Origin of the sequence: Acinetobacter sp. YH12136, assembly GCF_013418545.1 — a bacterium.
GTDB lineage: Bacteria > Pseudomonadota > Gammaproteobacteria > Pseudomonadales > Moraxellaceae > Acinetobacter > Acinetobacter towneri.
The window spans coordinates 1-57,671 of the sequence record NZ_VPBV01000011.1; the positions used below are offsets into that span (position 1 = coordinate 1).

The 57,671-nt window shown below is 39.8% G+C and carries 36 protein-coding genes and 9 pseudogenes (1 of these 45 running past the window's edge); 22 read left to right on the forward strand and 23 right to left on the reverse strand.

What is annotated here, in order from left to right:
• Positions 1-29 precede the first annotated feature (29 nt).
• From FTU71_RS06650 to FTU71_RS06665, 4 genes and pseudogenes are all read right to left on the reverse strand, one after another.
• A pseudogene (locus tag FTU71_RS06650) lies at positions 30-284 on the reverse strand (transposase); the annotation flags it as partial.
• Positions 285-520: 236 nt separating this feature from the next.
• Positions 521-1,141, reverse strand: a complete 621-nt coding sequence (locus FTU71_RS06655) for a hypothetical protein (protein ID WP_154320123.1) — start codon at positions 1,139-1,141, stop codon at positions 521-523.
• Between the two features lie 18 nt (positions 1,142-1,159).
• Complete coding sequence (locus FTU71_RS06660) at positions 1,160-8,203, reverse strand: hemagglutinin repeat-containing protein (protein ID WP_167846512.1); 7,044 nt, start codon at positions 8,201-8,203, stop codon at positions 1,160-1,162.
• 86 nt (positions 8,204-8,289) lie between these two features.
• Positions 8,290-10,047: a ShlB/FhaC/HecB family hemolysin secretion/activation protein gene (locus FTU71_RS06665; protein ID WP_154320126.1), complete on the reverse strand. Its 1,758-nt coding sequence runs from the start codon at positions 10,045-10,047 to the stop codon at positions 8,290-8,292.
• 305 nt (positions 10,048-10,352) lie between these two features.
• Here FTU71_RS06665 and FTU71_RS06670 point away from each other — a divergent pair, with 305 nt between their 5' ends.
• Positions 10,353-10,691: a transposase gene (locus FTU71_RS06670; RefSeq protein WP_154320127.1), complete on the forward strand. Its 339-nt coding sequence runs from the start codon at positions 10,353-10,355 to the stop codon at positions 10,689-10,691.
• On the opposite strand, the pseudogene FTU71_RS06675 reads toward FTU71_RS06670, so the two are convergent.
• Positions 10,676-10,978, reverse strand: a pseudogene (locus FTU71_RS06675) (transposase); the annotation flags it as partial. The gene FTU71_RS06670 and the pseudogene FTU71_RS06675 sit on opposite strands and share 16 nt — an antisense overlap.
• 335 nt (positions 10,979-11,313) lie before the next feature.
• On the opposite strand from FTU71_RS06675, the gene FTU71_RS06680 reads away from it, so the two are divergent.
• Together FTU71_RS06680 and FTU71_RS14650 are read left to right on the forward strand one after the other, a co-directional pair.
• Positions 11,314-12,546, forward strand: a complete 1,233-nt coding sequence (locus FTU71_RS06680; protein ID WP_094069408.1) for an ATP-binding protein — start codon at positions 11,314-11,316, stop codon at positions 12,544-12,546.
• 38 nt (positions 12,547-12,584) lie between these two features.
• Positions 12,585-12,671: pseudogene (locus FTU71_RS14650) on the forward strand (HNH endonuclease); the annotation flags it as partial.
• A gap of 268 nt (positions 12,672-12,939) precedes the next feature.
• Here FTU71_RS14650 and FTU71_RS06685 read toward each other — a convergent pair.
• Positions 12,940-13,767 (reverse strand): annotated as a pseudogene (locus FTU71_RS06685) (TonB-dependent receptor domain-containing protein); the annotation flags it as partial.
• Positions 13,768-14,241: 474 nt separating this feature from the next.
• Between FTU71_RS06685 and FTU71_RS06690 the strand changes: the two are divergent.
• A complete protein-coding gene (locus FTU71_RS06690; RefSeq protein WP_167846514.1) occupies positions 14,242-15,795 on the forward strand; it encodes an esterase-like activity of phytase family protein in 1,554 nt (517 codons plus the stop codon).
• Between the two features lie 67 nt (positions 15,796-15,862).
• Complete coding sequence (locus FTU71_RS06695; protein ID WP_094069355.1) at positions 15,863-16,744, forward strand: hypothetical protein; 882 nt, start codon at positions 15,863-15,865, stop codon at positions 16,742-16,744.
• Positions 16,745-16,766: 22 nt separating this feature from the next.
• Here FTU71_RS06695 and FTU71_RS06700 read toward each other — a convergent pair whose 3' ends face one another.
• Positions 16,767-16,970, reverse strand: coding sequence for a hypothetical protein (locus FTU71_RS06700; RefSeq protein WP_094069354.1), 204 nt, complete (start codon positions 16,968-16,970; stop codon positions 16,767-16,769).
• Positions 16,971-17,360: 390 nt separating this feature from the next.
• Between FTU71_RS06700 and FTU71_RS06705 the strand changes: the two genes are divergently transcribed.
• From FTU71_RS06705 to FTU71_RS06715, 3 genes are read left to right on the forward strand one after another with little or no spacing between them, the layout of a single operon-like run.
• The gene (locus FTU71_RS06705) at positions 17,361-17,663 is read left to right on the forward strand and encodes a type II toxin-antitoxin system HigB family toxin (protein WP_154320130.1); all 303 of its coding nucleotides are present in this window, start codon (positions 17,361-17,363) and stop codon (positions 17,661-17,663) included.
• 31 nt (positions 17,664-17,694) lie between these two features.
• Positions 17,695-18,066 (forward strand): type II toxin-antitoxin system HigA family antitoxin, encoded by a 372-nt coding sequence (locus FTU71_RS06710; protein ID WP_000354814.1) that lies wholly within the window; start codon positions 17,695-17,697, stop codon positions 18,064-18,066.
• 25 nt (positions 18,067-18,091) lie between these two features.
• Positions 18,092-20,500 (forward strand): DEAD/DEAH box helicase family protein, encoded by a 2,409-nt coding sequence (locus tag FTU71_RS06715; protein WP_094069352.1) that lies wholly within the window; start codon positions 18,092-18,094, stop codon positions 20,498-20,500.
• A gap of 44 nt (positions 20,501-20,544) precedes the next feature.
• Here the strand turns inward: FTU71_RS06715 and FTU71_RS06720 are convergent.
• Positions 20,545-21,459, reverse strand: a pseudogene (locus FTU71_RS06720) (type II toxin-antitoxin system HipA family toxin); the annotation flags it as partial.
• Positions 21,456-21,761 (reverse strand): annotated as a pseudogene (locus FTU71_RS14655) (transcriptional regulator). The pseudogenes FTU71_RS06720 and FTU71_RS14655, both read right to left, overlap by 4 nt.
• 237 nt (positions 21,762-21,998) lie before the next feature.
• On the opposite strand from FTU71_RS14655, the gene FTU71_RS06730 reads away from it, so the two are divergent.
• The gene (locus FTU71_RS06730; protein ID WP_070153175.1) at positions 21,999-23,312 is read left to right on the forward strand and encodes an ATP-binding protein; all 1,314 of its coding nucleotides are present in this window, start codon (positions 21,999-22,001) and stop codon (positions 23,310-23,312) included.
• Between the two features lie 143 nt (positions 23,313-23,455).
• On the opposite strand, the gene FTU71_RS06735 is transcribed toward FTU71_RS06730, so the two are convergent.
• From FTU71_RS06735 to FTU71_RS06795, 13 genes and pseudogenes are all read right to left on the reverse strand, one after another.
• Positions 23,456-24,574, reverse strand: coding sequence for a hypothetical protein (locus FTU71_RS06735; RefSeq protein WP_154320131.1), 1,119 nt, complete (start codon positions 24,572-24,574; stop codon positions 23,456-23,458).
• A 10-nt stretch (positions 24,575-24,584) separates the two neighbouring features.
• Entirely contained in the window at positions 24,585-25,589 is a 1,005-nt protein-coding gene (locus tag FTU71_RS06740; RefSeq protein WP_070153169.1) for a YecA family protein, read from the reverse strand.
• A gap of 18 nt (positions 25,590-25,607) precedes the next feature.
• Positions 25,608-26,957 (reverse strand): type II toxin-antitoxin system HipA family toxin, encoded by a 1,350-nt coding sequence (locus tag FTU71_RS06745; protein ID WP_154320132.1) that lies wholly within the window; start codon positions 26,955-26,957, stop codon positions 25,608-25,610.
• Positions 26,947-27,237, reverse strand: coding sequence for a helix-turn-helix transcriptional regulator (locus FTU71_RS06750; RefSeq protein ID WP_070153163.1), 291 nt, complete (start codon positions 27,235-27,237; stop codon positions 26,947-26,949). Before FTU71_RS06750 ends, FTU71_RS06745 begins: the two co-directional genes overlap by 11 nt.
• 467 nt (positions 27,238-27,704) lie before the next feature.
• Positions 27,705-27,812: pseudogene (locus FTU71_RS06755) on the reverse strand (helix-turn-helix domain-containing protein); the annotation flags it as partial.
• A 110-nt stretch (positions 27,813-27,922) separates the two neighbouring features.
• Positions 27,923-28,486, reverse strand: a pseudogene (locus FTU71_RS06760) (response regulator transcription factor); the annotation flags it as partial.
• Between the two features lies 1 nt (position 28,487).
• Positions 28,488-30,164 carry a phosphoethanolamine transferase gene (locus FTU71_RS06765; protein ID WP_154320133.1) on the reverse strand — a complete coding sequence of 559 codons (1,677 nt, stop codon included), beginning with the start codon at positions 30,162-30,164 and terminating at the stop codon, positions 28,488-28,490.
• A 368-nt stretch (positions 30,165-30,532) separates the two neighbouring features.
• Entirely contained in the window at positions 30,533-31,897 is a 1,365-nt protein-coding gene (locus tag FTU71_RS06770; protein WP_004974307.1) for an ATP-binding protein, read from the reverse strand.
• Entirely contained in the window at positions 31,898-32,548 is a 651-nt protein-coding gene (locus FTU71_RS06775) for a response regulator (RefSeq protein WP_242770618.1), read from the reverse strand. It lies immediately after the preceding gene.
• 84 nt (positions 32,549-32,632) lie between these two features.
• Positions 32,633-33,940 carry a TolC family protein gene (locus tag FTU71_RS06780; RefSeq protein ID WP_180062408.1) on the reverse strand — a complete coding sequence of 436 codons (1,308 nt, stop codon included), beginning with the start codon at positions 33,938-33,940 and terminating at the stop codon, positions 32,633-32,635.
• Positions 33,940-34,263, reverse strand: coding sequence for a DUF3240 family protein (locus FTU71_RS06785; RefSeq protein ID WP_004974301.1), 324 nt, complete (start codon positions 34,261-34,263; stop codon positions 33,940-33,942). The genes FTU71_RS06780 and FTU71_RS06785 overlap by 1 nt, the downstream gene beginning before the upstream one ends.
• The gene (locus FTU71_RS06790) at positions 34,256-37,339 is read right to left on the reverse strand and encodes an efflux RND transporter permease subunit (RefSeq protein ID WP_004974298.1); all 3,084 of its coding nucleotides are present in this window, start codon (positions 37,337-37,339) and stop codon (positions 34,256-34,258) included. The genes FTU71_RS06785 and FTU71_RS06790 overlap by 8 nt, the downstream gene beginning before the upstream one ends.
• Before the next feature lie 10 nt (positions 37,340-37,349).
• Positions 37,350-38,573, reverse strand: coding sequence for an efflux RND transporter periplasmic adaptor subunit (locus tag FTU71_RS06795; protein ID WP_004974297.1), 1,224 nt, complete (start codon positions 38,571-38,573; stop codon positions 37,350-37,352).
• Between the two features lie 686 nt (positions 38,574-39,259).
• Between FTU71_RS06795 and FTU71_RS06800 the strand changes: the two genes are divergently transcribed.
• The 5 genes and pseudogenes from FTU71_RS06800 to FTU71_RS06820 form a co-directional block, all read left to right on the forward strand.
• Positions 39,260-39,964 carry a hypothetical protein gene (locus FTU71_RS06800; RefSeq protein WP_094069346.1) on the forward strand — a complete coding sequence of 235 codons (705 nt, stop codon included), beginning with the start codon at positions 39,260-39,262 and terminating at the stop codon, positions 39,962-39,964.
• The gene (locus tag FTU71_RS06805; RefSeq protein WP_070153152.1) at positions 39,951-42,221 is read left to right on the forward strand and encodes a hypothetical protein; all 2,271 of its coding nucleotides are present in this window, start codon (positions 39,951-39,953) and stop codon (positions 42,219-42,221) included. Before FTU71_RS06800 ends, FTU71_RS06805 begins: the two co-directional genes overlap by 14 nt.
• Entirely contained in the window at positions 42,205-45,393 is a 3,189-nt protein-coding gene (locus tag FTU71_RS06810; RefSeq protein ID WP_154320135.1) for a tyrosine-type recombinase/integrase, read from the forward strand. Before FTU71_RS06805 ends, FTU71_RS06810 begins: the two co-directional genes overlap by 17 nt.
• A gap of 329 nt (positions 45,394-45,722) precedes the next feature.
• Positions 45,723-46,040, forward strand: coding sequence for an IS200/IS605 family transposase (gene tnpA, locus FTU71_RS06815; protein ID WP_257229519.1), 318 nt, complete (start codon positions 45,723-45,725; stop codon positions 46,038-46,040).
• Positions 46,041-46,101: 61 nt separating this feature from the next.
• Positions 46,102-47,213 (forward strand): annotated as a pseudogene (locus tag FTU71_RS06820) (IS66 family transposase); the annotation flags it as partial.
• A gap of 485 nt (positions 47,214-47,698) precedes the next feature.
• On the opposite strand, the gene FTU71_RS06825 reads toward FTU71_RS06820, so the two are convergent.
• Positions 47,699-48,871 (reverse strand): replication initiation protein, encoded by a 1,173-nt coding sequence (locus FTU71_RS06825; protein WP_094069347.1) that lies wholly within the window; start codon positions 48,869-48,871, stop codon positions 47,699-47,701.
• Between the two features lie 856 nt (positions 48,872-49,727).
• Between FTU71_RS06825 and FTU71_RS06830 the strand changes: the two genes are divergently transcribed.
• The 8 genes from FTU71_RS06830 to FTU71_RS06865 all read left to right on the forward strand — a co-directional run.
• Entirely contained in the window at positions 49,728-50,501 is a 774-nt protein-coding gene (locus FTU71_RS06830; protein WP_094069344.1) for a ParA family protein, read from the forward strand.
• A 13-nt stretch (positions 50,502-50,514) separates the two neighbouring features.
• Positions 50,515-51,426, forward strand: coding sequence for a ParB/RepB/Spo0J family partition protein (locus tag FTU71_RS06835; protein WP_070153141.1), 912 nt, complete (start codon positions 50,515-50,517; stop codon positions 51,424-51,426).
• A gap of 105 nt (positions 51,427-51,531) precedes the next feature.
• Entirely contained in the window at positions 51,532-51,810 is a 279-nt protein-coding gene (locus FTU71_RS06840; RefSeq protein ID WP_070153138.1) for a hypothetical protein, read from the forward strand.
• Positions 51,811-52,037: 227 nt separating this feature from the next.
• Positions 52,038-53,585, forward strand: coding sequence for a class I SAM-dependent DNA methyltransferase (locus FTU71_RS06845; protein WP_154320136.1), 1,548 nt, complete (start codon positions 52,038-52,040; stop codon positions 53,583-53,585).
• On the forward strand, positions 53,582-54,697 hold the full coding sequence (locus FTU71_RS06850) for a restriction endonuclease subunit S (RefSeq protein WP_104915058.1): 1,116 nt from the start codon (positions 53,582-53,584) through the stop codon (positions 54,695-54,697). The genes FTU71_RS06845 and FTU71_RS06850 overlap by 4 nt, the downstream gene beginning before the upstream one ends.
• Before the next feature lie 55 nt (positions 54,698-54,752).
• On the forward strand, positions 54,753-55,286 hold the full coding sequence (locus FTU71_RS06855; RefSeq protein ID WP_167846516.1) for a DUF2939 domain-containing protein: 534 nt from the start codon (positions 54,753-54,755) through the stop codon (positions 55,284-55,286).
• Between the two features lie 28 nt (positions 55,287-55,314).
• The gene (locus FTU71_RS06860; RefSeq protein WP_070153126.1) at positions 55,315-55,791 is read left to right on the forward strand and encodes a hypothetical protein; all 477 of its coding nucleotides are present in this window, start codon (positions 55,315-55,317) and stop codon (positions 55,789-55,791) included.
• 84 nt (positions 55,792-55,875) lie between these two features.
• Positions 55,876-57,671, forward strand: partial view of a type I restriction endonuclease subunit R gene (locus FTU71_RS06865; protein ID WP_154320137.1) — the 5' portion only. Its footprint extends 1,444 nt past the window's final position; only the first 1,796 of its 3,240 coding nucleotides appear in the window; it begins with the start codon at positions 55,876-55,878; its stop codon lies off the right edge, out of view.

Sequence of the window (57,671 nt, forward strand, 5' to 3'; positions counted from 1 at the left end):
CTTTACCCTTGCGCAGCAGTGCTGCTCATTGCCATCGCTTCCTGGATGATTTCGGCCTTTAATCGCTCTTCCGCATACATCTTTTTAAGTCTGGTATTTTCGGCTTCTAGCTCTTTCAGTCGAGCCATTAATGATGTATCCATACCACCATATTTGGCACGCCATTTATAAAAGGTAGCATTACTCATGCCGTGTACACGGCAAAGGGTCGCTACAGGTGTGCCAGATTCTGCCTGTTTCAAGATGGACATGATCTGACTATCAGTAAATTTAGATGTTTTCATGCAGAATCTCCTGCTCGTATCTTAAGAGAAAATTCTACTTTTAGATCCTATTATTTTTAGGGGGGATTACCGTATCTTTCACATTCGTCACAGTACCTTGACCTAAGGTTGCCTTGGTCAGTTGTTCTGTTTCTTGCCCGCTGCTATTGATACCAATGGTCGTTGAACCTTTTGGAGCTGTAGAAGCTTCTTTAGTTCCCTTTTGTGGAATACCAATACTGGTCGATACATTAATTTCAAAAATTAAAATCCTTTAACGTCTTTCCTTTTTCATCCAATAATTTATATACAAAATCAGGTTCAATTTTTAAAAATAACTCAATAACATCATGAATTTTCCAACCATGTATTTCTGGATGATCAATGATTGAAATTAAATGTTCTTTTAAAAATGGAATATATTCTTTGAAGTCCTCATCGATTATTAAACCAAATAAAGAATCTATTCCAAAAGGTTGAGTATTAGCAAGCTCTATTATTTTGACAATATATGGAAACAATTTTTTTCTTGTTAAGGTACCTAGACCATGGTCAGATTTATCAGCCCAATAACGAATAAATGCTCTAAGAACATGTTGCAATGTATCATCATAACCATTTAGCCTATGATCAATAAAACCATTTAATTTATTGTTTTCAAATAATGCAGTTAAAGCATTAAAACCATAATCATCTCCCCAAAATGTCAACAATTTAGCAGCTTGGAATACAATATAGTCATCCGAATTTGTTAATAATTCTCTTAACTGTTCTATACGGCTAACTGAAATATCTTCAGCATCTAAGTCCTCTGCTATATCTGTATAATTGACACTATCAGGAATCTCATTTAATAAGTCTATAATCTTCTGTTCCAACTCTATACTCCTTACAAACTATTTCTTTATGTATTCTGATGGAACACAACCTTTGATTAAGCATTCCCCATCTCTAATAGCATGATTCAAATCTTTATTTGCATCTCTTAATTTATCTCGATTTTTTTTACTAGGATTACGATCATATTTCGCCTGAGCTGCATCGACTTTAGATTGTAATTCCTTTCTAACTTCGGTATGTGTCACAATCTGACTACCAGAAATCTTACCTGCATCAATATCTTCCTGCAATCGCTTCGTATCAATCTTAATTTGCTCACCACCATAATTTTTAGAATCAATAGCTATTGCTGGATCACTTGTTGAAATGTATGGTGTATTCTCAGAATTACCACCTCTAATATGAGATTGAACAGATCCTGTTCCTTCAGGGTTTGCAGCAACCAAATCACCTTTGTCATTTATGTAAGCTTTTGGTTTACCTTTATAATTTTCTGTAGCAGAAAAATCATGATCATTACGAGTAACATAATCAGGAACAGTAGGTTTTACTGATATTTCATCACTATTTTTAGCTTTTCCTTTCCCTGAAATTAGTGTCTCAGCAGCTATACCAACAATAAAAGTAGCACCTAGCTTTGCATTTTGCAGTGATTCCGCATAATTAAGACTTCGTTGAAAATCATCATCGCTTAGTCCAAGCTGTTTCAACTCACTAATTTTTTCAGACCGACTCCAATCATCATATAGACCATCTGAAAGTCCGTAGAGTGATTTTACTAAATGATCTGATACCGCATTTGTAGCATAATCAATATATTCTCCACTAAATTGATTAACTATATATCCTGCTGTTGCTTTTACAGGCCCTCCTAACAACACGCTAGCAGCAAGTTGTATTTTTTCAATGTCAACACCACTATCTACAGAAATTTTTTCTATATTTTTACTAATTTCTGCTGCCGCATGTAAAAATTTAAAACCTAGTAAATCCGTTTCTTTTACAGCAAGAGAACTATCTGTATTTTCAGCTAATATACTAATTAAGGAGTTTGAGTTGACTATTGGTTGCTCTTTAGAGAGCTCAGAATTAAGAATCTGTTCAATGCCACTACCATTCTGACTCAAAATATCTAATTGTTCTTGGACAGCAGATAATTTTTGAATTGCATACCAATAATTATCTGTATCTATAATCTTTTCGACCTCTTTAATTTCAAGACCATTTTTCAATAGCTCCCCTGCAACTTGCTGCCCATATTCCTCTAAACCCTCAAAATCTGCTGGTAAACTATAAAGTTTTGCTTGTATATTATTTAAACTTTGTAAAGCCTTCTCTTTATATTCTCCCTCAGGCATTTGCTTCACAATATTTTCAGCACTTTGACGGAAATTTTCAGGTAATTCCTTCTGCTCTTGAATAATCTCCGCCCGTCCACTCTTACTCAGTAAACGCTGATCAACCGTCACAGAACCATCCAGCATGCCCGTCACTTGGTCACGAGTAATTTCTTGCGTATTATTAATGTCCCGATTGGTGCTGTCTGAGGCATTTGCAACAGTCCCTTGACCCATCGTTGCCTTAGTCAATTGTTCTGTTTCTTGTCCACTGCTGTTAAGGCCAATGGTGGTTGAACCGTTTGGATATTTGGATTTTTCTCCATCTTTGTTGTTCGTGGTTTTGCCTATCGTCGTTGATACATTAAAACCACTGCTACTGTTGTAGTTATGATCTTCTATGTCTTTCAGCGCAAGTTCGCCTGAATAGTTCAGCTTACCGTGATCCGTTAATGTGCCGTCTTCATTCTTCGTCGCATTGGCAATCACACCACCAATACTGGTAATATTTTTAACACCCATCGCATCTAGATCAGCATCGTTCTGCGCATTGCCAATCAGCAGCTTACTAGTGTCATTTACCCATGCACTGTCAATGCTGCCCTTACTTTGGTTATAGCCAGCGCTGATATTGCTGGCTTTACCGTTAGAACCAAAACCTAAGCCAATATTTCCGCCTTTGCTGCTATTACTGCTAGTCTCTGTATCCTGCAAGCTTTCTACATGGATCTGATTTACTTGTAGATTACCTCGGTCAGCGATAGAAACCTCACCGCCCTGAATATTCAGTTTGTCTATTGCACCTTCAGTACGATTCAGCACAACTTCACTATTTACGTGGGTGAGGCTTTCGTTTTGTGATTGGCTGGTTTGCTTGCCTATTGAAGCACTGCCGCCACCGCCATAGGTATAGCTCACACTTTGGCTATTGGTTTTACTATTGCTGTCCTGTTTACTATGCTCGACGCCTGCAGTCACATTGAGGTCTTTGCTGCCATCAAAGGTCGTGGTGCCTGTTGCATTCACTCGGCTGCCTTGGATATTGATGTCTTGGCCTTCTGATTTAAGCTGAAGGTTATTTAAATCTAAGTTGCTACCTTGCCATTGGCTTTGTTCTGTATTCGTGGTCGTCGTAGTTTCAATCCTTTCACCATTGGCACCAATAGTAAAGCCATAGGTTGCACTGCTTGCAGCCGCAGATGCGGCTGCTGCCCCTACAGCAATCTGTGCACTTGCCACATTGGCCGTTGCCATTGCGACATTGGCTTTGCTGTCATCTAAGGCTCCTTTGGTAATTCGACCCGCTGCATAGTCACGTTGTGCTTGGCTATAATCATCTTTAGCTTTAGATAAGGCTTTAGTTGCATCTGCAACAGCTTCTACCGCTAAGATTGCATCTAAATAGGCATTGCGAATGCCGACTTCTGTACTGATGGTTTCAGTATGAGTCTTTTCTTCTGTGGTGGTTTTATTTTCATAACCGCCTATGTTAAGATTTCCTCGACCATGATCAATGATCGTATCACCTGTCGCTGTGATATTTTGGCCGAGGATATCTACACCTTCTGCACCTTGAATTGTTAAATTTTCAGTATTGATATTGCCTGACTTATGCGTTGTGGCTGTAGTTTTAACGGTATTCTCTGCGTCTTCAAGTACAAAGCCGCCCACTCGAATGCTGTCTTTATTCAGCTTAACCCCAAGACCTTGTACCGTTTCTTTGCTGTTTGACGTAACAGTTTTGTGTTGTTCTTCTGCTGCATCGAGCGTGACTTTTTTGCCCGCTAAGACCGTGTTCTGTGCATCAATGTTGCTACTGGTCAGTGTCGTTTGACCTGCTGAACCCACATAGACATTATTGGCACCAAGATCGGTCCCTGTTTGTGTTCTTTGCTCAGTCCGTGTGCTCGATGATTCTCCGATCGTGATCTTCGGTGCTTTTAATCCCGGAGCTAAAGCCTCAATACCCGCTAAGCCAACAGCAGTCACTTTCATTAAGTCTTTGGCAATGCCACGATAACCTTTTTGGGTTTCATCCCATTGCTGATCATTGGTTTCTAATGTCGTCAGACTGACATTTTCGGGCAGGGCATTACCATCTTTGGATTTTAAACTGCCATCCGCTTGGCGTTCGAATTGTTTATTGCCAATATAAATATTGTCTTGAGCTTGTATATCATTGGCTTGCAGCTCGATATTTTTACCGGCATTGATATCAACATTTTTGCCAGCTTTGAGCTGTGTTTGTGCAACATCTTCGTCGATATATCCTGATTGACGGTTTTTAAATTGAATTGTATTTTTCTTGGCTGTTTCCGTGCTCTTTATATCAGTATCAATATCTGACAAAAGTTTTACATTGCCTTGGTTTGCCGTAATTTGAATGCTGTCTTTCGCACCAGCTTGCAGGTGCGTGGCTTGAATATCTCCTGTTTGGCTATTGATCAGGATATTGCCACCCGATTGGATGTCGGTTGCAATCGATTGACTGGTCGAAGATTGGATTTTTTTATCTGTTGTAGAGAAGCCACCTTTTTCTTGGGCTGCAAGCTGAGAACTGCGTTCATCTCGTCCATTTTCGATCAAGACATTTTGTCCAGCATCAATCACTACATTGCCCGACGTACTGTTCAAGGTGCTGGCTTTAATCTGAGTATTGGCACCACTTTGCAGGGAAATATTTCCTTTCGCCTGAATCTGCGTCCCTACATCTCGACTCGAAGCATTCAGAATCTGATCCTTGTCACCTGCTGAGCTTAAATCACTGCGACTGACATTCACCGTAGAAAGATTCAGGTCTTGTCCCGCTTGGATCGCAATGCTACCTTGGCTTTGTAGATCTGATGCAGTCAGATTGATATTATTCTTGGCATTGGCAACCAGCTGACCATCCGCATCTTGTACATACAGCCCAGCAACACGGCCAATGTTTTCAGCGCTAAATTCACTTAAACCGTGCTTATTTTCAGTTTTAATCGTCGTGGTGATGTTGTTAATGTCTCGGCCCGCATCAAGGGCAAGGATTTGATTGGCGGTCATTGTCCCACCAATATTATTGATATCGGTGTGTGCTGTCGCAAAGACATCTCGACCTTGTATTAAGCCACCCACGTTATTAATGTTATTGGCTTCAAGACTCACCAATTGGCGTCCAGCAATACTGCCTTGGTTGTTTAAATCCCCACTCAGTTTTAAATTGACCGTCTCGCCTGCAATCAAGGCACCTTTGTTGTTTAAGTCCCCCGACTGTACCGCAACATACACTTTCGGTACCAAGACTTGGATTTTTTCGCCATCAACGGTAATGGTTTCTGTCACCAGCCACACCATATCACTGGTCAATCGAGCAATCTGTGCTTCTGAGAGCTTCACTCCAACACTTAAATTAAGATCTTTGGCAGCACTTACCCCAGAATCCATCAAGGCTTTGAATTGATCCTCGAAGTTCGTATAACCATCTAAATAAACTTGACCCGTCAGTTGTGCAATTTGGTCATTGACCAGTTTTTGCTCGTAATAACCATCCCCTAAACGTTTTTGCATATTTTGTGGGTTGGTCGTGAACATTTGCAGCATGTAATCACTGCCTAACCAATTTTTATAATTGGTAAAGGCATCGCTGCTTTCAATCAAAGGGCGGTTATTATTTTCTTTATTAACGCTGTATAAGGATTGCAGCGGTAAGCTGAGTTCTGAGGTATCACCATTTAATGTGCCTTGGTGAGCACCATCATATTTCACCACATCAAGTTTTATTGGCGTTACGATATCAGCTGGATTATAGGGTTTAACACTGTTCCACTTACTTCGTTTACTTGTACCTAATGTATTCCAACCTACATAGTGATACTGTGATGTCCCCGTTTTAATCACACGATGCTCACCCTCAGCATCAATATTATTCACTTCATTTTGTTCAATATTAATGCCTTTCGTCGCTAGAATTTGGCTCTTGTCATTGGTCAGGCTTTGGCCTTTTAGCGTCAGTGTGCCACCTGAAATAATCTCCGCTGGTGCACTGGAATCCACATAGTGTTGGGTTTCGTACTGGTTGTAGATATATCGGGTATAGTCTTCATATTTTTGACCATCCAGATAAATGCTGTCATAACTGCCACGACCTGTAATATGCGATGAATCAAGAATTTCAGCGCTTCCAGCACCTTGATAAGCGGTCACATCTTTGCGGGTTTCTGGTATTTCTTTGACACTTGAACTGAAATGCAAATTTCGGTTGGTCAAAATATCCACGCCTAAGTACATATCACCCACGGATTGAATACGTGCACTGGCATTGTCTAATAATGCGGCAGAGCCTTCTGCCATATGGTTTGCATTGAGTTGTCCACCAACAGTCAGCGCACCTTCGCTGGCAATTAAGGCTTGTTCTCGGTTTTCAATTTTTCCGCCTGCAATATCTAAGCGTTGACGTGCCGCAATCGTGCCTGCTTTGACATCGCCATTGGTTTGCTGTTCTGCATTGAGAAGATGCGCGGCTTGCAGGGCAATATGGTCACCATAGATTTGACCTGTACCCACGTTTTGGATGCCTTGACTGGCATCAATACGAGTTAAACCTTGGCTATTAATGAGGCCGGTATTGTTGACGTTTTCAGCCTGAATGCGTTGATCGCCTAGACTTAATATCTTGCCATTATTGTTTAAATCTTTTGCTTGAAGATTTAAACTCGCTGGGGTGCTATCGACTTTATTTTCTGCAACTACTGCACCGCTATTTTGCAGCTCGCCATTGGCACTGATTTTAATATGCCCGGCTGAAGCAAACACTTGCCCTGCATTGTTAATCCCAACCCCTTGTTCGGTACTGATTAAACTGATTTTGCCCGCATACATTCCGCCTAAGTGACTGGTATCAATGGCAAACTGTGGCACAGTGCCTGCCAACCCCGAAGCCGCCTGTATCGCACCAGCCTGCGGATTAACTTCAATATCATTTTGTCCAGCAACCACCGTCAATTCTTTAGCCCAAATCCCCGCATTGATCTGTGCAGCACGGCTGAGTAACTGGGTATAGTCGGCTTTACTGGCATCCAAGCCCTGACCTGTGATGTTAATCACCCCGTCACGGACTTGATAACCTGTCACTTGTCCATTTTGAATATTCGGATTGGCGGTACTTAAAGTCACCCCACCTGCATTGATAAAACCGCCACCATCGACATTAATCCCAGCTTGGTTGGCAATGATCACATCTGCTTTACGTCCACCGACCTCTACATAGCCATTTAAGTGACTTGGATTGCTGCCGTTCACCTGATTAACAATGACTTTGGCTTCACCGCCTGCAAGCCACGGATTGGCTTGGATATAACCCCCAAGCTGCGTTTGAGTATTTTGGCGGCTGTTATTTAAAATGACACCGTTCTGATTCACATCAAATTGCTGGTAGTGATTCACCGATACCCCAGCTTTGCTTGGGGTTTGAATATTCACCTGCGTTGTGCCATTGGCACTGTTCAATATCGTTGGACGCTGATTGCCTGCCGCATTCGAGTCTGCAACAACATTGCTGTGCGATACACCAATAGATGCATTGATCAGGGCAGTGCCTGTAATCAGCATCAATGAAAATGAAAGAACTTTTAAAGCTAAACTTTTTTCAGAAGCAACGACTGGTGTTTCAAGATCAACCGCTTTATTATTCTGTGTTGAGGCTTGTCCTGCAGCTGCGACATTTTCTGCAACAGCAATCATTTCACCACGGGTTTGACTAAAAATCGTTTTATAGCAGTTCTTATTCATTTTTCAATTACCAATGTGTCTTTATTTGGGAGATTTTTTCGCTTTAATACTACGAGCTCATTTTTTAGTTTGTACTTTTCTTTAGATCAGAATGAATAACTGGCACTAAAACCATAATTCAAATCATAATTTTGGAAATATTCAGGCTTCTTGATTGGTTTACCGATAAATATATCGTAGTAAAAAGTGCCACCCACCTTAAATTGACCACGTAGCCCCATCGCACCACCCACAAGGGTTTTACCTAAAAGCCATTGGGCAGATTGACCATCAACATGCCCAGCATCCAAGGCCATATAGAATTGATGTGCGGGAAAAATAGACATGGCTAAATCATTGCGCCAGTAGAAGCCACGGTCTGCTGCTAGGGTTAGGTCACCATCAAAACCGCGTACTGTATACCTTCCACCAATGGAAAGCCGGTCTTGGATGGTCAGCGGGGTGTCATTGTATTGCGCTCTAAAGGCACTTGAGTAGCTATATTGCTGGTTCTCAAATTGGAACGGAACATTCAGATTGGCATCTAGCGTCCAGATCTTCATCCGTGATGTACCTTCGTTCAGCGCTTCCTCAACTGCTGGTAATGAATCGAATGCACCTGTGCCTCGCTTATACCCTAGACTCAAATCCAGCACTGCAAATTGAATATATTCACGATGATCAAGGTTTAACTGCCAACCCGCAACATCTCTGCGCTGTATGGTCAGTTCGGCATCATCAATATAGCTTTTAGATTCTCGATGCCAGCCTTTCAAGGTCGCTGAGGTTTTACGCTTGGCATCCCGATAAAGCAATCGGGTCAAGCCTAAGTCTTGAGTCTGACTTTCTCCATTATAGTTATAGACATTATTGGTGCCTGCAACAGCTTGGTCATAATTGTATCGACTCGCATTGGCGCTGATCAGCCAGTTTTTATAAGGGACTGAATAATGAAGGGCATAGTTATGGGTTCCGCTCTTCACAGTGGTTCCATTTTGATCCGTAATCTCTTGCTGATCTGCTAAGTTACGGCCCATGGTGACGTAAAATAAGTCACTTCTAAATAAAGGGTTATCGACTGAAACGGTGATGTTACCTTGGTATTTACCGGTTTGACGACTACCGGCATCATCAGCACTTAAGGTCACGCGAATTGGAATTTTTCGCTGTTTCCATTTGACGATAACATCACTTTGATTGGGCGCATCTGCAGGAATAATTTGAATATCAGCTTCCGCTGTAGGCAGTCTTTTTAAGTTTTCTAAGCCTTGCTCTAAGTCACGTAAATTGAGAATATCGCCACTCTTCATTGGAAAGATATTTTTGGCATATTGAATTCGGCCTGCTCGGGTATTTTCCTCATCACTTAAATCGAGTTTGATTTCTCGAACTAATCCCGGAATGACGGTGAGTTTTAATACGCCTGTACTTAAGTTTTGAGGTGCAGCCAATATTCGTGTCGTAGTAAAGCCTCGGCCAATGATGATGTTCTGCGTTTGCGTCATCAACAGATTAATTCGCTGCTCACCCATGCATAAACCTGGAGTAAAACTTAAATCTTTTAACGCTTGTTGCACATATTGATCAAAATGCTTACTCATTTCGCCATCAAGTTCAACTGTCTTGATTTCAAAACAATTCTGATCTTCAAGGTCGGTAAGTTGTACAGCTTCTTTTTTTTGGATGACATCTAAATTAACATCACGTTCTGGTTGTATAATTTTTTCTAGTTCTGCTTGGCGCTGCTGGTTTCGAATCAAACCATCTATCGCTGGATCAAATGTTTCTGCAAATGCAAAAGGAGTAACAACAAAACCACCCAAAGTAAGCAAAATACTTTTTAATACTATATTTTTTTTGAACATAAATTTATTGCATGTTAAATTTTGCGCAGAAATTAACAAATAATGACCAAATATTCAATGGTATTTTATTTTTCAATTTCTCCCATTAGATTGTACCCCTCAATAGACACTTAACTTTCATTCTGCAGGACACCTTCACTTGCCACATGTGTCGTTGATAGCCAATCTGACCATTGTTCTTGATATAACTGTACCATATGAGCACTTGGCTGTTTTTTCGTAAGCGTCCGCTGAACACACCTTATGAATTCATCCTATAAGCCTTAATTTAGTCCCCACTTAAAAACAAGTGGGGACTTAAATTTATGACGACAAATAATCAGACATCCATCGCATCTCTAGCGAAAAAACGAAGAACATACAGTGCTGAATTTAAACAGCAGATCGTTCAGGCTTGTAAAGCACCTGACGTTTCAATTGCTTCGGTCGCTTTGCAACATGGATTGAATGCAAATCTTGTATCCAAATGGATTCGCTTATTTGATGGTAAACCAAAGAATGATCGCTCACCACCACCGAATAAACCTGCATTTATTGCCTTATCCTGCTCTGCACCATTAGATCCTATTTCTACTAATATGTTAACGGTTCAAATTGCTTTACCTCACTCAAAAGCAGAAATTGGCTTTGTGATACGGGTCTGATTTTTCTTGATAAGCTGTGGCTCAAATTTACCCTCACGATCTCTAGGGGTATCTAGTTCAAACTCACCATCATCAGTCAGTAGACGCTTCGTTGTGTAACCATTGCGAGCATTTTTACCTGTTCGTGGACTATTCTTTTCGTAACCTAAATGGTCGGTGAGTTCCGCATTAAGGGCAGTTTCAACAGTCAATTTCTTTAAAGCCCGACTAAAATTATTGAGATCGAGTTCGGTTTTTAGGTTCTTGGCTAACTCTTTAGCGAGTGCCAACATTGCTTCATCTTTCATGGTAAACACCTTTTGTTTGACCCCAACAACGTTGGGGGAGTTTAAGCGTTTACATAGTTTTATTTACAGTCTCAACAAATCCGAAAACAAGGCATCACCATTGCTCATCTAAGGAGTAGACCCAGATACGATATTAGGCATATTTAGGTTTTTTGTCGTGTACAGAGTCAAAAAAGATAGAATCTGGATTTTTATTACATTTACTATCCGTATACTTCAACAGCAGCTTTGAATGTTTCACTTAACCTTAAACTTTTTTTAAAATTAAATATATTTACATATACGTTCTAAAATTTGATATAATTTATTAAAACTTTAGATTCCAAGTGTAAATAATGAGAAGCGCTAATATTCGACGTGATGGCTACTTAAAATTTCTGAATACATGGCAAGACCGTGATGTCATTAAAGTACTTTCAGGTGTGCGTCGCTCTGGAAAATCCACCTTATTGGCAATGTTTCAACAAATCCTAAAAGCACAGGGTGTACAAGCCGAAAACATCATTGCCATCAACTTCGAATTTATGGAATTTGAAGAACTCACCGATTACCGTAAACTACATGATTATGTATTGTCCAAAGTTGATAAAAGTAAAAAAAACTATGTTTTCTTAGATGAAATACAACATGTTACAAATTTTGAGAAAGTAGTCGACTCTTTATATGTTCGGGATTATATCGATTTATATATTACAGGCTCAAATGCATTCTTTCTAAGTGGAGAACTTGCGACTTTACTTACAGGACGCTATATCGAGCAACATGTTCTACCTCTGTCATTCCAAGAATTTAAACAGTGGCATATTGAAAATAATCCGATCATCCAACAATTATCAAATCGTGATTTGTATGCCATGTATACGCGCAGTAGTTTCCCTTATACGCTTGCCATGACTAGCCAGCAGGAAACTTATGATTACTTGCAAGCAGTCTATGCCAGTGTAATGTTTAAAGATGTTATTCCCCGTTTGAATACTGCCGATATTAACTCTCTCGAGCGTGTCGCAAGATATTTGGCAAGCGTGACAGGCTCACCTATTTCCATCAATAAAATTAAAAATACCTTTGTTTCAAGTGGGGTTAAAATTTCATTTGAAACAGTAAAACGCTATATTCAGGGCTTACAGGACAGTTTGTTATTTTATAGTGCCGCACAATTTAAAGTACGCGGGCGTGAGTTATTACAATCCTCTGAAAAATACTATTTAGTTGATGTCGGATTGCGCCGGATTATGTTGCCTGATGCTAATGCTGATCAAGGTCATATCTTAGAAAATGTGATTTATCTTGAGCTTGTCAGACGAGGTTATACGGTCTATGTAGGGCGGGTTGATGAATATGAAATTGATTTTGTTGCTGTCGATACTTTACAGAATTTAACTTATTATCAGGTGGCATTAGAAACGCTCAATGAGGAGACACTCAGCCGAGAGTTACGTCCATTACAGAAAATTTCTGATTCGTATCCCAAGTATTTGCTTACCTTAGACACGATAGGGACTGAAGCGAATTATAATGGTATTGTAAAAATGAGTGCTCTCGATTGGTTGCTATCTGAAAATAAGTAAAGTTGAGGGTAGACATGGATACACTTATTTATTAATTAAAACTCAAAGACTTTTCAGCATTAACCAAGAGTGTGATCAAGCATAATTTCTGCTCCATTTGTGATGGATTGATTTACCTCGACTCGATTTCTATCTGATTAAGATGTATGGTCCGCTTGCATCATGTGAGGACAGGAAAAGGCGAAACGGCTACTTTTTGCATGTGATTAGATAGTTACGGCTGTTATAATCCGTTACTTAACGGGGGATTAATATGTTTAAAAATTTATTACTGAGTTTATTTGTGGCTGTTCCACGGCTTTGTTGCATAAAGATTTTGTAAGCTTCTGATTTAAATAGGTTTGTATGAATTTCAACCTAAAAATTAATGAACAAAATCAGTTGGTTATGTATTTATGCAACAAAGCCTATGTTAGAATATTTTTTTATCGATAGTCCAACATTAAAATTTCGTCTATCTGCGGGCTCAAAGAAACGATTATTACTATCATTGACAATCACGGAACCCACATAGTTTCGATCTAATAAATTATCTAGTCGTGCATAAGTATTTACTTTCCAGTCTTTATTGACCCACAAATAGCCAACATTTGCCGCAACGACCGTATAACTTGGTGCAGTATCAGAGTTGATATCATCGACATAAATCTTGTCCATATAACGTGCTTCTAAGCCTGCCTGAAATCCCTGCTCAGGTTGCCATGCCAAGCCTACAAAAGCTTGATTCTTGGCAATACCTGGAATATATGTTCCTTTTTGTATCAGCGGTTTGGTTGTGGTCGCTGGAATATCAGCATCAAAAGTCGCATCTAAATAACTATAACTGGTTCGAATATTGAGTGCTTGCCAGAGCTGTTTTTGCCACGATAACTCTAAGCCTTCACGTAAGGTTTTTTCTGCATTACGAAATGTGCTTCGCCCGCCATTGGCATCGTCAGGCACAATGTCATTTTTAGTTTCAGTATGAAATACAGCAAAAGTAAATAACCCTAAGGTATTCTGCGATTTTAAGCCAAGTTCTACGGTATCACTGGTCGCAGGTTTTAAATTAAAGTTAATGCCTGAAGTCCCTACTGTAAGATAGGCCATCTCGGTAAAGGTTGGTGTTTCGAAGCCTTTGCCATAGCTAGCATAAGTATAAAGCTCAGGTAATATATCCCAGCCTAAAGCGACAGTTGGAAGTAACTTTTGATAATCTGTTGAACCACTGTCATCACCATTGCCTGTGGTTTAGTCATGGTGCTGAAGCTATTTCTGATGTCTTAATTCTATTACCTGCAACACAGTACATTTAAGTTGATGATGCTACTAGCAATGTTTTAACTATTGGAAAATATTACAGTAATTTAAATTATTTGGGGGAATTTTCAATAAACATAAATTTCGACACGTCACATTGTGTCGTTAGTAAGTAGGATGATTCAATCACTTCAAACTTAGCATTGGTATAACCCTGCCCTATGAGACAGCTTCATAATAAGGCTGCTTATATCTAGAATACTGTGGCAGTTTAAAGTTTTATTTTAATTTTACCTCAAACCACATTTGATAAATAATGAAGAAAACCTAGATATAACCCCCACAAACTACTGATATTTTTAATTTGCTAAAATTTTACATTGATCATATTTCATTCATGTAATTGTCATTTTTGCTTCTTATGATGAAGCTTTTTAAACATGATGCTTCAAAAAAATGAAAAAAAAACCACTAACCTTAGCTTTATTAGCTTCGACAATTTTATTAACCGCATGTACTGATGATGGGGACAATGGTCAAAATGGATTGAATAGTTTGATTCAACAGACGCCTTTAGTACTTGGAAATGATGATTGCTGGAGTGCTGGAACACGTATTGAAAGTGGTTTGGATAAAAATCAAAATGGTGAGTTGGATGCGAATGAAATCCAGCAAAGCTCCATCCAGTGTGGTCCAAACTTATTTGCCCAAGGGGTTGCATTGCCTTACCAAAACTTAACAAGCTTTAAGGCGAATGGAACAACTATTGCGAGTGCATTTACACTTCGACAGGGTGGCTTTGGCTCTGATGTTGCTGCCCATCCTACGAACAATAAACAATTTTACGCAATCACAGATCGTGGCCCAAATGCTGACTATAATGATGGCGTGAATGGTGCTGGTAAGATTTTTCCAATGCCAGACTATATACCTAAAATTGGGTTGTTTGAGGTACAAGATGATGGCTCAATCAAACTCATCAAAACGATTTTATTAAAAGATCGTGATGGAAATAATATTAGTGGATTACCGAATACTGCTGCACTAGGTGGTACAGGCGAAACACCTTACGATATTCATGGCAAGGTCATCGCTAAAGATCCATCAAAGCCTTATGACCCAATAACGAACCCTATCAAACTTGATGATTACGGTCTCGATTCTGAAGGTTTGGCAGCATTGAATGATGGTACATTCTGGGTGAGTGATGAATATGGTCCTCACATTGTGCACTATGATGCCAATGGAAAAGAAATTGGTCGTATTAATCCTTTTGTAAATGATGTGCGCAATACCTTCACTTTACCGCAAGAATTTAGTTATCGTCGTGCCAACCGTGGTATGGAAGGTTTAACTATTACACCTGACCAAAAAACATTGGTTGGGATTATGCAATCGACAATGGACTTACCGACTAAAGCTGTTAATAAATCAACCTTAACACGTATTGTGACGATCAATCTTGAAACAGGAAAAGTTGCTCAGTATCTCTATCGTCAAGAAATTGATGCTAACTCAAACTCAGCTATTATTGCGATTAATGATCATGAGTTTTTAGTACTGGAACGTGATGGCAAATTCCTTAAAGACGATCCGAATATCATGAAACATGTTTATCGTATTGATCTGAAGGATGCTACCAATTTGGAGGATATCGCAACTCAGGGCGATCTAGTGCAAGATCCTAAACTTGGTTTAACGATTGCAGGTAAAACCCTCGAGCAATATTTCATCAATAACGATAAAAAATGGGAAGCATTACAAGCACTAAATATTCAGCCAGTAAGTAAAACATTGGTATTGGATATGGGTAAACGTGTAAGTTATGCGCATGACAAAATGGAAGGTCTATGGTTGATTAACCGACAAACTCTTGGCATTGTGAATGATGATGACATGGGTCTTTGGACAACCAATGGTTTAGAGCAAAAGTATTTGGATAATGTGGGCATGCGTGTCGATACACCTACCTTATATATTGCCGATAAGTTAAATCTTTTCAACCCATAACAATGAATGAAGCCCAAAAGCTAAAACTTTTGGGCTTTTTAAATTCAACTTTTGTCTAGAGAGAAAAATGAGAATAACTCAATCGGCTTTGATAACTTTCTTGGCAATTACAGTGCTACCATCGCTGAGCTATGCATCTCCCAAAGTCACATCTCGCGAATACAAAGTACTATTAGATCCCATAAATTTTAATTATGGAAATGAAGCAAGCAGCATAAATAGCTATTTTTCAGCGGTGAAAAATGCGATTGAAAATAAAATCAGTCGTGACGTAACTGGTGCTATGATCTTTGATACACAAAGAGAAATCCGCTTTTACGATACTCAAGGAAGCTGTACTTTAAAAAATATGGGATACAGCTTCAGAGAGCGTAATGAAAATGGTACAAAAGAAGTAACTTTAAAGTATCGTGGATATGACCATTATATTGCTGACTTCAAAGATTTGACTAGCAATGTATCAGGCGCAAAAACTAAGCTAGAAGATGACATTACTCGTAAAGATAACTTGAGTTTCCTTGTAGTTGCAAGCAAGTCAACAACCGTACCAACCTCGCGAACCATTAACGATTTTGAGGATATCAATATTCTATTTACTGGCTTCAAAAATGACTATAATTTTAATAATAGTCTAGCCCTGAATCAAGTTGGTGGTCTAACTATCTATGAACGAAAATATAGTGGTGCAACGATTGATTTAGGTGAATTCGATGCAGATTTAGAGTTAAGTTTATGGTATACCCTATTGCCTTACGGTAGTCTAAAACCTGTTTTAGCAGAAATTTCGTTTAAATATTCAGATCCCAATGCGAATTTCACAAGAAAAGTAGTTGATCGTGCTGCTTTAAGCTTCAGTGCTTTAAAAGGTTTAACCCAATATAATGCACCAACTTCGACAGCAACAAAGACTCAGTTTGTGTACCAATATCAATCAAATTTCTGCAATTAGCCTTCATACACATCTAGAAAATTTAACCTGATAGAAACAATAAAAAATGGGTAACTGTCAGATCAGGTTTGAGATACAAGTTATCCTTCTCTGCCCCAATTTCAAGCCCAATATTTAAAGCTTGGGCTGTTCTAAACACATTAATCACACAGCCTAAACCGAGTGAATAAATCGGCTGTCTTAATAGAACAACAACAGCACCTAGAATATGCTCAACTTCAGCCACAGTTTCAGGCTCGTATAGGTATTTTCCGTTCGCTTCTACGTGATTGTCAGTTTAGGACGCAAACTGGGGCTCATCCCGCCTGCACGTCCAACGCACAGCTTGGGGTATGAAGAATCACTCTATTGGTTCAGAGTATTGGCCTTCTTCGATGGCAAACGCAGCCGCATGTCGAAAAGGCCCATCAGGCGAAAATAGCAAGCCCCCCATTTGATCACTTACCGTGGCAGTTGGGACAATGGGGCAACACTTGATATGCCGAGCTTAAGAGGGTGAATAAGAGGGATGTGAACCGCCCCAAGGAATGGGGCAATTGGGGATGCGGTAACAACTCCTAACCGCATCAAGAATACCAAACTTGCAAAAGTCCCAAATTGGGACTAATATCTATTTATGAGAATTATCGCACTATCAACCTTAAAAACATTTTGGGAAGACAGCTCAGAATACATTGACGCTAAAGAGCCAACGTTAGCTTGGTATAGGCATGCATTAAACGCTGATTGGGGAGCACCGGCGGATGTGAAACAGGACTTTAGAAATGCCAGCATCCTCAAAGATGGGCGTGTCGTGTTTAACATTGCCGGTAATAAATACCGGTTAGTTGCTTGGATCAATTATGCGTACAAAGTGGTTTACATACGGTTTATCGGCAGCCATGCGCAATACGATAAAATTGATGTACAAACGATTTGAAGCCAAAAGGTAGTAACAAGAGGTAAATATAATGGACATCAGACCTATTAAAACAGATGCCGACTACCGCGCGGCATTAAACGACATCGAAAACCTAATGATGGCGGAGCCTGATACCGTCGAAGGCGAAAAGCTGGACATTTTGGTTACGTTAGTCGAGGCCTACGAAGCAAAGCATTTTCCAATGGATTTGCCAGACCCTGTTGAGGCAATAAAGTTTGAGATGGAGCGCAAAGGCTTAACCGTTAAAGATCTTGAACCCATGATAGGTAAAAGCAATCGTGTTTATGAAATCCTAAACCATAAGCGATCACTCACGCTAAAAATGATTTGGAAACTTCATGAAGGGTTAGGTATTCCAGCAGAGTCGCTGATCAAGCCACCGCAAGTTCGCGCTTTATAGTGCTGCGAATCAAAATTAGTTTGTTATGAATGACGCTCGCTACCCAAACATTTCTGCTATTGATAACAGGCTAGCTGAGCTTGAAAATGAAAAGCAGCAGCTTCTCGCATTAAGAGAGGCTTTGCGTAGCGCTCAAATCGAGCGTTCAGTACAGACATTCACGCCAGAACAAAAGGTCGCCTTATTCAGACAACGATTTCGTGGAAGAGAGGATATCTTTGCCAATCGTTGGCAAAATCAACAGGGGCGCAGTGGCTATTCCGTAGCCTGTGATAATGAGTGGGTAAGCGGGCTATGCAACAAACCCCGCATTAAATGCCAAGACTGTTCACACCGAAAGTTTAGCGAATTAAACGAGCACATTATTTACAGGCACCTTGCCGGTCATCAAGTGGTTGGTCTGTATCCACTACTTAAAGATAATTCGTGCTATTTGTTGGCAGCCGATTTTGACAAAGGCTGTTGGCAAGAAGAAGTCAAAGCAATGTCTAAAGTGTGCCAAGCGTTTGATATTCCGCACGCGATAGAAATCTCGCGTTCTGGCAACGGGGCTCACTTATGGATATTTTTTGAAACCAATATCCCAGCGAACCATGCTCGGGCACTGGGTTTCGCTTTGCTTGATAAAGCCATGGAAATATTTCCAAATCTATCGTTTGACTCCTATGACAGGCTCTTTCCTAACCAAGATGTACTTCCTGAAGGCGGGTTTGGCAATCTCATTGCGTTACCACTTCAAAAGGAGGCTCGCCTTTCAGGTCGTAGTTGCTTTGTTGACAGTGACCTGAATGCCATCGATGATCAATGGCGGTACCTTGCTGAGCTTAAAACGCTCACTCAGTCGAGTATTGACCAACTCATAACAACTATTTCACCCAACACCCTATTACTGTCCGAGCAAGGGCTAACAGACAACCGCCCTCCTTGGGAAATCACAGCCAAAGCCGCACCAATAAAATTAGAGTCTTTGCCGAAAAACGTGACCATTACCTTGGCCAACCATATCTACTTTTTGATGAGCGAGTTACCTGGGCCATTACTGGCCGGACTAAAGCGATTAGCTAGTTTTTCTAATCCTGTGTTTTTTAAAACACAAGCGTTGCGCTTTTCAACCCATGGCATTCCGAGGTTTATTTCCTGTGCTCGTATTGAAAACGGTTATCTAGCACTACCGCGAGGCTGCCTCGATGATGCGATTGCTTTGCTACAAGAGCAAAACATTTCGCCACTATTTGACGATAAGCGTGAAATTGGTAAACCATTATTAAAGCTTACCCCTGAGTTCACTTTGCGAAAGAACCAGCGTGACGCAGTGGCCGCAATATCTAAACATGACTTCGGTATTTTGCATGCGCCAACTGCATTTGGAAAAACGGTTACTGCCATTGCTATGATCGTAAAACGCAAAGTAAATACCCTCATACTGGTTCATAGCCGACAACTGCTCGAACAATGGCAAGAGCGCTTACGCACGTTCCTACCCGAAGTAACCATTGGCAGTATAGGCGGAGGTAAAAGAAAGCCGAGTGGCATTATCGACATAGCCACCTACCAAAGTTTGGTTAATAAAAAAGACAATTCCATCACTCCTCTCATTCAAGACTACGGCCATATTATTGTTGACGAATGCCACCACCTATCTGCACCAAGGTTTGAAATGGTACTCAACGAGGTAAGAGCAAAATATGTATTGGGCCTTACAGCAACACCAGAGCGACAAGATGGTCATCAAAAGATCATTTTTATGGCGGCAGGGCCTATTCGCTACAAAGTGAAACAAAGCCCTGATGAGCAATTTACTCAAACCGTGATGATTCATCAGCTCTACGATGTACCAGCAGCAGAGCTTATAAAAACAGATGAGCGCCCCAAAATAAGCGATGCCTACCGCTGGCTCGTCAATAATGAGCAGCGCACTTCAAAAATCGTCTCAGACGCCTACGAGTGTGTTCAAAATGGCGGACACCCGTTAGTCCTTACAGAGCGTAGAGAGCACGCAGAATCCATACACTCACGACTTACCGAAATGGGTATAAGCACTGTCGTACTTAAAGGCGCCATGAAAGCTGCGGAACGCAAGAACGCTGACAATCATCTGCAATCGGCTCAAGTCGTCGTCGCAACAGGAAAATATGTAGGCGAAGGGTTTGACCTACCAAGACTGGATACGTTGTTTTTGGCCATGCCCATCTCATGGAAAGGAACATTGGCTCAATATGCCGGTCGTATTCATCGTGAATCGGAAGGCAAAACACAAGTCACTATTCACGACTATGTGGACTGCACTCTCCCTATGCTGCAACGCATGTTTAAAAAACGCGAGAAAAGCTACAAGGCTATGAGGTACGCCCTTGAGTACATTGATGACAACAGTAACAAGCAACCTTCATTGAAATTAGAAAACATCCCTTCACCAAATACCAAGCCAAAATAAACAGCAGCACTTCATTAAACACTTCCCCATGCCTTTACCCCCATACGCCAAAACTGAGCTAAATCAGCTGTGGTTTGTGCTCCACAATTGGAAATAAATTCAGCAATCTCTAAGTAGCTGGCACCTTGAGATTGTTCACCATCATAGTATTGAAGCTGTGTCATGGCCGACGAAAAATGCAGCCGCTTGTCACCGTCGCGGTCAAACCGTTTTGTTAAGAAGGTATGGTGCTGTGACGAAAATTGCCTCATCTCACTTGGAAACATGTCAACACCTGCCGCTAACGCCAATTCATAACAGACCATCTCCCACGCGCCCACATCATGGGTATCGTTTAAATTGGGAAACTTAGCAATCCACAAGTGGTCTTGTTCATCTGTGACACAAGCTTTGGGCCTTGCACCACCTAATGATGAGCCTGGAGAAATCAGCATTTTCAACCAGCGGTAATACTCGTCACTGTCGATGTTATCGTCTTTTTCAATCTGCATTGCTGCATGCTCTAGCTCTCGCAAAGAAGCCATTGGCGGCGCAGCAAATTCAGAATTGTCGTCCAAAAAAGCATTCGAGCCTGTTCGCTTAAATCGAATACCACCCATCCGGTAAGAGTCATTTACGCCCAGCAGGTAATCCAATTCGTTTAATCGACTTGTTGCTCGAATGCCTTTGCGCGCCTCAATCGCCGCACGCCGCTGCATTAAAATACGCCCCCATCTATCAGGCGATGAATCAAGAAATGCGCGGAAGCTTTTATCGACTTCATCGTTTTAGAGTACACCGGAGTGGAGGGTCAGGATGGGATCAATTTGCAAGCGATAGGCTGAGGTTAAAAATGCTTTATCGTAGGCAAAACTAAACACGCCACCTCGGCTTGAATCGCTGTAAGAAAGCAGCCCTATTAGCAAAGGTGCTTCAATTGGCTGCCAGTCGGCATAGACTTCAACGATTTCACGGCTCATCTTGAACCTTCCAGCAATTTTATGTTTTGCAGCTTGATACCCACTTCATCATGGGCGGCCATTTCTGCAAAGTTGCTTTCCATGCCAAGAACGGCCATCACCTTTAAGTAAGTGCCTATGGCAACGCCCGGATCACCGGCTAAGACTTAATTCACGGTTTTATGATCAAAACCAGTACGTTCACACAGTAGCTTTTTGGTAAAACCACGTCTTTTCATCGCCAACAGCAAGTCTTCACCAAACTGCGTCAGGATTTTACGCTGCTTTGGAAACAATATATTGTGTAAGTCACGCTTAGCCATATCACCAACCAAAGGGACTATATTCCCACTTTACTCAATATAATTGGATTTATATCCTACTTTTAGGTTTAGCTTGCGCGTTGGCCAAGGCGATGATGTGAATCCCTGAATGCCAAAGGTCATCAAATTACACTTTTATGCGCATAAAAATGTAAAATTCCGCACTTTTCTGCGCGTAAAAGTGTAGGCTGAGTTATACTACAGGCAGTTAACAGTCTTAATTGGCGGGAAATGACAATGCAGCGCAACTTACTAAACGCCCTAATAACATGGAAAAATCAACCGGTGCGCAAGCCATTATTGATCGATGGTGCAAGACAAACAGGTAAAACCTATCTGCTACAAGAGTTATTTGGGAATACCTTTGCCAACATCCTTCGTATCGACTTCCTTGAAAACCCTGCCTACAAAGAAGCGTTCGATGGCTCTCTGTCACCTGACGAGCTAGTAATGAATATTGAGTTGTTAACCAACCAAGCGTTCAACCCAGAAACCGATCTGCTGATATTAGATGAAATTGGCGAATGTGAACGTGCCGTTACCTCACTAAAGTACTTTGCTGAAAAAGCACCGTCCTATTTTGTCGCTGCCAGCGGCTCGAATATTGGTTTGCTCAACACCTTCCCTGTGGGCAAGGTAGAACAATACAATTTACGACCACTGACCTTCCAAGAATTTATTTACGCATCCAACGAGCAAGCGCTGATCAAAGCGTTTGATAGTCAAGCAAGCACACCGGCAGTACACACCAAATTGATGGACAAACTCACTGACTACTTTTTTACTGGTGGTATGCCGGAAGCCGTTTCTGCTTGGTATCAGTATAAGGATTCAAGCATTCTAGAGCGTGTTGAAAAAGTCACAAAAATTCATGCCGATTTAGTGGAAGGTTATCGCCGCGATTTTGGTAAGTACGCGGGCAAGGTCGACACCACACTGATTGAATCGGTATTTAATAGCATTCCAGCCCAGCTATCACTTGTCAGCGATGAGTCGGTTAAACGCTTTAAATTTAAGCATGTGCATGAGCGTAAATCTCGTTATAGCGATTTTGAAACCGCGATCCATTGGCTTAACTGCTGCCGCCTAGCTTTGCCAAACTACCCTATTGAAGGATTGCCGAAATCTCCGTTAGCGGCCTATAAAAAAGAAAATATGGTGAAACTGTTTTTGTTTGATGTGGGTCTGCTTAATCATATGCTCGGCAGCAGTTATAAAGAAATTAAGCAACAAAACTATGAATACAAAGGTTATGTGGCTGAAAACTTTGTGCAACAAGAGCTCACTGCCATTGGCGTTGACCCAAGCTATTCATGGAATGACGCCCGTGCCGAAATCGAATTTATTTTGGCGACCGATGAAGGCGATATCGTCCCTGTGGAGGTCAAAAGTGGTAAACGTACAAGAGCAAAATCGTTGGCATCCTACGTTGAAAAATGTACTCCAAGTAAAACCTTTAAGTTAACGGGTACACAAGGCTCATCCGCATTAGAGCAAACCAATATCGTGATGCCTTTGTATTTCACGCAGTATTTACCACAGAGATGGTAAAAGCGCGTTACTTAGACCCCGAGGTCTACACAAAGTGACTTCATAGGTAACAATTTGTAGACCTTTGGTGGGCTTACAACCTTTCAACCAACCCTCAATCGGTTTTTTGCTAACGTCATTTGGCCAGCCTATCGCCTCATCGTTTAAAGCAAATCACTCAAGCGATTTAACAGTGCTTTACGGCTATTATTCGCCACAACAAAGCGCTTAAAACGTTGTTCAAACGCCGCTTCATCAGCTTTGAACTGATAGGCCTCAAACAGCTGATGCAGATAGCGTGATGCCGCATCGTAACCACTGGCGCAAGTTCGATCCGCTTGCTCTTGTGATTGCTGCCAGTAGTGCTCACGTTGATTGTAGATATACGTCAACGCTTTTTCTTTTTCCGCTTTTTCGATAGCTAATTTTTTTGCGAGTGCTGCGGCTTGCTCTTGCTGTAATTGACTTTGCGCTTGCTCAATGAAAGGAGAAATGACGGCGGAAGTTAACCAGTATTGATAGATCTCGTCTGTGTTGACAGGTTCTTTTCGCGTCAGCGCTAAGGCTTGGTGACGGGTTAGCTGGCCTTGCTCAAACAACGTGCGTAATAGCGTGTCTTTCTCTGCTTGCGAGAGATTATGGATCCACGCATCAAGCGTAAGCTGAGTTTGTTTGGCTTGGTGACTGGGTTGTTCGCTCAGCACCATGGCGAGCGCCTTAACCAATGCTAAGGGAATATCATACAGCGCAGCAAACGCCTGCTCCTCTTCCCTGAGGTGCTCAAAATCGAATTGAATTAACGGCACTCGCTCAACGCCATCATTAAAATCAAACGCTTTGAGCCACATTAAGTACACAAGGCGCCAATCCCCTTGCATTAACCCGCCGCGTAAAGCGGCTAAATGCTGGAAAAAGTCGTCAGCATGCTCATCGTCAAAATACTCATCACACTCCTCAAGGGAAAAAATCAGCAACTGCCACTCATCGTTTTCGTGAACATGAAGTCCATCACTTGAAAAGCCAAGTAACGCATCTGGAAGCGTTCCTGCTGGTAGCTTGATGTATACATCGATTGAGCCCCAATCGGCATAGTAAAAACCGATATCAAAGTATTTTAACATCAGCTCAAAAGGCTCGGCCTTTAGATCACTGTAGGTGTAATACACCTGAAAGGCCGTAGCGCTGATCTCGGCACGGCTTGAAATGGCTCTGAGTGCTTGACGTGCTTTAGCATCTAAATACCCATCCAGACGCTCAAATTTATAGTATTGAAATTCGCTCACGGTGACCTTGCTATTTATTTATTGTGAATTGAAAAGTTTGTTTTAACAAAGGCTGTACCTGAATCACTCTGGCGACTTGTTCAGCGTTTATATAACGTCTTGGGTCAATCGTTACAAATCCCCAAAACTGCAAAAATCGCTCAATAAATCGTGATTCGATGAGCATACTTAAGTTTCTTTCTGGCGAGAAGTAATCATCCGTAGGGAATACCAGCAATAGATTAGGGAAAGCTGTCATCACCTCTTTCACAAGCTGCTCCACACTGTTGTGGCTTTGAATACGCCACAGCATAAACAACCAAAAAGTGCGCAAGTCGACATCGTATTCGAAACTGTCCAAATAACCCCAGTTATATTTGCTGATAGCGGCCTCTAACATAGGTTTGAAAAAGGCCTGTATGCCTAGCGCTTGATACTGCTTTTGCGCTGATTTTTTTACATGGTAGCGGCCACTGCGCCGATAAATAATACCGCTAATTTCGGCAAGCACTCGGGTGTAGTGCAAGGCATTAAATTTGTCTTCATTGCTGCCCGAAAACTCGCTGATGCTTATACTACGTTCTAATTGAGCAACGGCAAACTCAGGCAATAACTCACTGGCCTGTTTAACCAACTTAGCCGGTAAGTTGCCTTTACTCGTGGCTTTGAAGGAGCCTTCTTGCGCCATGGCCTCATCAAGAATGAGGGCTAGATAACGCATTATTGGGCTGGCAGAAAGAGAGTCGGGAGTGCAAATTGTCACCCACTTTAATTCATCAAAAGGCGCATAAAGCCAATTGGCCATTTGCGTTGGCGTTACGCCACAAAAATCGGGATGAGGTTGATGATTGCGTTCTTGCACTTTGTGCTGCAAAGCGGCATTGAGTTCATCAAGACTCAAATTTGGGTTCATTGCCAGCATGGTTTCAACATCATCGAAGACTTGGGCATGTTGCTTGGAAACGCTGCTCATACAACAACGTTTAAATTTTTTACCACTGCCACAATGGCAAGGATCGTTTCGGCCGAGCTTCATTACTGTCCCTTCTTATTGTTATAGAAAAAGCGCTGCATTTTCTTGTTTACGCTGCTCCAATGTCTTAGCAATCACGGACATTGTTGTTTTACTGATCCCTTGTTGCTTGGCAAGATACGTAAATTGGCTGATGGCTTCTGCGACTTCTTCAATAACTTGCTTTGCATCATTCCAATTCGCAAAGCCAGCACTAGTAGCAAGTTTTTGCATCACCTTAAGCGATGGCGCTTTGCCATAACCGCCGAAAGCAGTGGCGTGTTCGTTGAATGGATGTGGGCTGTAGGTAACATCGTAAAAAGGTGCAGGGTTCCATTGACCGTCATCCGCTTGCAAAAACGCCCAGTTTTTACTGTGGTCGTCTTGGTTAGACGACAGCAGGTTAAAAACGGCACGGCGAAATTGCAGCTGCCCAGCAGCAGGAGATTTACACAACTGACGGCTGGCTTTGATCAAGTCAATATAATCTAAACTTGGCGTTCGAAAGTCTGCATCCAGCAGCCCGCAAGCGCTGTGCATATGCAAGCGACCTGAACTGCGATTACCGCTTAAACGGGCCTGCTCCGTGACATAATCAAAACGCTTAAGCGCCAACCAGGCAGACGCACCGCTTGTAGTTGGTGCTTCAATGAGTTGCCAGACTGGTGGTTGGCACTTGGCAAGCTCGGCCATTTGCAAATAAACCGCTTCACACAACCCTTCTTCATGCCCGAGCGCGAGATTTTTCGAGGTAAACTTAATCAGCCAAGCCTCATCTCCAGGCTGAGCAAAGGTTCGACAATGCTGAGTTTCCCCTGCAGGCATATAAATCTGCGCCTTAGGCCTTGCTCCACCCGAACTACCACCGGCGACTAATGCGGCCAACACCTGTTGCGTATGCCCATCTAACTCATCGTGATTATCATCCATATAATCTGACATTGAAGCATCGAACAGCGTTTGTGCTTCTAAGCCCAAGGTTGCTAAATCAATGTCCGCGTATGTCGTGGCTGAAAACTCAGACACCGGAGCAAAAGACAGCGCTCCCATGCCTTTATCACCGACAAAGGCCAGTCTATCCATCGCCGTTAATTGATTAGGTAGGATGCCCTTTTGCCGGAAAATACGATCTTGTAACAACATGCCCCAGCCATCGGGCAAACAATCCCCAAATACGCCATGTACACCTTGGTGCGGCGCTTTAGGTGCGGCTTGAACTAGCGTATTCGCTTGCAAGGTAAACGGTGATAAATTGCCAAACTGCTGCAAATAGTCGTCAGTATACTGAAAAAAAACGCCTTGCCGATTCTGCGCCAAGACTCCAACAGATATCTGCTCACCTGAGCTTAGCGTACGAGTAACATTAAGCTTCTGAATCGGTTTAAAACTCATCTTTTAGCACCTCATCAATACTCATGGGTATAGCAGCGCGTTCTTTGCTAAGTTGCGTGAGCTGATAAAGCCTATCTAGCGAATCAAGTGTCTGCCATAGCAACAGCAATTGACGAAATGAAATTTGCCCGGTCAGCTCAAATTTCTTAATGGTGGCCGCAGGTACGCAGCTTCGCTCAGCCAATGCAGCGCGCGACAGCTTTGCCTGCTTGCGTAACTCACGTAAATAAGCCGCATAAGCTTGGCTTACATCGGTATCATCAAGTAAGGTAAAATTCATCCGTAAAGACCAAATGGATACAGTTATATCCATTATAGCGAAATAAAACATAAAGTGGATACTATGATATCCATAATTGCGTAGAGTGTTGAAAAAATCACTCGATAAAGCCCTTCAAAACTGCTATTTTTAGACCCTAACAGCAGCATAAGATTAACCCGTTAGGTCAGGTGGCCTAACTTAAATAAAAAAGTCTCCGACAAACCCGGTACGGTTCAGCCATATATAACTCCATCAACCTGATTTTTTACCATTCGGTTTACCTAATTAATCATCACAAAATTATGTTGGTGATTATTTGGTAAATTTTTAAAAACTTATGTGACCAAAATTAAACGATCTTAATAAACATTAATTCCAATAAAAATATTTTAAAACGTAAGTTATTGATGTTATTGTACTTATATACACAGCAATTTATACAATTTAATGTAAATTATGTTGGTGACTATTGCCAAGGTTGGGGTTTCTTGTAGAGTGGCAACTTCCGCAACACTTTTACCTTCAGAAAGCCAGAGAATAGTTTGGGCACGTTGTCTTTCACGCCAATGTTTTGCATGCTTGGCCAGAAAAATGAGTCATTCTCGCTGTTCTAAACTAAGTGGTACAGAAACAATTCGAGGCATGTGTGAACATCTGTTAACTAAAAAAACTTTTTCGCATGATTAGTTATTTTTGTCAACTTATCGAAATCATAAAGTTTGTCTTCTAAATCGTTTTTAGAAAAAATTTTGCTAGGATGCATGAGGAGTGCAGTGAGAATAGACCATTCCCGATTAGACAACTCGATCGGTTCACCATTAAAGCATACGATGTGCTGTTCCAGGTCCAGTTCCAGCCCACTGTGTGATAATTTCTTATTCATATCTGTCACAGTATTTTTTAAGCCGGCACGTCGGATTAAGGCATGAATACGGGCCAGCAGTTCGTCAAACTCATAGGGTTTAATCAAGTAGTCATCAGCTCCCTGATTCAGCCCATCTACCCGGTTTTGTAATTGATCCCGGGCAGAGATAATCAATACCGGTAAATTCGGAAACTTCTGCCGGATATTTTTTAGCACCAACATGCCATCCATCATTGGCAAACCTAAATCGAGCAGCACAATATCGTAGACCTGCTGCTGTAATTGTTTTAAACCCTCAATCCCATTATTGACCCAGTACACCTCAAACTGATGCAGTTTAAGCAATGTTTCAGTCGACTCGGCAATCATAAAGTCATCTTCAATAATCAGTATTTTATGCATTTCAAGCTCTGTTTTTTAATGATGATGAGCATTGTGCAAGCATATCATTTTTAGCTTCAATCACTTGCGTTTTTATATCCAGCATACTTAATAAGCTGGGGAAAAGATGATCGTGACTGCGTGCCTGTCCGGTCTGTGTTTTTAAACAGTTTAGCTGCAGGGCATTATACTGTTGCCAGGTATCAGAAAACCACATCAGCATTGGGATATGGGTTTGCTGCGTGGGCGCCATGCTATAAGGAGCACCATGCAGGTATAAACCGTGCTCTCCGGTAGATTCTCCATGATCAGACAGATACCAGAAACCGGTTTGATATTGAGTCTGTTGCTTTAAAGTTTCAATGATCTCGGCAAGAACATGGTCTGTATATACAATCGAATTATCATAGCTATTCTTTAATTCTTCTGTACTGCAGCCCTGAATGGCATTGGTATTACAGGTCGGTTGAAATGGCTGATATGGTGCTTTGGAGCGCTTGAAATATGCGGGGCCATGACTGCCCATCTGATGCAGTACAATTAACTGCGGTTTCGAGTTGTTTTTATCCAGATGCGCCAGATAATCTTTCAGGCTATCCACCAGGATTTCATCAAAACATTCACCACCAGCATCACACCATCTCTGTTTCAGTTGGGCTGGAATCTGGTATTTTTGTACGCGGTCACAGGCACCTTTACAGCCCGAATTATTATCAATCCAGGTCACCTGATAACCGGCCCGCTGAGCAATATCCAGCAAACCTTCTCGGTGGCTAGCCAACTGTTCATTATAGTTTTGACGTGTCATCCCTGAAAACATACACGGTACTGAAACAGCTGTGGCAGTTCCGCAAGAACTGACTTGATTGAAATTAATTATCGGTAACTTGCTCAGTTCAGGATTGGTATTGCGTGCATAACCATTTAAAGCAAAACTCTCGGCACGTGCAGTCTCCCCAACCACCAGCACCATCAATTTGGGTTGTTTCTGTATTTGAGCCTGCTGCAGCAGATGGGCATCTTCACCATAAGGAATCAAAGGCAAATTGGCTTTAGGTGCTTTCTTTTTATAGTAGGATACGGTGGATGCAATACTATTTTGCGGGGAAATCATGCCCTTCAGATCGCGGTGCTCGCGGAAGATGGCTGCATAATCGACATAAAAACAGAATAACAGTCCTAGAATCAATACGGCCGAAAACAGACTGCTCAGGCTTTTATGCAACAATTGACGCCCGAAAGATGCAGGCTGAATGTTCAGCATCCAGACGATACACAAAGGAAAAATCACAAAGACCAGCGTCCAGATCACCAGCCGTATTGACCAGAGATCACGGACTTCCCGGGCATCGGTCTGCAGCATATTCTGGATCTGGTCCGGCGTAATAACAACCCCCAGACTATTGACAAAATAAGCACTAAAACCGCCCAGAATGATCAGCACACTGGCCAGTATCTTGGCATTCCATTTCCAGTTCAGCCACTGCAAGACCAGATTGTACAAGCCGATAACTACCAAGACTGTAGCCGCCAATAATGCGTCTGCCTTGAGGTTGGTATAAGGCGTCAGTTGATGGATTTTCTGATAGAAAGCAAAGTTTAAGACCAGTCCCAGCCAAATGGCGAGTAACAGGTTGAAGCGTGCAAGGCTGAGGGGTTTGATCTGGCGTAGACCGGGAAAAGAAGGCAGCTTAAGCATTTTTTTTAGTTCAAAGACTTTAATATGCTTTAGCCTAAAATTTGAATCTTAAAAATGACTTAAAATAATCTGAGAGCTACAAAAACTTATACATATTTTGATTTCAAATCAAATCTGATAAAACCAAAAATGCAGCCCAAGCACGTTGGGGAAAATCCGCAAGTAATGCTCAAGCAAATCATGAGCACAGCCCGAGTATTACTCAAGTCATGCTTGAACCAGGCCCTGGACTGCCACCATTCTCCTAGACAAATTTCGTCTATTCTTTTTGCATAGGAGAGAACATTATGAGTGGACAACGATATACGCCAGCATTTAAATTAAATTTATAAATCAATATGATAAAATCTATTTTTTTGACTATCGTTTTAATAAATATTCAATTTTTTGAAAAATTCAATTCTGACAATCAATCCTCCAACTGCATTTGCACGTTGTAAAGTAATCTTGCCTAAATGAGAGTCAATAATCTGCTTCACAATAGATAATCCCAGACCACTTCCTACTACAGAACTGGCTTGATTTATTCTATAAAAACGCTGAAATATAAATGGGATTTGTGCTTCATCTAGACCTATGCCGTTATCTTCAACCTGTATAAAACTACCATTTCCAATACTTCCACAACTGACTTTAATAATAGGTTTATGTATTGAACTACGATAAAGAATGGCATTTTCGAGTATATTTCTCAACATAATTTCCAACTGATCTGACTGCCCCCAAACGCACACTGAGGTGAGATGCAATTGTAAGTCTACACCTGCTTTTCTGAACTGAATACCCATCATTTCAACTGTACCTTTAACAATATCTACCAAATCAATATTGCTTTTGTTTTGTGTGGCATTCGGTTCAAGCCTCGCTAATGTAAGCAACTGAGTAATCATTCTTGATGCTTTGTCTACTCCTGTAATAATGTCCTGTGCAGCTTCCTTAGACTCCTCATTGGAACGTGCATTTTGAAGTACTTGGGCATGTAAGCGTATAGCAGCTAATGGTGTACGGAGTTCATGAGCGGCATTTGAGGTAAAACGTTTTTCACGTTGCATACTTTCAGCAATCTCACTAAGTAAGGTATTTAAAGAGCTCACTAAAGGTTCTATTTCTTTCGGTACAACTGGCTTAATTGGATTTAAATGTTCAATGGATTGTTTTTCTAAGTTTTGACTAATGCTATATACAGCCAATAAATGACGACGGATCGTGCAAATAATCAACCATAATAATAATGGCAAAAATATGATTGAAACCAAAATCAAAAACAGCAACATATCTTGCTGAATATCTTTTCGAATTGTCCAAACCTGCGCAATTTGTACCTGTATTGTATGCGTACTATCCCAAACAGAATAACTACGATAAGTATTATTATTCAGTTTAATCCAACCAAAATTATCTTGCTGAACAAATGGCTGTGTTTCCACACCAATAGAACGATAAATTAATTGTCCATCACGATGCCAAATTTGAAATACAATTTGGTCATAATGCTCACCCTTAGCTTTTTCAATCACTGTATGCTGCGGTACTTTTCCATCTAGGGTACTTAGAGTCGTAGACAATAAAGCATGAGCAGTTTCTGCTAATGACTTATCAAAAATATTATTGGCAGTGTTTTGCATTCCCCAATAAATACTTCCTAAACTACCCAACCAAACGCTAGTGGTAATTGCCAGTAAAATTATAGATAAGCGCTGGGTTAATGAATAGCTGCGAATTGGATCAGCCATTTAATGCTGTTCATCCATGATATATCCAAAACCTTGTACTGTACGGATAATATTTTTACCTAATTTCCGACGCAAGTTATGAATATGGACTTGTACAACATTACTACTCACATCAACGTCATAAGCATAAAATGAATTTTCTATATTTTCACGCGAAATTACACGACCACGATTGAGAGTAAATAACTCCAATAAATGAAACTCTTTATGTGTCAACTCAATTTCGACTTGATTTAACAGTACTTGTTTACTCGCTTTGTTAATACTAATATTTCCAACCTGAATTAGGTCCCCTACCTCTCCTGAAATTCGGCGTAATACAGCATGAATCCTTGCTACGACCTCATGTAAATCATAAGGTTTAACAACAAAATCATCAGCTCCTGCCTCTAGACCTGTAATACGATCATCAACTTGATCTTGAGCAGTCAGAATAATAATTCCAACTTGATTCTTTTTGCGACGTAGTGATTTTAAAATTTCAATCCCATTTCGATCAGGCAAACCTAAGTCTAGTAGAATAAAGTGATAATGATAACTCACTAAAAAATGGTACGCTTGCTCTGCTGTGCTCGCAATGTCAACTACAAAGCCCATTTGATCTAGACCACGTGCAGTTGCTTTTGCCAACAAGCTATCATCTTCTACCAATAGAACTCTCATAACACCTTTTTCTCTTGCTTACCAAACTACAGCGCAAATTTATAATCCCTACTATGCTCGTAAATATTACTGTTAAATTCTATCCATCTCATGTAAAGGCCACAATTGATGAGAATCAAGTAATAAGGAACTCATACTTTCTGCATAATCTACTTTAGCTTGATCGACTCGGCTACGTGCTTCAATCAATTGCTGCGAATGCAACAAAAGCTCATTGAGATTCAACTCACCTAATTTATACGCTTTTTGCATCAAGTGATGTTGTTGTTGCAACAGTTGTAAGTTTTCTTGCGCCTTCGTATTCCGTACAGTCGCTGACTCCATTTGAATCACCCACCCCTGTATTTCTTGACGCAGACGTTTTTCTACACGCAATACCTCCAAATCCGCTTTTTTTGCTTCTGCCGCTGCCATTCCTGAAGCAATACCGACTTGTCGCGCAGTCAAAGGAATTGAAACACTAACCCCTAATAAATTCTCCTCTCCCGATTGCTCCCTACTGTAACCAAAACCAATCGTAGGATCTGGCAGTCTATTAAGCTGCTCTCTTTTTAATACTGCGTATTGCTGTGTAGCTTGCATCCTTACGAGTGCTAACTCATGATTAACTGACAAAATTTTCTGTACCCACTCTGCTTGACTATACTGTATAGGGCTAGGCTGTATAACATCGCTGCTCCACTGTTCAGGGATCTTTCCTCTATAATCGCGGGCCAACAATTGCTGAGCTTGAATATATGCAGCTTTAGCTTGTATATATTGTTCCTCAAGTTGTTGGTACTCATTCTTCAAGAGCATTAGCTCAAGTCGTGGTGCATCTCCTGCTCGAATACGTTGTTCAGTCACTTGGATAAATTGCTGAATTTGATCCAGCTGTTCTTGCAGTCGCTTCAAATGCAATGTGCTTCGCATATAAGCAAACCAACTATTTAACAACATTTTAGATGCTTGATGTTGAGCATTCTCATACTTCAGTTCTGCAATACTTGAAATACGTTGTGCTAGATCTTGATCTAGCCGGTATTTATTAGGCAAACGTATTTGTTTTTCTATCCCCAAACTAGGTTCATAACTATTGGCTTGTTTTCGCTCTAGTTGTGTATCCGTCTTACGTACTTGCATACCGGCTGTAACAGTCCACGGATTTTGCCCTACTTTTAATCCTTGTCGGGCAAAGTCTGCATAATCTTGCTCTGATATTGCAGCACGCACATTCGGATGTTCTACTAGACTCTGTTGTACTGCTTCAAGTGGTGGCAAAGCAGCTTCAAGTTGAGGTTTTGCAATTGCTGTCGAAGCCACTGTAAAACAATAGCCCAACCCAAACAGATACCAAATTTGGCCTAGAAGTGTTGATTTAAATTTGATATTTAATGTCATTAGTCAAGTGCTCCTTGGCTCATATAACCAGAAATTAATGTAGGTATGACCCAATAAAAACAATCACTTGATTTAAATTTTTGCTGAATATGCGCCAAAACCAATGATACAGATTCGTGTTGTACAATCAGCAATATAAGATTCCGTTCAGTTGCTCCGCGAATTTTTTCCTGAACATTACGATAATGTTGGCGATTACCAAACCCTTGTGCGTTGACACAAGTACACCCTGAAATCAACTCAGGAATTAACCACAAATGCTCCATAAGTTCTTCAGCAATATCAGAGGACACGTTAATAGAGAGTTGGCATATTTCAGACATGATGATCTCGCGCTAAACCAAATTTTTTAAACAAGTTAGGAAGTAAAATCAGAGTCAGCAAAGTACAAGAAATAAGCCCTCCAATCACAACTATCGCCAATGGACGTTGAATCTCGGCACCAGGGCCAGTAGTAAATAACAATGGGATCAAACCTAAAGCTGCAATACTCGCGGTCATCATGACTGGACGTAAACGGCGCATAGCACCTTCACGAACAACTTCCTCAATTGCAACACCACGAGAAATCAGTTGATTAAAATAACTAATCATCACTAAACCATTCAGTACAGCAATCCCCATCAAGGCAATAAAACCAACTGATGCAGGAACAGATAAATACTCACCTGTTAATGCTAATGCAAATACTCCACCGACTAACGCAAAGGGAATATTGACGAAAACCAATACGGCTTGACGCACCGAACCCAAAGTCGTAAATAGTAAAAAGAAGATCATTGTTAATGCAGCAGGTACAACAAGCATTAAGCGAGCAGCCGCACGTTGTTGGTTTTCAAATTGCCCCCCCCATTTGAGTGAGTAGCCGGTTGGTAACTTGACTTTCTCTGCAACCAATTGTTTTGCTTCATCTACAAAACTAACTAAATCACGATCACGTACGTTGGCACGTACCACTGACATTCGTGATGCATTTTCACGATCAATTTTTACGACACCCTCAGTCTTAACCACTTCTGCTAAAGATAACAATGGCACTGCAGCTGCATTCTCAATTGGCAAGGCAATATTGGAAAATTCAAAACTCGACTCTCCCAAACGTGGATCCCCTTTCATCATTAATGGAACAGGGCGCCCCTGTTCAATAATGGAACCTATTTCTTTGCCTTCCACGAGCATCTTGAGTTGGGCTTGAACATTTTGACTGTCCAATTGATTTCGTATAGCCATATCACGATGGATTCGCAGCTCTTGATACTGTACTCCCGAATTTTCGAGTGTCATGACATCTTCATTGCCTTCAATGCCTTGTAGAACTATTGCAATTTGCTTTGATAAATCATTAAGCTGGTCTAAATCACTTCCAAAAATTTTGACAGCCAAATCTCCTCGTACTCCAGACAACATTTCTGAAGTGCGCATCTCTATGGGTTGACTAAATGTTAAGTTCACGCCAGGAACATCTTGAAGTACAAGACGAATTTTTTCTAAAATTTGCTCTTTATTTTTGACTTGCCATTGCGTTTGTGGTTTTAGCACAATGAAACTATCTGTTTCATTTAACCCCATAGGGTCTAATCCCAATTCATCAGAACCTGTACGTGCCACAATTCTTTCAACTTCAGGCACTTGTTCCAAAATACGTTTTTGAATATCCAGATCTAATGCAATTGAGTTTTGTAAGCTAATCGAAGGGATTTTTTCTAACTGTAAAATAGTATCTCCCTCATCCATGGTTGGCATAAATGACTTTCCAATGAATGGGAAAATCAATGCAGCCAGAAGTAAGGTACCACCTGCTAAGACATAAATCTGTTTAGGATGGGCTAAACTCAGATTCAAAAGTTTTCGGTAACCAGTTTCTAATTTAGCTACTAAAAAGGGTGTGTGATGTGCTTTCGGTTTTAGAAAGAATGAACACAGTACAGGAATCACTGTCAAAGAAAAAATTAGTGAACTTGATAAAGCAAATACAATTGTTAAAGCCACAGGTGAAAAGAGCTTCCCTTCCAATCCTTCAAGCGTGACCAATGGAATAAACACTAACATAATAATGATCATGCCTGCTGTGACTGGTACTGCAACCTCAGACACTGCGCGGTAAATCATATTTAATGGCGGTAAAAAAGAACGTTGCGGTGACTCTTTTGCTTCAGCAAGTTGCATTTCAATATTTTCAACCACTACAACTGCAGCATCCACTAATAAACCAATCGCAATCGTCAAACCACCTAAAGACATTAAATTGGCACTTAAACCAAAATGGTGCATCATCAAAAAAGTACTTAGTGCAGATAATGGTAAAACTGCCGCAACCACTAAAGCAGACCTTAGGTTTCCTAAGAACAATAAAAGTAAAATCAAGACTAAGACAATAGCTTCTAATAACGTTTTACTTACGGTATGAATGGCTCGGTTTACCAACTCACCACGATCATAAAATGGTTCAATCGTTGTACCCTGTGGCAGAGTTTTTTCAATGTCGGACAAATGCTCACGAACATGTTGAACGACTTGACGTGCATTCGCACCTTTTAAAGTTAATACAATACCTTGGACAGCCTCACCTTGGCCATTTTCAGTCACTGCACCATAGCGTGTGAGTGCTCCAGTATGTACCTGTGCAACATCTTTAACCCGCACCAATGTTCCTTGATGGCTAGAAACAATAATATCGCCTAACTCTTCAAGGTTTCTGACGCGGCTATCGCTTCGGATCAGTAATGACTCTCCATTTTCATTAAGCCGCCCAGCACCATCACTGGCATTATTTAGCTCGATTGCCTGTTGTAGCTGTGTTAAAGATAAGCCTCGTGCCGCCAGGGCCTCTAAATTAGGGGTCACTTCAAATGTACGAACAAGTCCCCCCAAAGCGTTAACATCGGCGACCCCTTCAATTTTACGAAGTTGTGGACGAACCACCCGATCAAGTAGAGTTCGTTTTTCCATATCACTGAGTGGCCCATGTAAGGTAAACATAAAAGATTCACCTAATGGGGTCGTCATGGGTGCAATTCCACCTGACGTACTACTTGGTAATGCAGACATCACATTACTTAAACGTTCATTCACCTGTTGTCTAGCCCAATAAGGGTCAGTGCCTTCAGCAAAGTCTAATGTGATAATCGCAATCGCGTATTTAGATTGCGAACGCATTACTGTCTGATGAGATATTCCCAACATTTCTTGTTCAATGGGTACAACAATACGGCTTTCCACCTCTTCGGGCGTCATGCCGGGCGATTTCATCACAATTTGTACTTGCGTACTTGACACATCAGGAAAAGCATCAATTGGTAGTTTCGTAAAAGCAATGTAGCCTGCCACACTGATCGCCAATGTGAGCAATAATATTAAAATGCGCTGACTAAGTGAAAAGGCGATAAGACGTTTTAACATATGTCTCACCTCAACGTTCTGTAGTGCTAATAGGTGCTTGCTCTGCACCAAAGCCAGACCACACCGCCTTGAGACGCTCTACACCACTGATAGCAAGTTGCATTTTGGGTTTTAATTTTTCAGCTGTAATATAACTTTGCTGCTGATCAGCTGATAGAACTTCAACCGTTACAGCTTCAAACCCCTTCTGATTTTTAACAAAAATAATGTGTTTACCATCTTGTGAGGTTATGGCAGTACTTGGTACTGGCCATGCTGCAATTACTGTTGGCTGCTTACTTTGAACATGAACTTTGACAAATTGTTGCACCCGCAAACAATTATGTTTGGTATCCATTTGTACGATGATATTTTGAGTTTGTGTATTCCCTACAAGTGCTGGAGCGATATTTTGTATATGCCCTGTAATATCACAACCTTCAACCTGAACAACATCCCCAATATGCACATATTTACTGTCAGCTAAATTAGCTTGTAATAACAATTGTAACGGTGAATCAGCGTTTACAAGTTGACCTAATACTGTACCAGCCTCAACATACTGACCTGTAGAAACCTGTAAGTTTTCTATATAACCACTTGTTGGGCTTTTAACATAGACAATGGAATTTAGACTATTTACCTGCCCTCCTCCCATAAATTGCAGCATTCGCTGTTTTGCACCTAAGTTAATATTAAGACGCTGTACTTGATTCTGTGCCTCTTGCACACGCTTCTCGGCAATAATGCCTTCAGCATATAAGCTACGTTCACGTGTTAAATTTTGCTGGGCTAATTGTTGTTGAGCACGAAGCTGCAATATTTCATTTTGAATCTGAATTAAATCTGGACTATGTACAGCAAGTACATGATGATTCCGGGTAACTTCTGCCAAGGGTTGTACCAAAACTTGCTGCACCATTCCTGAAACAGGACTAGTCAGTACAACTTTGCTTTCTGGTGACCACTGTACTTGCCCTTGTAAAATAATTTGTTTTTGTATGTTAGTAGAAGAAGCACCTAATGTGTGTAATTTGATCCCAACTTGCTCAATTTGTTTTGAAGAAATTAAGATTTGTTGCTCTGAGACTTCAGGACTCCTCTCAGCCTCTGAAACCTGTCTCTCTACTTTAGCCTCTATATTTTTATTCGAGAGCAGCTTACTTCCCCACCATAGCCCAAGGCTAATCAAGATCAAGACGCTCATTAGATATAATAGTTTTTTAAAATTTAGTACATCTACTCGCTGATCCACTCGTTTCATCCTTCAAGAGATTTTCTCTACAAAGCTAAGATTAAGTTCTTAAGATCAGATTAAGTTTATAAACCTATTTCAGACTGCATAGGCCCAAGTGAACCGTATTGGGTTTGTGGGAGACTTTTATTTAACTGATGTTACGTAGTAAGTGCATTTTGAGCATCTTCGCTACTACATGTTGTAGTCGATTTATAAATTATTAATAATCATTATATTAAACTATATATTGTTATTATTTCTCACGAAAATCAGCATCAAAACATAGGTGACTTTTATAAACTAAAATGTCTAAAATGAAGTGACCAAAACCACATTAAATGATCTAAATTGATCAAAATTTTACTCCACCAAAAACTATATACCAGTAATCAAATCATATACTTATAATTAAGGTCATTTAATGGAATAAATCTCGGTGACCTTGCCAAGGTTGGGGTAAATTTTTATGATCTAACTTTTACTACTTTGTAGCAGGAATCACAGCCATACAATCAATCAATCCCAACCTCGGTAATAGCTTAAAAATATTACTAATAAAAATAGAACCAAATTAAATTATGCACACCAAAACTATAAATTGTGTCTACTTTTCTACACTTACACAATAAATACCGTTAGATTACTTGAAAAGTAAACAGTTAAATAGTAGAAATGTATCATAGTTATATTTTAATAATCTAAATATGTGCCGTGGAACGCGTAAACAAGTAACTTCTGAATGTTCATTTAATTTTGATAACCCCAAAATTATCTTCAAGCGAGATCTTTCTAAACTCGCATTAAACACTCATCCAGATTTTGCTGGCATTCATCACTGCTATCACATGGCCTTTCGAGCTCTACGATTAACTTCTCATTTTCGTTTAGCATCAAACAAACTCAATGTTTGGTCTATAGCAGGAATATCCAATTTCTGGATCGCTGATAATTTTGATTTGTACCTGCATCACATGAAGCTTCCGCCTTCACCTCAGGAATTACATGTATATACGTTCCCACCTGATGCCAACTTACAACAACAACTCAAACACTATGCAAGCTTTGAATTCTTAAGTTTTTTGCAAGCAAATACTTTTGATATACACAATTTAAATCCGCAGCATCTTCAGCAAGCGATCAACCGATATATTTCGACTGAAGTTTTACTCGACTTTAATCGCTTACATTCATTCAAAGCACATAAAACGCTCAGTCTTGAGGGGCTTGGTAAGTTACTCAATTTTAGCCATACACAACTCCACAATAGAAACAGAAAAATCCATGCACGTCGCCAGCATCTACTTGACGAAGTCAGCAAGCAATCAAAAGTCGTCGATCATTATTTAAATCAAAATGATTTTTCACCAAATCCAACAGATTTTTGGAATTGTTCATATGCACGAAAGTGAAACTAAGCCCCTTCCTCAACCCAAAATTTTATTATCAGACTTATTAAAAAAGCTTTTTAATGCAGAGGATTTGTGTCTTCATGCACATATTAACTTTATCGCAGATCTATTGGTTTACCATGACTGCTCAGATTATCTTAAGGGGCTTGTTCTCAGTGAGATTGAATCTGATATTTCTACAAGTTCACCACCTCGCATTCCCGCTACTCTCCAAGCGTCTAGAAAATCTAAAATTGGTGATTCCCCAATCACGTATTACATCAACAGTATTGCCAGCATTTATCATGCGCACACGGAACTACTCACCTGGAATGTGCTCGTCCTTAAAGCAGCACTATATTTATTAGCATTGCCGCAGATCAAACCAGATTTATTTGAAAAACAACATACAGAGCATCTCAATACGATTAAGCGCTTATTTCAGCGTTTCCGCGTTGCAAACAAGTCTTTTTTTGCAAAAAAAAAAGATGCTCACGCATTAGATTATCAAGCATTCTTAACTCTTAAATTCCCTGCTTTATTTCTATCATTAGAGCAATTTGTAGAGTCTGCTCTTCAACCTGAAGCAGATCAAGAACTAAATGATTTTCAGAAAAATTTCTGTGATGAATTACGTATTGCATTCAATTATGTACTAAAAAGCCGTCCAAAAATTGCCAAATCAAGTGTAGATAGTAAACTGCAATATCGTACATGGGATACCGATGGAACTATTAACGAAATCATTGAGACTAAAAAAAGTAATAGAGGTTTAGCTAATGAGCAAGCCCTTGACGAGCAAGAAGACCCCTCTGTTATTGTTCAAGCAGATCAGATTACACCACTTGCCAGACATTCTAAAAATGCCCAACGTATGGCACTTTCGTTAATTCCAAAACATATGCAACGACAAGATCATTTGCTCACTGCAAGTTGTTTACTCCCAAGTGTTTATACTATTTCTGACCTAATTACATACCTGTATCATGATGATAAAAAACATAATGATAAAAGCGTGCTCGTTGTATTACTTTGCTTAATCACAGGCGTTGGCTTTAAAGACTGGTTAAATTTTCAAAAAAGGCGTGTAAAAAGATTAAATCATCGCCAAGTCATTAAATTGCAAAGTGACCAATACTATCTCTCAACCAAATTCAGCATTTTTGAAGATGCAACGTTTGAATATCCGGAGTCACTGATCAATAACACCGTTCATTTAGATATCCCTATCCCAAATCACTTTATTGATCGTATCAAAGCAGAACCAATCATCACTGAAGATGAGCTAAAGAAAAAAATTAGAATAATAAAAGATGAAGTCAAAATTCCTCAGCTGAACTTATCAAAAACTAGCTCATTACTGCATCATGTTATTTTGCAAAAAACAGGCAATAGGCAACTTGCTGACATCATCACTGGTGTAGATGCAAGTCACTCTTCTTCAAGCTCTTACTGCCATTACAATGTAAATAAATTACAAAAAAATTATGTCAAAGTTTTATCTGAACTATGTACACAGCTCGCTGAAAATGACTACGGTGATATTGTCTATAGTGATCAGTCCATCTGCTTTGGTAGCCAAAAAGCACCAAGTAAAAATGTCATAAAGGACATCCTTTTCTATCTTTACACCAAAATTTATACGACTTCAGATAACGACTGGGTAGAAAGTTTTAATGCTTATAGCATTTGGATGTGGCATATCCTACTTTTGTTTACCGCTGCACGACCTGTTCGGGACTTTCCAGGTTTTTTGAATAATATAAGTTTTCAGCAACAGACAATTATGCTGTCTGACAAAGAGGTCGGTGGTAGACGTGGCTTTGGACGCTTGATTCCACTTTGTGCATTTCTCATCGGTGAATTAAAGAAATATCTTCGTTTCCTCGAACATATCCAACAACATTACATGGCGATTAACCGCGAAATCTCAGCCCAAATTGATGCCATATTTAATAATGAACAGCCTCTGTTAAATCTTTTACAAAATGGCACACTCACTCCGCTTACACCTTCCAATGTGCGTGACTTTCATCCTGAAGTTGGGTTAGCACATCCCAACTGGCACCGCCATACAACACGTGCCTTTCTCACCAACAAACAAATCCCCGAGCCTTTAATACTTGCACTTTTTGGACATGAAGCCTTCCAACAGGAAGCCGCACATCCATTTTCTAGTTTGTCTCTGAACCAATATCGCGCGCTCGCAACACATTTAAATGAAATGCAGGAATATTTTGAAATTATTGGAGTGAATTTAAATGTCCTCATCGCTTAAAAAAGCAGATCAACTGTTTGCCGAAAAGAAACGAGAACTTACTCGACAATTAAATGAACAAAAAATTCAAAATGAAGTTCATGCTTCACTCCGCAAATATTTTTCAGAACAGCAGTTTGATCAGAATCCACATTTGCTAGGTGATTACGGCGAGGTTTATAGCCACATCAAGAAAAACTCTACGAGTAAAAAGTGGATCAAGTTTGCATATGATTTTTTTGAAGATTACATCAAAGAGTTAAATGCTCAGCATCGCTTGGATTTAGAGCTGCCTCATGCTGTTTTAGATATTAAAAGAGATAAGCCTATCGTGACCATGAGCTGGAATGCCGATGGTCATGAAATAAATGACCTCGTACAACAGCTTTATAATTATTGGGAATTGGCTGAAAGCTGTGACTCATTCTCAAATGAGGAAATCGTGGGCAATATTATATTGTCTGCCATTCTATTTGGTGGCTTAAATGAAAAAGCTGAACTTAATGCCTTGCTTGAACACCTCAGAAATCCAGTAAAAGTACGCCATTATAAAGACCTTAATATTCTTTTTTTAGAATCCCATTCTAATCATTATGGCGATATTTTTATTGATGAATATACTGTTCGAAAATCTAGAAATTTTATTCCAGACCCCGTCACACGTCTGTGGCTAATACATTTTAATCTGAGAGATATTCGACATGTTCATCTTCCCGTAGAGGGCTATCTTGAGTATATCTTTCGAAAAATAAAGAAAAAGTTTAAAAAAAATAGCTTATCGCATTTACTTCAGCATGCTCGCTACAACTGGTTACAGCTTCCCAACGTAGATATAGATCCGGCGCTCTCTGAATGCCTCATCGGGAATTTACTCAGTTGTGGTTTACCCGAACAAGAGTTTGAGCGTTTTGTGCAACCAAAATTTAAATATAAGCATGAGCTCACTACTGAAGTCATTCATCAGTCTAAGAATTTACCTCCACAAACTGTTTATTTGCATCATGAGCAAGATGCACTAAAAGATGTACTAAAAATTCATAAAGACTTATTAAAAATTATTCGTCTTCGCCAAACAGATGCCCCAATCTATCAACTCATGATCGATTATTGTATGGAGAATGCAAAACTCTTTAATGAATACAGTAAACGAATCACCCTGTGGTTAATTAGTCTCTTTAAACCACCTCAAGAAGATATAGATCTGCTAGCTCAGAGATTTGATTTTTGCGCTACAATTTTTGCTAAAATCATTTCCAACAATAGCCAGTTAGCCAAAAGCTCAATTTACACATACTACACTCGAATTGGTGAGCCTTGGCTAATCTATTCTTTACAATATCAATTTTCTGAGGACGATGAAGAAACACGCCTGCAAAAAATATATGCACAGATTTATCAAAATAACTGTATTGCTGAAAGTCTGCTCGAAGATACTGTTAAAAAATCGGCTGCTCAAATTGTAAAAACACTCAAACGTTTTCATCAATTTCAAGAACAACTATTCGATGCCCCAGCATTCACTTTAGAGACGCTGGATCAACAAACCAGACCACGCACACGTATTATCAGCCCAGTCACATTTCAACTGTTAATCAAAAAACTTCAACAAGCACATCTACAAAATATCATCTCTCAACATGACTATGAAAATCTTAGTCTTATTTATACGCTTGCTTACAGAACTGGGATGCGAATTAATGAAATGATTGGTTTACGTATCAAAGATACTGAAGGATTAAACAGAATATCATTATTGGTCAAGCCATATGGGTCAGAAAAAATAGGCAATGAACACAGATTAAAGACTGACAGCGCGCAACGTAGCGTGCCCGTGTATTGCTTACTCAAAGCATCTGAGTATCAACAATTTCATCAATATGTTGTCAAACAGCGGTTAACAAAAAAACCGAATGATTATTTATTCAGTCAGTTCAATGAGAATAAGAAACTCAGCCAGCACATGCTGACTGCACCCTTTAAAAATTTTATGGATCAGTTATTCAAGCAACATCACTATACATTTCATTCATTTAGACATTCTGCAGCAAATCATTTAGCATTAATTTTTAAATGTGATTATCATTTTTTGTCTGATAGCCTCACAGACTATACGGAAGTTGAATATAATCAGCTCAGGGCTGAGTTATTACGTAATTCAATTGATCAAAATCATTGGATTATCATCGCACATCTTTTGGGGCATCTCGAACCCATCGAGACCTTTAAAAGTTATATTCATGTAGCTTACTTTATTGCAGGTTATCAATTTTCCAAATATCGCCCATTACTAAGCAATGGTTTGGTTAAGAAAATGCTGGGGATAAGCAATTCAACACAAGAGTTACATTTTCTAAAATCGCTCAATGATCAGTCTGAATTCAATTTTGAAATGCATGCTACAACGCTCTGTAAACTCCTTCTAAACAATCAAGAAAAATGGATAGCGAGCAATGCTCACACACTACATGCAGAATTAGAGGTAAATCAAACGCAAGAACATTGTATTTTTGACTATTTTGTCGCGACTCCAGAATCTAAAATCGATCTTGATCTATTTTATAAGGCACTCTGCTTATTAGAGTTATACAAATATGATACGGAGCGCGTAGCACAAGAACTTTGCCTATCTCATGAGCTCATCAAGTATTGGTATGACAATGCAATCCAACTCAAACAACTTAAATCTAGAAAAAACAATCCAAGACTTTTTCATATAACCGAACTGCAATACATCAAACCGTCAATGATTGATACTAATGAGGACCTTTTATTGGTCACACATTTTTTTAACTATCTACAAGCCTGCTATCAAAAGTCACCTGAAAATATTAGGTATGTCTTAGAATTCTTTATTAATCACGTAACTGCTTCACATACAGGTTTACATTCAACGCGGAAAAATATTCAGAATCTGGAAAAATTCTACTATGCGGCCAAAGATCTGTTTCCTGCCAACATGTGGCATTTACTTGGAATAGATATGGTTAATTTTTTAAACAAAGAAATTACGCCGAATCTACTCAAACTTGCCAAGGCAAATCAGAAACTAGAAGGTTACCCAACAACAAAAGAAAATAATGCACGCTTACAGCTATATTCCTTAAAACAAGGCAAAGCACTACCGGCTTTTAAATTTTGTTTACATCTGGCTTGCATTGGTAGGCCTGCTCAATTGCAGTTAGAAATAAAATGACTTCAATAAATCATCGTAACGGATACTGCTTAACTCTCGTGCTACACCTAAGTTTTAATGGTGAGTGTCTGTTTTAATTTTTTTTGGGGGTTATACAGTTAATTAATGCTGATAAAAGCCTAGGCTGGCCATATATAATTCCATCAACCTGATTTTTTACCATTCGGTTTACCTAATTAATCATCACAAAATTATGTTGGTGATAATTTGGTAAATTTTTAAAAACTTATGTGACCACAATTAAACGATCTTAATAAAAATTAATTCCAATAAAAAATATTTGAAAACGTAAGTTGTTTATTTCATTGTACTTATATACACAGCAATTTATACAATTTAATGTATATTATGTTGGTGACTATTGCCAATATCGGGCTTTGGATTTTGATGCTGTATTGATTGAATTTAATGGGGAGGATGATCATGTTCATTTATTAATTAATTACCCACCAAAAGTTGCTATTTCAAATTTAGTGAATAGCTTAAAAGGTCTATCTAGTCGCCACCTTAGAAAAGACTTTCCTGAAATTAAAAACAAACTTTGGGGTGATTCTTTATGGTCGCCAAGTTACTTTGCTTCAAGTTGCGGTGGTGCGCCATTAGAAATTATTAAACAATACATCGAGCAACAACAATCACCTCATTAGAATTAAAAATCGAGCCTTATATCACCTCCATAAATGAGGGTGTTTTACGGCTCATTGGATAAATAAACATAAACGTCGACTACTCCCAGATCATTTAGCAACCGTACGTATTGAGCATGAATCTGCATCAACGCAATACATCTGTGGGTGCACACTGCGTCGTATCGGCGAATATCAGTGAAAAATTGAATTTCAGACCAGCGCAGTTCTATAAAGAACAGCATGTGCGTGGTAAATGGGTTTGTGATCAATGTGACACCCTGACTCAGCAAACGATGCCTGCCTATGTGATCGATAAATGTATTGCGACACTTGAGTTACTTAGCCATGTGCTGGTATCCAAATATGCTGATCACTTACCGCTGTATCGTCAGCGACAGATCTTTCTGCGCGCAGGTGTAGATCTATCTAGATCCACCCTGTCAGATTGGATTGGTCGCTGTGGTGTAGACACTTGAACCTCTGGTCAATGCCTTAAAACAGGTGGTGCTGCAGCAAGGGGGTGATCTATGACTTTCAAGAAACCGTTCAGGTCTGCATGCAGAAGAATTCCTGAATGGCTGGCAGGGACATCTGGTCTGTGATGATTACAGTGGTTATAAAGCACATTTCAAATCAGGTCAGATCATTGAAGTAGGTTGCATGGCACATGCATGTCGTAAATTCCATGAACTGCATATCACTGGGAAAAGTCAGATTGCTGAACAGGCACTGGTGCTGATTCAGAAATTGTATGCGATAGAAGCAGAGTTAAGGCACAAGACCGACGGTACAGCGCAACAACGCTGCGAATACCGGCAACGGCATAGTCAACCAGTGATGCAACAACTATATGAATTGCTCAACCAACATCATCTGATGGTGCCATCAAGCTCTACCACCGCTAAGGCAATCAATTACACTCTAAAGCGCTGGCAAGCCTTAAGCCGCTATTCAGATGATGGTAATCTATCTATTTACAATGATTTGGTGGAGAACCAAATGCACCCTTGGGCTTTAAGTCGTAAGAACTGGTTGTATGTTGGATCACTGCGCAGTGGTCAGCGAGTTGCTAACATCATGACATTGATCCAGTCAGCAAAGTTGAATGGTCTAGATCTGTATGCCTATTTAAATGGTGTACTGCAAAAGTTGCCGACATACAAAGTGATCCAAATTAAAAGATTGGCATAGAGTTTAGAGGACACTTACAAATCAATGGTATCGCCAAGTTGATCGTCATCATCTTTAGCTAAAACGGTCTTTAGCTTATCATTTGTGGCTAGACGCAACAGCATCAAATATCTAGCTTAAGAAGCATCTCAGAGTAAATTTTTACAACAAAGCTAATAAGCTTAGGCTATTTTAATAGTTTTCATGATCCGCTGCTTTATACAAAGGCTATAAAAATATTTAGTAATTTTTTATCTAAATTACTCTATATACTTAAAACTTGGTTGATCTCCCTATCTTAACCACACCATTTTTTGAGCACTGAAAAACTTTTTTCTGCAAAAATATATGAGGAACAACAAAAGTGTAAAATCTAAAAATAATATCTATTCTTTTAACTATTTTTCATTCAGCTATACACACAGATATTTTGTATCCAATTTTCTTAGTACTTGAATTCTTCAGTGATACATTAAAAAATGTGTAGCAAGTTGCTACACTTTTCCTTAGACAAGCTCTTTACCAAAAATATCATTCAGCCTATCACGAATACTTTGTACAAATTCCGGATTATTTTTTAGTTTATGCTTCATATTACGTTTAAAGTCATTCAAGCTCATACCAACTTCAGCAAAATCCATTTGGAATAAAGTGTCATTAATAACAATATTTGCTTGAGAGTCAGTGAGACAACCAATTTTTTTAAACCACTTCTTGAACTGCGAATACTTTTCATCATTATTAAAAATGTACCAGGAACGTACATTCGTATCGAATTTTGCCCCCAATTCTTTTACTAATGCATTCTCTTCAAATGGAACATCAAGATAAATTTTTTCAATTACAGCAGTTTCATTTAGTGTTTTATCAGTAATACGCTGATGCAGTTTAAAATTCACCCCCACAATTGGGCGCCCTTTTTTTATGGTTTCATACTCTAGTTGTAGATCTGTATTTTCGTTAATTTCTGCAACTATTTTATCTAATACATAGCGTCTAAAATCTACCCAGCGATCATATTTAGTTTCATTAATATCAATCAGAGCTTTCAAGTTTTCTAAAAGCATTGGGACTTCATAACTCTTTTGGCTTGCGTACTTGAATTCATTTTTAATGAAATACGTATAAAGACTCATACTAGCAACAGAATCCAAGGCAAACAGATGTTTCAATTGATAGGTGGTGAAATTCCCCCCAGCCAACTGCGTGAAATACGGTAACACCTCACTGGTAAAACGAATCTGAATGGCATTTTTAGAATCATCTTCCCATCTTAACTCACGGATAATAGGAACGACAGAATGTACTTTTTTAGTCTTTCTCTTACCATCATCAGTAGGTTCCTCAATAATAAAATGAGCCACCCTAGATGAAAGTTCTTTATAAATCCGGTCTATTGCAACATTAATCGAATTGCGTTTATTCAATCCTAGTAAATCTGCCAAATCATCCTTATACAGATAAATATAGGTTTGTTCTGTGATTTCACCATTTACCCTATTTTTCTCACTATAATTTGCAACAGCCATTGCATATAGGAGCGCCTTATATTCATTGGCTGATAACTCAATTGGGCGAATTAAGCGGTTACTAGTGCTAACAACGCCATTATGACGAATATTGCCTATACAGTAAGGAATATGATTCAATTCTTCTTGCAATGATTCTGATTCTGTCATAACCGTGATATTTATATATTTAATTCTATTTTTATATACAAAAGTGGAAAAACTTTCAAGACTTTCACCACAAGAATCTAAGAGTGGAAGGCTTGTCATCAGAAATATGCATTTTTGACGATTTATTGTCCTTAAAGTGGAATGAAATATATTATTTCCACCATATAGTGACAGACCTTCCACCTTTAGCTCTAAACTAACAGTTCAAAATACCCATTTTCACTTATTTCTTCCAAATTTAGGTATGCTATGTCAGATAGAAACCTAGATGTGACAAGGCTTCCACCTTTCATTAGATTTGAAAGGTATAAATGAATAGATAATCATCAGGAAATATCCAATAAAAAAAATTTATCCACAGGGTGCTAACACATAGTGACAAACCTTCCACCCTTAAAGATTGTTTAGCCAACTTTATCAACAAATTAAGTATTTATTTTTGCAAGAGTTTTTTAAAAAATATAACCTTTTTAAAAATAGTAGTGACAAACCTTCCACTCTTGTGACAAACTTTCCACTTTACGGTGACAGACCTCCCACCTTTGAGTGACAGACCTTCCACCTTTGAGTGACAGACCTTCCACCTTTGAGTGACAAACCTTCCACTTTACGGTGACAAGCCCTCCACTTTTAAACTTATAAGCATTTGTTTTATATAGCAAAAAAACAGTCTTAATTATTAATTAGCTAAATAAATAATTATACTAATTATTAATTAAGCTAGCTTATTTAAAAATTAGTTTTTTAAGTTGTTTTACACCTAAATAAATAAGATTTATAAATTTAAAAACTATAGTATGATGAGTGAAAGTTATTTATATTGTTAAACATTCAAATACGGAAGCATCTGACACGTATGTCTGCAAAAATTATTACGGTTGCTAACCACAAAGGTGGATGTGGCAAAACAACGACCGTTGTACATCTAGCCTCTGAACTTGCAAATCTTGGCAATAAAGTTTTAGTCATTGATTTAGATCCTCAAGCAAACGCAAGTTTACACATTGGGATCCAACATCCAAGCGAAATTGTTGTTACTTCAGCAGAATTACTCGTTGGTGATATTTCATTATTAGCTGATGCATTACAAGAAGAAACAAACTTTGAAAAAGTATCATTAATTTATGGCTCATTAAATTTAGGAAAAACTGAAGACCAGCTTAAAGAAGAAGCTCCTCGTCCTTCAGAAGAATTAAGCATCAAGCTAGAACTGTTAAAAGATCTTTACGACTTCATATTAATTGATTGCCCACCTAGTCTTAAACTATTAACCAGTAATGCCTTAGCATCATCAACACATGTCATTATCCCTATCGAATCTGGATCACAATATGGACTGTATGGGGTAACAGATCTTTTAAACCATCTTGAAAAGATAAAACGTATTAATCCAGATTTAGAGCTTTTAGGCGCTTTACTGATTAAACATGATGAACGTCAGAATGTTTGTAAATTGATTCGGGATGAAGCTTTAAAACAGGTTGGAAAAATTTTACAAACTACCATTCCTCAAAGTACTAAAGTTAATCAAGCAGCAATTCTGCAACAGCCACTTTTGAAAGTAGAAAAAAATTCAAAAGTACGTAAGGCTTTTGAAAGCCTTGCTTATGAAATTGTAGCGAAAGTTTAAACCTGAGAGTATTATGGCAAGCACTAAAGAGCTTTTAGCTCAAAAATTGAAACAAAATACAGAAAAACATCAGCAAGCACAGAAAGACAATATTAAAGAGCTAAAAGAATTTAGACGTAATGTTCCTATTGAGGATATCAGTCGCAGTCCCAACCAACCGCGTAAAGTATTTGAAGATTCTCAATTAAAAGAACTGGCGGATTCTATTAATGAAATCGGCCTTTTGCAGCCCATTACAGTGCGTAAACTTGATAATCTGAAATATGAACTGATTGCAGGCGAGCGACGCTTACGGGCGCATCAATTACTCGGCAAGTCGGTGATTGAAGCCATTATCATTGATGCTAATGATGAAGAAGCATCTTTGTTAACCCTAGCTGAAAATTTAAAGCGTCAAGATCTGACAGATTATGAAATTTTTATTGGTTTGAACTCACTTGATGAAAAGTTGAAGAAGAACAAGCAACGTTTAGCTAATTCATTGGGTTTAAATCGCGAAGATATGTACAAATATCTATCGTATGAAAAGCTGCCTAAAGCAATGTTGAATGACCTGGATTTGGAGCCAGGTCTAGTCGGTCGTACTGCTGCAACAGCGTTCAAGAAATTTTTATCGGATCATATAGAGCAACTTTCGGAGGCGGAAACAGCTTTACTCGGTGCTTGGGAGAAATTAAAAGAAAAAAAACTGGAGCAAAGCAAAGTTACTTCTTATGCTGAAAAACTATTGAGTCAAGATCCAGAAAAAGTAACCACGACATCAGTGGTAAGAAAAATCGAATATGATGGTAAGGTTGCTGGAAATATCAAACTGAATCAAAAACAGCTCAATATCTCTCTTAAAATTTCAGAAATTGATGAAGCTAGTCTTTTACAACTAGAAGATTTTTTAAAACAGCTTATTCAGAAAAGTGAAAAAGTGTAGCAACTTGCTACACTTTTCAGTTTGCTCATAAAACTCTCACACTTACGTGAGAATTTTTTATAATTATCACATGCGAAAAATTATACCACCCAAACTGAAATTGATATGGTTACGCTAGAAGAGTTTATTCCTAAAAATTATCTTATACGTAAAATAGACAAAGCGATTGATCTCAATATCATTCATGAACGTGTCGCGCATCTATATTGTCCCGATAAGGAGACTGTTGAACGAATTTTGCCGTTGCAAAATAATTACAGGGTCTCTGTTATGCAAGTAACGCAGCAATGTTTACTGTCAGTTACAGCACAAAACTTGAAGAAAATCGCCTTGCACTTATCGAAGTTAATTTTTATTGTATTTTTTAGCCATCAATACGCTTAAAAATAAATCACTATGAATAAGCGATAGAAGTTTAGAAAATACCCCCACTTTAACGATCGCTAAAGTGGGGTTTGTGATTAGTCTGAAAAGTGTAGCAACTTGCTACACTTTTTTAATACTTAAATTGTACGACAAGAAATGACGTATCAATACTTACACACGAGCGTATTATTGGGTACTATTGGTTTAACTAAAACTAGATAACCTATTCATTGCAGGACAATTCCATGGCACGTACTCCAAAGCAAACCAAACAAGAACCCATTGAGGTCATTCTTTGGAAAGCTGCAGACAAACTTCGTAAGAACATTGATGCTGCTGAGTACAAGCATGTAGTCCTTGGTTTGATCTTCCTCAAGTACATCTCTGACTCATTTGAAGCTCACTACAACCTATTGGTTGAAGGTGAGGGAGAGTTTGCAGGAGCTGATCCTGAAGATCGTGATGAATACACTGCATACAACGTCTTCTTCGTTCCTGAGATCGCACGTTGGTCATACCTGTTAAACCAAGCAAAGCAAGTCACCATTGGTAAGATTGTAGACGATGCAATGGAAGCCATTGAGAATGAGAACCCTCAGCTCAAAGGTGTACTACCTAAAGTCTATGCACGTCAAAATCTCGATCCTACGAGCCTAGGTGAGCTGATAGACCTCATTGGTAACATTGCCCTAGGTGATGCAAAAGATCGCTCTGCCGACGTTTTAGGACACGTATTCGAGTACTTCCTAGGTGAGTTCGCTTTAGCTGAAGGTAAGCAAGGTGGGCAGTTCTACACGCCTAAATCCATCGTGAGCTTATTGGTTGAAATGCTAGAGCCATACAAAGGACGTGTATTCGATCCTTGCTGTGGTTCAGGTGGTATGTTCGTACAGTCTGAGAAATTCGTAGAATCGCATCAGGGTTTAGTGGACGACATCTCCATCTATGGTCAAGAAAGTAACCAGACAACTTGGCGTTTGGCCAAGATGAACTTAGCCATTCGTGGCATTAACTCAGAGCATGTGAAATGGAACTCTGAGGGTTCATTCCTGAATGATGCACACAAAGACCTGAAAGCGGATTACATCATTGCTAATCCACCATTCAACGTCTCTGATTGGAGCGGTGAGCAGTTAGTGGGTGATGCTCGTTGGTCTCTAGGTACACCACCTGCAGGCAATGCGAACTTCGCATGGATGCAACACTTCTTGTATCACATGAGTCCTAAAGGTCAGGCAGGCGTTGTGCTTGCTAAAGGTGCATTAACCTCTAAGACCAGTGGTGAAGGTGAGATTCGTAAAGCCTTGGTTTCAGAAGCCAATGTCATCGACTGTATTGTGAACCTACCTGCCAAGCTGTTCCTGAACACACAGATTCCTGCTGCTTTATGGTTTATGCGTCGTGACCGTGTTAACTCAAGCCAATACCAAGATCGTAGCAATGAGATTCTGTTCATTGATGCTCGTAACCTAGGTCATCTGATTAACCGCAGAACCAAAGTCTTGTCTGATGAAGATATTAAGCTCATCACAGACACTTACCACAATTGGCGTAACAAGGGTGGTGAGTATGAGGATGTTGCAGGCTTCTGTGCATCTGTACCACTTGAGAAAGTCGCTGAGCTTGATTATGTACTGACGCCAGGTCGTTATGTTGGTTTAGCTGATGATGAAGATGAGTTCGACTTCAAGGTACGCTTTACAAGCTTAAAGGCAGAGTTTGAAGCACAGCTTGCTGAGGAAGCCAAGCTAAACCAAGCCATTGCTGAGAACTTAGCAAAGGTGGTTGTATGAGTGAGTGGCAGGTTGGGCGATTAGATAGCTTCTTTACCCTAAAACGTGGTTATGACTTACCAAAGCAATCTCGTGTTTCTGGTAGTGTTCCCATCATTGCTTCTTCAGGTTTTGCTGATTTTCATAATGAAGCCAAAGTAAATGAATCAGGTGTTGTGACGGGCCGATATGGAACCATTGGTTCAGTTTTTTTCAGTGATGTACCATTTTGGCCATTAAACACATCTCTTTATGTAAACGACTTTAAGGGGAATGACAAAAAGTTCATCTACTACTTTTTGCAAACATTGGATTGGGAAAAATTTAGTGACAAAAGTGCGGTGCCTGGAGTTAACCGTAATGATGTTCATCAAGAAGAGATATGCTTTCCGTCTCTCCCTGAACAAAAAGCCATAGCCTCAATCCTTTCATCATTAGATGACAAGATCGACTTACTGCACTGTCAGAACAAGACTTTGGAAGCCATGGCTGAAACACTGTTTCGTCAATGGTTTATTGAGGAAGCGAAAGAGGATTGGGATGATTTACTAGTAAGTGATATAGCTACTCATATCAAAGACAATGTGAACCCATCAAAAGATCCTCTTAAGACATACTATCATTTTAGTTTGCCTGCTTTTGATTCAGGAGAAAAGCCTACTATTGAATTGGGTGCGGAAATTCTGAGTAATAAGTACAGAGTATGTGAGAACTCAATTTTAGTCTCAAAGCTGAATCCAAGAGTGCCTCGTATATGGTTATTAACTGATGTCAAAGATAATTATGTATGTTCAACAGAGTTTCAGAATTTGAAGCCTAAAGTAGGATCTCATTTAATGTTCTTGTATAGCTTATTCAATTCAAGAGATGTTATTGATGAATTAGCAATGAGTGCTTCGGGAACCAGTGGCAGTCATCAAAGGGTTAAGCCAGAAGATATGTTAAATATCTCTTTTAAGACTCCAAGTTTAGACTACCTTGAAGAGTATTCGCTGTTGATTACTCCTTCGATGCAAAAGGTTTCATCTAACAAGAAGCAAATCCAAACACTTGAACAACTACGAGATACCTTGCTTCCTAAGCTGATGAGCGGCGAAGTCAGAGTCCAATACCAAACAGAAGAAGTTGCATAACATTTGAGGTGAAGTCATTTGATGGCTTCACCTTTTTTACATTCAGGGGGCTGAATTGAATAAAAAAATTATAGGGGCAATCATTGCCTTAGTCGTAGTGATCTGTGGCTACTTGTATGCTTCGCCATACATTGCCATCAATAACATCAAGAATGCTGCACAAGTAGGTGATAGCGAAAAGGTGTCCAAGTACATCGACTATCCAAGTGTGCGTCAGAGCTTCAAAGATCAAATGAATGCCATGATGATGAAAGAGATGGCAACCCATAAAGATGATGGTTTCGCAGCACTAGGTGCCATGCTTGCATCTACCATGGTAGACAAGATGATTGATGGTTTTGTCACACCTGAAGGGATGACCATGATGATGCAAGGCAAAGACCTTAAAGATGCAGCACATTCATCACAGGGAGCATCAACAACAGAAACCAAAGAAGAAGATCAAGCAGAGTACAAAACTCGCTATACCTCATTCAGTGACTTTGAGGTTGTGATCCAACATCCAAATGATTCCAAAGCCGTCACTGTCAAAATGGTTCGTGATGGTTTGAGTTGGAAAGTGAATAAGATCGCTGTGCCGATGGATTAAGTAAAAGAGAACAAAGAGGAAAAACAGAATGATAAAGCGCATGATTCAAATGGGATTTGGCTTGATTGCTGTAGTTAGCTTTGCTGCAACCGTTCAAGCAGCACCGGCTAAATTCAATCATAGCGGCATACAAAAAGGTAAAGTCATAGAAACCTGTTATCACTCTCCTTGTTCAGTCGCCAAGTTTGTCTCTTACAAACAACTGAATAAGACAGCGACTGAATCCAAGATTCAAGTCACCTTGCTGGGCGGTAGTCGTGAGTGGGAAGCCAAGAAAATTGACTGGAATAGATCGCCACATAAAGTCACTGTGAATTGCTCATACCAACGACCAACAGTTCAGATTGGTTCACAAAAGACTCTGATTCCACTCAATGATGGTTTAGGTGTTCCTGGAGTACTGATGGTAGATGCTGAACTCTATCTATATGTTTGCCATAAGTTTGAGGGCGCTATTGAGAATGCTGTGCAGAAGTATGGCTATAACGTGCAGGACGATGAATAAGGTTTCTTAGCTTTACATCATATAAAAAATTAATGAGTCCAGGTTATATGGATAAGTTTAGGGGGAAATAATCAAGTGACTAAGATGACCGAATCAGACATTGAGCTGATGGCGATAGAGCAACTAGAGGGATTGGGCTATACCTATGTGTATGGACCTGAGATTGAATCGAAGGGCACTAACCCTCTACGAAGCTATAAGCAGGTCATCTTGGAAGACAAAGTGCTTGATGCATTACAACGCTTAAATCCTCATTTAAGCCAAGACAAATGTACTGAAGCACTAAAGCAAGTCACCAATATTCAATCCCCTGATCTACTCAGTAATAACCAAGCATTCCACCGACTGCTCACTGAGGGCATTAACATTGAGGTGAGCAAAGAGGGTAACACTCAAGGTGAGTATGCTTGGTTGATTGACTTTGAGAATCCAACCAATAACGAATTCCTTGTCGTCAATCAAGTAACCATCAAAGAAGATCGCTGGACAAGACGACCAGACATTATCTTGTATGTGAATGGCTTACCCTTGGTGGTCATTGAACTCAAGAATGCAACAGACGAGAATGCCACTGTAGAAGGCGCATACAAGCAAATACAGACCTATCAAAGCCAAATCCCTAGCTTGTTTACCTACAATGCTTTCAACGTCATCTCTGATGGTTTAGAGGCGAAAGCAGGTACTGTCTCAGCAGACTACAGTCGCTACATGGCGTGGAAGACAAACAATGGTCAAACCAAAGCCAAGAAGACACAAGCACAGCTAGAAGTCCTGATTCATGGTTTACTGAATCCAGTCACACTACTCGACATGATTCGACACTTCATTGTCTATGAATCAACGAAGCACGAGGATACCAATGGCTTAATCACCATTAAGACCATCAAGAAGATGGCTGCATATCATCAGTACTATGCAGTGAATGCAGCAGTCCTCTCGACTATTCGTGCGTCTGCAGTGAACTCGGACTCGAAATCAGCAGAAGTTGCCATGCAACATCAAGGTAGAAGTAAGCTCGAATTGGTACAGCAACAAGCAGTCGGTGACAAGAAAGCCGGTGTGGTATGGCATACCCAAGGCTCAGGTAAGTCTTTGTCTATGGTTTTCTACACAGGCAAGATTGTCTTGGCTTTGGATAATCCAACAGTCGTTGTGATCACAGATCGTAATGATCTAGATGATCAGCTCTTTGGTACATTCGCTGCATCAAGCCAACTCCTTAGACAAACACCACGACAAGCAGACAGCCGAGAAGAACTCAAAGAGTTACTCAAGGTGGGTTCAGGTGGCGTGATCTTCACCACCATCCAAAAGTTCCAACCGGATGATGGCACTAGCGTCTACGAGCAACTGTCAGACCGAACCAACATTGTCGTGATTGCAGATGAAGCACATCGTTCTCAGTATGGCTTTAATGCCAAGGAAGTCGATGTCAAAGATGAAGATGGCAAGGTTGTCGGTAAACGTACTGTCTATGGTTTTGCCAAGTACATGCGTGATGCACTTCCTAATGCTACTTACCTTGGTTTCACAGGAACACCAATTGAGAAGACGGATGTAAACACACCTGCAGTCTTCGGGAACTATGTAGATATCTATGACATCTCGCAAGCAGTGGAGGATGGTGCAACTGTTCGTATCTTCTATGAAAGCCGCCTAGCTAAGATTGCCATCAGTGAGGAAGGCAAAGAGCTGATTGAAGACTTTGATGACCAGTTTACTGAAGATGACTTAAACCAAACTCAAAAAGAACGTGCGAAGTGGGCAAGAGTCGAAGGTTTGATCGGCAGTAAAGAACGTATCAAAGCCATTGCAAAGGACATCGTAGAACACTTTGAGCAGCGTCTTAAAGCCAATGCAAACCAAGGCAAAGGCATGAT

Excerpts from the sequence above, each read along its gene's own strand:
- FTU71_RS06660 (WP_167846512.1), bottom strand. The coding sequence starts at position 8,203 with ATGAATAAGAACTGCTATAAAACGATTTTTAGTCAAACCCGTGGTGAA.
- FTU71_RS06665 (WP_154320126.1), bottom strand. The coding sequence starts at position 10,047 with ATGTTCAAAAAAAATATAGTATTAAAAAGTATTTTGCTTACTTTGGGT.
- FTU71_RS06670 (WP_154320127.1), top strand. The coding sequence starts at position 10,353 with ATGACGACAAATAATCAGACATCCATCGCATCTCTAGCGAAAAAACGA.
- FTU71_RS06680 (WP_094069408.1), top strand. The coding sequence starts at position 11,314 with ATGAGAAGCGCTAATATTCGACGTGATGGCTACTTAAAATTTCTGAAT.
- FTU71_RS06690 (WP_167846514.1), top strand. The coding sequence starts at position 14,242 with ATGAAAAAAAAACCACTAACCTTAGCTTTATTAGCTTCGACAATTTTA.
- FTU71_RS06695 (WP_094069355.1), top strand. The coding sequence starts at position 15,863 with ATGAGAATAACTCAATCGGCTTTGATAACTTTCTTGGCAATTACAGTG.
- FTU71_RS06705 (WP_154320130.1), top strand. The coding sequence starts at position 17,361 with ATGAGAATTATCGCACTATCAACCTTAAAAACATTTTGGGAAGACAGC.
- FTU71_RS06710 (WP_000354814.1), top strand. The coding sequence starts at position 17,695 with ATGGACATCAGACCTATTAAAACAGATGCCGACTACCGCGCGGCATTA.
- FTU71_RS06715 (WP_094069352.1), top strand. The coding sequence starts at position 18,092 with ATGAATGACGCTCGCTACCCAAACATTTCTGCTATTGATAACAGGCTA.
- FTU71_RS06730 (WP_070153175.1), top strand. The coding sequence starts at position 21,999 with ATGCAGCGCAACTTACTAAACGCCCTAATAACATGGAAAAATCAACCG.
- FTU71_RS06740 (WP_070153169.1), bottom strand. The coding sequence starts at position 25,589 with ATGAAGCTCGGCCGAAACGATCCTTGCCATTGTGGCAGTGGTAAAAAA.
- FTU71_RS06745 (WP_154320132.1), bottom strand. The coding sequence starts at position 26,957 with ATGAGTTTTAAACCGATTCAGAAGCTTAATGTTACTCGTACGCTAAGC.
- FTU71_RS06750 (WP_070153163.1), bottom strand. The coding sequence starts at position 27,237 with ATGAATTTTACCTTACTTGATGATACCGATGTAAGCCAAGCTTATGCG.
- FTU71_RS06765 (WP_154320133.1), bottom strand. The coding sequence starts at position 30,164 with ATGCTTAAGCTGCCTTCTTTTCCCGGTCTACGCCAGATCAAACCCCTC.
- FTU71_RS06770 (WP_004974307.1), bottom strand. The coding sequence starts at position 31,897 with ATGGCTGATCCAATTCGCAGCTATTCATTAACCCAGCGCTTATCTATA.
- FTU71_RS06780 (WP_180062408.1), bottom strand. The coding sequence starts at position 33,940 with ATGACATTAAATATCAAATTTAAATCAACACTTCTAGGCCAAATTTGG.
- FTU71_RS06785 (WP_004974301.1), bottom strand. The coding sequence starts at position 34,263 with ATGTCTGAAATATGCCAACTCTCTATTAACGTGTCCTCTGATATTGCT.
- FTU71_RS06790 (WP_004974298.1), bottom strand. The coding sequence starts at position 37,339 with ATGTTAAAACGTCTTATCGCCTTTTCACTTAGTCAGCGCATTTTAATA.
- FTU71_RS06800 (WP_094069346.1), top strand. The coding sequence starts at position 39,260 with ATGTGCCGTGGAACGCGTAAACAAGTAACTTCTGAATGTTCATTTAAT.
- FTU71_RS06805 (WP_070153152.1), top strand. The coding sequence starts at position 39,951 with ATGCACGAAAGTGAAACTAAGCCCCTTCCTCAACCCAAAATTTTATTA.
- FTU71_RS06810 (WP_154320135.1), top strand. The coding sequence starts at position 42,205 with ATGTCCTCATCGCTTAAAAAAGCAGATCAACTGTTTGCCGAAAAGAAA.
- FTU71_RS06825 (WP_094069347.1), bottom strand. The coding sequence starts at position 48,871 with ATGACAGAATCAGAATCATTGCAAGAAGAATTGAATCATATTCCTTAC.
- FTU71_RS06830 (WP_094069344.1), top strand. The coding sequence starts at position 49,728 with ATGTCTGCAAAAATTATTACGGTTGCTAACCACAAAGGTGGATGTGGC.
- FTU71_RS06835 (WP_070153141.1), top strand. The coding sequence starts at position 50,515 with ATGGCAAGCACTAAAGAGCTTTTAGCTCAAAAATTGAAACAAAATACA.
- FTU71_RS06840 (WP_070153138.1), top strand. The coding sequence starts at position 51,532 with ATGGTTACGCTAGAAGAGTTTATTCCTAAAAATTATCTTATACGTAAA.
- FTU71_RS06845 (WP_154320136.1), top strand. The coding sequence starts at position 52,038 with ATGGCACGTACTCCAAAGCAAACCAAACAAGAACCCATTGAGGTCATT.
- FTU71_RS06850 (WP_104915058.1), top strand. The coding sequence starts at position 53,582 with ATGAGTGAGTGGCAGGTTGGGCGATTAGATAGCTTCTTTACCCTAAAA.
- FTU71_RS06860 (WP_070153126.1), top strand. The coding sequence starts at position 55,315 with ATGATAAAGCGCATGATTCAAATGGGATTTGGCTTGATTGCTGTAGTT.